The 57,671-nt window shown below is 29.1% G+C and carries 60 protein-coding genes and 1 tRNA gene (2 of these 61 cut by a window edge); 22 read left to right on the top strand and 39 right to left on the bottom strand.

Features of this window, described 5'->3' with window-relative positions; translation table 11 throughout:
• The 4 genes in view from CC87_RS07460 to CC87_RS07445 are tightly spaced (at most 18 nt apart) and all read left to right on the top strand, a layout consistent with a single transcriptional unit that may run on beyond the window.
• Nucleotides 1-233, top strand: partial view of a YceD family protein gene (locus CC87_RS07460; RefSeq protein WP_038057709.1) — the final stretch only. Its footprint begins 316 nt before the window's first position; only the last 233 of its 549 coding nucleotides appear in the window; its start codon lies beyond the left edge, outside the window; it ends in the stop codon at nt 231-233.
• Nucleotides 234-235: 2 nt separating this feature from the next.
• Nucleotides 236-418, top strand: a complete 183-nt coding sequence (rpmF, locus tag CC87_RS07455) for a 50S ribosomal protein L32 (protein ID WP_038057708.1) — start codon at nt 236-238, stop codon at nt 416-418.
• Nucleotides 419-436: 18 nt separating this feature from the next.
• Nucleotides 437-1,453, top strand: a complete 1,017-nt coding sequence (gene plsX, locus CC87_RS07450) for a phosphate acyltransferase PlsX (RefSeq protein WP_038057707.1) — start codon at nt 437-439, stop codon at nt 1,451-1,453.
• Nucleotides 1,443-2,441, top strand: coding sequence for a beta-ketoacyl-ACP synthase III (locus CC87_RS07445; RefSeq protein WP_038057706.1), 999 nt, complete (start codon nt 1,443-1,445; stop codon nt 2,439-2,441). Before plsX ends, CC87_RS07445 begins: the two co-directional genes overlap by 11 nt.
• A gap of 16 nt (nt 2,442-2,457) precedes the next feature.
• Here CC87_RS07445 and CC87_RS07440 read toward each other — a convergent pair whose 3' ends face one another.
• From CC87_RS07440 to CC87_RS07405, 8 genes are read right to left on the bottom strand one after another with little or no spacing between them, the layout of a single operon-like run.
• On the bottom strand, nt 2,458-3,033 hold the full coding sequence (locus CC87_RS07440; protein ID WP_038057704.1) for a hypothetical protein: 576 nt from the start codon (nt 3,031-3,033) through the stop codon (nt 2,458-2,460).
• Nucleotides 3,024-4,565 carry a glutamine-hydrolyzing GMP synthase gene (gene guaA, locus CC87_RS07435; protein ID WP_038057702.1) on the bottom strand — a complete coding sequence of 514 codons (1,542 nt, stop codon included), beginning with the start codon at nt 4,563-4,565 and terminating at the stop codon, nt 3,024-3,026. The genes CC87_RS07440 and guaA overlap by 10 nt, the downstream gene beginning before the upstream one ends.
• A gap of 4 nt (nt 4,566-4,569) precedes the next feature.
• A complete protein-coding gene (gene pth, locus CC87_RS07430; protein WP_038057700.1) occupies nt 4,570-5,166 on the bottom strand; it encodes an aminoacyl-tRNA hydrolase in 597 nt (198 codons plus the stop codon).
• Between the two features lie 9 nt (nt 5,167-5,175).
• Nucleotides 5,176-5,781 carry a 50S ribosomal protein L25/general stress protein Ctc gene (locus tag CC87_RS07425; RefSeq protein ID WP_038057698.1) on the bottom strand — a complete coding sequence of 202 codons (606 nt, stop codon included), beginning with the start codon at nt 5,779-5,781 and terminating at the stop codon, nt 5,176-5,178.
• Nucleotides 5,782-5,814: 33 nt separating this feature from the next.
• Nucleotides 5,815-6,774, bottom strand: a complete 960-nt coding sequence (locus CC87_RS07420; protein ID WP_038057696.1) for a ribose-phosphate pyrophosphokinase — start codon at nt 6,772-6,774, stop codon at nt 5,815-5,817.
• 14 nt (nt 6,775-6,788) lie between these two features.
• Nucleotides 6,789-7,634: a 4-(cytidine 5'-diphospho)-2-C-methyl-D-erythritol kinase gene (gene ispE / locus CC87_RS07415; protein WP_038057694.1), complete on the bottom strand. Its 846-nt coding sequence runs from the start codon at nt 7,632-7,634 to the stop codon at nt 6,789-6,791.
• Between the two features lie 7 nt (nt 7,635-7,641).
• On the bottom strand, nt 7,642-7,914 hold the full coding sequence (locus CC87_RS07410; RefSeq protein ID WP_038057692.1) for a DUF1844 domain-containing protein: 273 nt from the start codon (nt 7,912-7,914) through the stop codon (nt 7,642-7,644).
• A gap of 7 nt (nt 7,915-7,921) precedes the next feature.
• Nucleotides 7,922-8,287 carry an FmdB family zinc ribbon protein gene (locus CC87_RS07405; RefSeq protein ID WP_038057690.1) on the bottom strand — a complete coding sequence of 122 codons (366 nt, stop codon included), beginning with the start codon at nt 8,285-8,287 and terminating at the stop codon, nt 7,922-7,924.
• Nucleotides 8,288-8,403: 116 nt separating this feature from the next.
• Here CC87_RS07405 and CC87_RS07400 point away from each other — a divergent pair, with 116 nt between their 5' ends.
• Both CC87_RS07400 and CC87_RS07395 read left to right on the top strand, forming a co-directional pair.
• Nucleotides 8,404-9,519: an AI-2E family transporter gene (locus tag CC87_RS07400; protein ID WP_038057688.1), complete on the top strand. Its 1,116-nt coding sequence runs from the start codon at nt 8,404-8,406 to the stop codon at nt 9,517-9,519.
• A 206-nt stretch (nt 9,520-9,725) separates the two neighbouring features.
• Entirely contained in the window at nt 9,726-10,004 is a 279-nt protein-coding gene (locus CC87_RS07395; protein WP_038057685.1) for an HU family DNA-binding protein, read from the top strand.
• 13 nt (nt 10,005-10,017) lie between these two features.
• Here the strand turns inward: CC87_RS07395 and CC87_RS07390 are convergent, their stop codons facing one another.
• Nucleotides 10,018-12,561, bottom strand: coding sequence for a ChaN family lipoprotein (locus CC87_RS07390; protein ID WP_169740278.1), 2,544 nt, complete (start codon nt 12,559-12,561; stop codon nt 10,018-10,020).
• A 131-nt stretch (nt 12,562-12,692) separates the two neighbouring features.
• Between CC87_RS07390 and CC87_RS07385 the strand changes: the two genes are divergently transcribed.
• From CC87_RS07385 to CC87_RS07375, 3 genes are all read left to right on the top strand, one after another.
• Nucleotides 12,693-13,505, top strand: coding sequence for a phosphoribosylformylglycinamidine synthase subunit PurQ (locus CC87_RS07385; RefSeq protein ID WP_038057681.1), 813 nt, complete (start codon nt 12,693-12,695; stop codon nt 13,503-13,505).
• Complete coding sequence (gene tatC / locus CC87_RS07380) at nt 13,505-14,257, top strand: twin-arginine translocase subunit TatC (RefSeq protein WP_051920749.1); 753 nt, start codon at nt 13,505-13,507, stop codon at nt 14,255-14,257. The genes CC87_RS07385 and tatC overlap by 1 nt, the downstream gene beginning before the upstream one ends.
• A gap of 78 nt (nt 14,258-14,335) precedes the next feature.
• On the top strand, nt 14,336-16,774 hold the full coding sequence (locus tag CC87_RS07375) for a diguanylate cyclase (RefSeq protein WP_084222232.1): 2,439 nt from the start codon (nt 14,336-14,338) through the stop codon (nt 16,772-16,774).
• 3 nt (nt 16,775-16,777) lie between these two features.
• On the opposite strand, the gene CC87_RS07370 is transcribed toward CC87_RS07375, so the two are convergent.
• From CC87_RS07370 to CC87_RS07305, 14 genes are all read right to left on the bottom strand, one after another.
• The gene (locus CC87_RS07370; protein WP_038057678.1) at nt 16,778-17,326 is read right to left on the bottom strand and encodes a MotE family protein; all 549 of its coding nucleotides are present in this window, start codon (nt 17,324-17,326) and stop codon (nt 16,778-16,780) included.
• Nucleotides 17,301-17,759 carry a flagellar export protein FliJ gene (locus CC87_RS07365; protein WP_038057676.1) on the bottom strand — a complete coding sequence of 153 codons (459 nt, stop codon included), beginning with the start codon at nt 17,757-17,759 and terminating at the stop codon, nt 17,301-17,303. Before CC87_RS07365 ends, CC87_RS07370 begins: the two co-directional genes overlap by 26 nt.
• 1 nt (nt 17,760) lies before the next feature.
• Complete coding sequence (locus CC87_RS07360) at nt 17,761-19,071, bottom strand: FliI/YscN family ATPase (protein ID WP_038057674.1); 1,311 nt, start codon at nt 19,069-19,071, stop codon at nt 17,761-17,763.
• Nucleotides 19,061-19,786 carry a FliH/SctL family protein gene (locus CC87_RS07355; protein WP_038057673.1) on the bottom strand — a complete coding sequence of 242 codons (726 nt, stop codon included), beginning with the start codon at nt 19,784-19,786 and terminating at the stop codon, nt 19,061-19,063. Before CC87_RS07355 ends, CC87_RS07360 begins: the two co-directional genes overlap by 11 nt.
• Nucleotides 19,779-20,789 carry a flagellar motor switch protein FliG gene (fliG, locus tag CC87_RS07350; protein ID WP_038057672.1) on the bottom strand — a complete coding sequence of 337 codons (1,011 nt, stop codon included), beginning with the start codon at nt 20,787-20,789 and terminating at the stop codon, nt 19,779-19,781. Before fliG ends, CC87_RS07355 begins: the two co-directional genes overlap by 8 nt.
• Nucleotides 20,790-20,792: 3 nt before the next feature.
• Complete coding sequence (fliF, locus tag CC87_RS07345; RefSeq protein WP_038057670.1) at nt 20,793-22,346, bottom strand: flagellar basal-body MS-ring/collar protein FliF; 1,554 nt, start codon at nt 22,344-22,346, stop codon at nt 20,793-20,795.
• A gap of 19 nt (nt 22,347-22,365) precedes the next feature.
• Nucleotides 22,366-22,650, bottom strand: coding sequence for a flagellar hook-basal body complex protein FliE (fliE, locus tag CC87_RS07340; protein ID WP_051920746.1), 285 nt, complete (start codon nt 22,648-22,650; stop codon nt 22,366-22,368).
• Between the two features lie 18 nt (nt 22,651-22,668).
• Complete coding sequence (flgC, locus tag CC87_RS07335) at nt 22,669-23,079, bottom strand: flagellar basal body rod protein FlgC (protein WP_038057668.1); 411 nt, start codon at nt 23,077-23,079, stop codon at nt 22,669-22,671.
• Between the two features lie 2 nt (nt 23,080-23,081).
• Nucleotides 23,082-23,480 carry a flagellar basal body rod protein FlgB gene (gene flgB / locus CC87_RS07330; RefSeq protein ID WP_038057667.1) on the bottom strand — a complete coding sequence of 133 codons (399 nt, stop codon included), beginning with the start codon at nt 23,478-23,480 and terminating at the stop codon, nt 23,082-23,084.
• A gap of 3 nt (nt 23,481-23,483) precedes the next feature.
• Nucleotides 23,484-24,839 carry a sigma-54 interaction domain-containing protein gene (locus tag CC87_RS07325; protein WP_038057665.1) on the bottom strand — a complete coding sequence of 452 codons (1,356 nt, stop codon included), beginning with the start codon at nt 24,837-24,839 and terminating at the stop codon, nt 23,484-23,486.
• A gap of 2 nt (nt 24,840-24,841) precedes the next feature.
• On the bottom strand, nt 24,842-26,671 hold the full coding sequence (locus CC87_RS07320; protein WP_038057663.1) for a tetratricopeptide repeat protein: 1,830 nt from the start codon (nt 26,669-26,671) through the stop codon (nt 24,842-24,844).
• Between the two features lie 36 nt (nt 26,672-26,707).
• Entirely contained in the window at nt 26,708-27,697 is a 990-nt protein-coding gene (locus tag CC87_RS07315; RefSeq protein WP_038057661.1) for a sigma-54 interaction domain-containing protein, read from the bottom strand.
• 94 nt (nt 27,698-27,791) lie between these two features.
• On the bottom strand, nt 27,792-29,624 hold the full coding sequence (locus tag CC87_RS07310; RefSeq protein ID WP_038057659.1) for a hypothetical protein: 1,833 nt from the start codon (nt 29,622-29,624) through the stop codon (nt 27,792-27,794).
• 3 nt (nt 29,625-29,627) lie between these two features.
• Entirely contained in the window at nt 29,628-30,527 is a 900-nt protein-coding gene (locus CC87_RS07305; RefSeq protein WP_038057656.1) for an AAA family ATPase, read from the bottom strand.
• Between the two features lie 159 nt (nt 30,528-30,686).
• On the opposite strand from CC87_RS07305, the gene CC87_RS07300 reads away from it, so the two are divergent.
• A complete protein-coding gene (locus CC87_RS07300) occupies nt 30,687-30,935 on the top strand; it encodes a hypothetical protein (protein ID WP_038057654.1) in 249 nt (82 codons plus the stop codon).
• 2 nt (nt 30,936-30,937) lie between these two features.
• On the opposite strand, the gene rsmD is transcribed toward CC87_RS07300, so the two are convergent.
• From rsmD to CC87_RS07280, 4 genes are all read right to left on the bottom strand, one after another.
• Entirely contained in the window at nt 30,938-31,498 is a 561-nt protein-coding gene (gene rsmD, locus CC87_RS07295; protein WP_051920744.1) for a 16S rRNA (guanine(966)-N(2))-methyltransferase RsmD, read from the bottom strand.
• Between the two features lie 13 nt (nt 31,499-31,511).
• Entirely contained in the window at nt 31,512-32,336 is an 825-nt protein-coding gene (locus CC87_RS07290) for a spermine/spermidine synthase domain-containing protein (protein ID WP_038057651.1), read from the bottom strand.
• Nucleotides 32,333-32,782: an S-adenosylmethionine decarboxylase family protein gene (locus CC87_RS07285; protein ID WP_038057649.1), complete on the bottom strand. Its 450-nt coding sequence runs from the start codon at nt 32,780-32,782 to the stop codon at nt 32,333-32,335. Before CC87_RS07285 ends, CC87_RS07290 begins: the two co-directional genes overlap by 4 nt.
• 107 nt (nt 32,783-32,889) lie before the next feature.
• A tRNA-Pro gene (locus CC87_RS07280) sits at nt 32,890-32,963 on the bottom strand.
• A 128-nt stretch (nt 32,964-33,091) separates the two neighbouring features.
• Between CC87_RS07280 and CC87_RS07275 the strand changes: the two genes are divergently transcribed.
• Nucleotides 33,092-33,898: an NAD(+)/NADH kinase gene (locus tag CC87_RS07275; RefSeq protein ID WP_051920742.1), complete on the top strand. Its 807-nt coding sequence runs from the start codon at nt 33,092-33,094 to the stop codon at nt 33,896-33,898.
• Here CC87_RS07275 and CC87_RS07270 read toward each other — a convergent pair whose 3' ends face one another.
• From CC87_RS07270 to CC87_RS07235, 8 genes are all read right to left on the bottom strand, one after another.
• Complete coding sequence (locus CC87_RS07270) at nt 33,899-34,222, bottom strand: YtxH domain-containing protein (protein ID WP_051920740.1); 324 nt, start codon at nt 34,220-34,222, stop codon at nt 33,899-33,901.
• Nucleotides 34,223-34,240: 18 nt separating this feature from the next.
• Nucleotides 34,241-34,810, bottom strand: a complete 570-nt coding sequence (locus tag CC87_RS07265; protein ID WP_038057648.1) for a DUF948 domain-containing protein — start codon at nt 34,808-34,810, stop codon at nt 34,241-34,243.
• 50 nt (nt 34,811-34,860) lie between these two features.
• Entirely contained in the window at nt 34,861-37,419 is a 2,559-nt protein-coding gene (gene glgP / locus CC87_RS07260; protein ID WP_038057647.1) for an alpha-glucan family phosphorylase, read from the bottom strand.
• 3 nt (nt 37,420-37,422) lie between these two features.
• Entirely contained in the window at nt 37,423-38,625 is a 1,203-nt protein-coding gene (locus CC87_RS07255) for a glycoside hydrolase family 57 protein (protein ID WP_038057646.1), read from the bottom strand.
• Nucleotides 38,626-38,627: 2 nt separating this feature from the next.
• Entirely contained in the window at nt 38,628-39,920 is a 1,293-nt protein-coding gene (locus CC87_RS07250; RefSeq protein WP_038057643.1) for a glycosyltransferase family 4 protein, read from the bottom strand.
• A 27-nt stretch (nt 39,921-39,947) separates the two neighbouring features.
• A complete protein-coding gene (locus CC87_RS07245; protein ID WP_038057642.1) occupies nt 39,948-41,894 on the bottom strand; it encodes an amylo-alpha-1,6-glucosidase in 1,947 nt (648 codons plus the stop codon).
• Between the two features lie 120 nt (nt 41,895-42,014).
• Complete coding sequence (ychF, locus tag CC87_RS07240; protein ID WP_038057639.1) at nt 42,015-43,127, bottom strand: redox-regulated ATPase YchF; 1,113 nt, start codon at nt 43,125-43,127, stop codon at nt 42,015-42,017.
• Between the two features lie 4 nt (nt 43,128-43,131).
• Complete coding sequence (locus CC87_RS07235; RefSeq protein WP_038057637.1) at nt 43,132-43,539, bottom strand: acyl-CoA thioesterase; 408 nt, start codon at nt 43,537-43,539, stop codon at nt 43,132-43,134.
• Nucleotides 43,540-43,586: 47 nt separating this feature from the next.
• Between CC87_RS07235 and pyrR the strand changes: the two genes are divergently transcribed.
• The 3 genes from pyrR (at nt 43,587) to CC87_RS07220 (ending at nt 46,456) form a co-directional block, all read left to right on the top strand.
• Nucleotides 43,587-44,150 (top strand): bifunctional pyr operon transcriptional regulator/uracil phosphoribosyltransferase PyrR, encoded by a 564-nt coding sequence (gene pyrR, locus CC87_RS07230; protein ID WP_038057635.1) that lies wholly within the window; start codon nt 43,587-43,589, stop codon nt 44,148-44,150.
• A gap of 92 nt (nt 44,151-44,242) precedes the next feature.
• Nucleotides 44,243-45,547, top strand: coding sequence for a phosphomethylpyrimidine synthase ThiC (gene thiC, locus CC87_RS07225; RefSeq protein WP_038057632.1), 1,305 nt, complete (start codon nt 44,243-44,245; stop codon nt 45,545-45,547).
• 72 nt (nt 45,548-45,619) lie between these two features.
• Complete coding sequence (locus tag CC87_RS07220) at nt 45,620-46,456, top strand: hypothetical protein (protein ID WP_038057630.1); 837 nt, start codon at nt 45,620-45,622, stop codon at nt 46,454-46,456.
• A gap of 9 nt (nt 46,457-46,465) precedes the next feature.
• On the opposite strand, the gene CC87_RS07215 is transcribed toward CC87_RS07220, so the two are convergent.
• The 3 genes from CC87_RS07215 to CC87_RS07205 form a co-directional block, all read right to left on the bottom strand.
• Complete coding sequence (locus tag CC87_RS07215) at nt 46,466-48,064, bottom strand: DHA2 family efflux MFS transporter permease subunit (RefSeq protein ID WP_038057628.1); 1,599 nt, start codon at nt 48,062-48,064, stop codon at nt 46,466-46,468.
• On the bottom strand, nt 48,055-49,191 hold the full coding sequence (locus CC87_RS07210) for an HlyD family secretion protein (protein WP_038057625.1): 1,137 nt from the start codon (nt 49,189-49,191) through the stop codon (nt 48,055-48,057). Before CC87_RS07210 ends, CC87_RS07215 begins: the two co-directional genes overlap by 10 nt.
• Before the next feature lie 124 nt (nt 49,192-49,315).
• Nucleotides 49,316-50,650 (bottom strand): ArnT family glycosyltransferase, encoded by a 1,335-nt coding sequence (locus CC87_RS07205; protein WP_051920739.1) that lies wholly within the window; start codon nt 50,648-50,650, stop codon nt 49,316-49,318.
• A 90-nt stretch (nt 50,651-50,740) separates the two neighbouring features.
• Here CC87_RS07205 and CC87_RS07200 point away from each other — a divergent pair, with 90 nt between their 5' ends.
• From CC87_RS07200 to nfi, 8 genes are all read left to right on the top strand, one after another.
• Nucleotides 50,741-51,220 (top strand): Fur family transcriptional regulator, encoded by a 480-nt coding sequence (locus tag CC87_RS07200; RefSeq protein WP_156955598.1) that lies wholly within the window; start codon nt 50,741-50,743, stop codon nt 51,218-51,220.
• Nucleotides 51,221-51,222: 2 nt separating this feature from the next.
• A complete protein-coding gene (locus CC87_RS07195) occupies nt 51,223-51,504 on the top strand; it encodes a FeoA family protein (RefSeq protein ID WP_051920737.1) in 282 nt (93 codons plus the stop codon).
• 39 nt (nt 51,505-51,543) lie between these two features.
• On the top strand, nt 51,544-52,512 hold the full coding sequence (gene pyrE / locus CC87_RS08770) for an orotate phosphoribosyltransferase (RefSeq protein ID WP_051920735.1): 969 nt from the start codon (nt 51,544-51,546) through the stop codon (nt 52,510-52,512).
• Between the two features lie 12 nt (nt 52,513-52,524).
• Nucleotides 52,525-53,556, top strand: a complete 1,032-nt coding sequence (gene pstS, locus CC87_RS07185; RefSeq protein WP_038057621.1) for a phosphate ABC transporter substrate-binding protein PstS — start codon at nt 52,525-52,527, stop codon at nt 53,554-53,556.
• Between the two features lies 1 nt (nt 53,557).
• Nucleotides 53,558-54,262 (top strand): response regulator, encoded by a 705-nt coding sequence (locus CC87_RS07180; protein WP_038057619.1) that lies wholly within the window; start codon nt 53,558-53,560, stop codon nt 54,260-54,262.
• Nucleotides 54,263-55,348, top strand: a complete 1,086-nt coding sequence (locus CC87_RS07175; RefSeq protein WP_051920734.1) for a sensor histidine kinase — start codon at nt 54,263-54,265, stop codon at nt 55,346-55,348.
• 68 nt (nt 55,349-55,416) lie between these two features.
• The gene (locus CC87_RS07170) at nt 55,417-56,175 is read left to right on the top strand and encodes an N-acyl homoserine lactonase family protein (protein WP_038057617.1); all 759 of its coding nucleotides are present in this window, start codon (nt 55,417-55,419) and stop codon (nt 56,173-56,175) included.
• A gap of 10 nt (nt 56,176-56,185) precedes the next feature.
• Nucleotides 56,186-56,860: a deoxyribonuclease V gene (nfi, locus tag CC87_RS07165; protein ID WP_038057615.1), complete on the top strand. Its 675-nt coding sequence runs from the start codon at nt 56,186-56,188 to the stop codon at nt 56,858-56,860.
• Here the strand turns inward: nfi and CC87_RS07160 are convergent.
• Nucleotides 56,840-57,671, bottom strand: partial view of a calcium-translocating P-type ATPase, PMCA-type gene (locus CC87_RS07160; protein ID WP_038057614.1) — the 3' end only. The gene runs 1,751 nt beyond the window's last position; only the last 832 of its 2,583 coding nucleotides appear in the window; its start codon lies beyond the right edge, outside the window; its stop codon occupies nt 56,840-56,842. The two genes, nfi and CC87_RS07160, sit on opposite strands and share 21 nt — an antisense overlap.

Here is a 57,671-nt window from a genome sequence, read left to right as displayed (position 1 = left end):
TTAGTTTTTATGAAAATTCTTGGATTTCTTTTTATAATATTTTAAGAGAAGAAATTTTTTTATCTATTCCTTATAAAAAACTCTGTAAACCTGATTGTAAAGGACTATGTCCTATATGTGGCACTAATTTAAATAAAAAGACTTGTAATTGCAAAATTTATAAAAAGGAAAGTCCTTTTGCTATTTTGAAAACCTTACTTAAGGATAAAAATTTAGAAAAAGGAGGTCAATAACTATGGCTGTTCCTAAGAGGAAAACATCCAGATCCAGAAGAGGAAAAAGAAGAGCTCATTGGAACTTGGAAGTACCTTCTATATCTTTATGTCCCAGATGTAAATCTCCTAAATTACCTCATAGAATTTGTCCTTCCTGTGGTTATTATAAAAATAAGGCCTATTTTGAAGAAGAAGAAATTTAAAAGTAATATTTTTAAAAAATGTATAAAGTAGTTTTGGATGTAATGGGAGGTGATTTTGCCCCCTCTGTTATTTTAAAAGGTGCAAAATTAGCCCTTGAAGAGTTTCCTGATCTATATCTTTATTTGGTAGGTAAAGAGTCTGTTTTAAGATCATGGGAAAATCATGAAAGAGTTTCTCTGGTTTTTGCAGAAGAAGTTATTAAAATGGACGAAAGCCCCGGAGAGGCTTTAAGAAAAAAGAAAAATTCTTCTATTTTTAAAGGCTTGGAATTATTAAAAAATAATGAAACTTCTGCTTTTGTTTCTGCAGGTAATTCTGGAGCTGTTGCAGCAGGAAGCATTTTTATTCTTGGAAGATTAAAAGGGGTTAGACGTCCTGCTATAGCAACTCTTTTACCTTCTATAAAAGATCCTTTTGTATTAATAGATGTAGGAGCTAATGTAGATTCTAAACCCTTAGATCTATTTTTATTTGGAATAATGGGTAAAATTTTTTTGGAAAAGATTTGGGGAAAAGAGAATCCTAAAATTGCCCTTCTTTCTATAGGAGAAGAATCAGGGAAAGGTAATATTTTAGTAAAAAAAGCTCATCAACTTTTTAAAAAGTCTAAACTTAATTATGTAGGTAATATAGAAAGTAGAGATATGTTCAAAGGTGAGGTTGATGTAATAGTTTGTGATGGATTTATAGGAAATATATGTTTAAAGCTTTCTGAAGGATTAGTAGAAGTTATTATAGAAATGCTGAAAAATGAAGTTAAAAAATCTTTTATTTCTATTATGGGAATGTTATTAGCCAAAAATGCATTAAAGGCTTTTAAGAAAAAATCTGATTGGAGAGAATATGGAGGAGCTCCTCTTTTAGGTGTAAAAGGAAATGTGATCATTGCTCATGGAAGGTCTGATGCTTTGGCTATTAAAAATGCTATAAAAGTTGCTATAAATTCTATTAAAAATGACCTTGTAAGAAAATTAGAAAAAGCTATAAAAGAAAATAAAGATTATTTTGAAGAGGAGGAAAAGAGTGAATTTTAACAAAATAAAGTCAGCTGTTCTTGGAATAGGTATGGCTGTTCCTCCTAAGGTTCTTACTAATTTTGACTTAGAAAAAATGGTTGATACCTCAGATGAATGGATTACAGAAAGAACCGGGATAAAAGAAAGACATGTTTTAGAAGATGGAGAAAATATCAGTGATTATGCTATAAAAGCTGCTAAAGAAGCTTTAGAAAAGGCTGAAGTTTCTCCAGAGGAGATAAATCTAATTATATGTGCTACTGTTACTCCTGATTATATTATTCCTTCTCTGGCAGTATTAGTTCAAGATGGTATAAAGGCTTCTAATGCTGGAGCTTTTGATTTATCTGCTACTTGTTCAGGTTTTATTTATAGTTTAATTGTAGCTGATCAATTTATAAAAATTAATCCAGATTGGAAGATTTTGGTAATAGGAGCTGAGGCTTTGTCCCGTAAAACAAACTGGCAAGATAGAACTATATGTGTGCTTTTAGGAGATGGGGCAGGAGCAGCGGTGGTTGGAAAAAGTCCTGATCCAGAAAAAAGGGGAATTATAGATTTTTACTTAGGAGCAGATGGCTCATGTTGGCCTCTTTTAACTCTTAAAGGTGGTGGTTCTTGTTTCCCACCTTTTGATGAAAGACTCCCTAAGGAAGAATTTTATATAAAAATGAAAGGAAGAGAAGTCTTTAAAGTCGCTACCAGAATGATGGAAAAAATCTGCTTGGATCTCTTAGAAAGAAATAATTTCTCCCCTGAAGATATAAAACTTTTAGTTCCTCATCAGGCTAATTTGAGAATTATAGAATATTTAAGAGAAAAGTTAGGATTACCCAAGGAAAAAGTTATGGTAAATATTAATAAATATGGAAACACCTCTGCTGCAAGCATTCCTTTAGCCCTTTACGAAGCAGAAAAAGAGGGAAGGCTTAAAAAAGGAGATTTAGTCTTATTAGTGGCTTTTGGTGGAGGTTTTACCTACGGAGGAGCTTTATTACGCTGGTAAAATTTATCTTAAAATTTTAGAAAACTTTTAAAAATTTGTCAATAAATCTTAAATAAATGCTACCCATAAAAGGAATCCAGAAATTGTCTTTTTTAGTAAAAATCTCTGCTAAAGTCACAATAAAACAAAGAATTATGTGATGCAGAGCCAAATTTTTGGTATATAAATAAACAATTATCAAAGTAGTTATCAAAAAAGCAAACCCACCCTCTAAGGTTTTATATTTATAAATTTTATATCTTCCTATGTAAAAGCCTACCAAAGCGGCTACTGGATCTGCTAAGGTTAAAATAAGAAGAATTAAACGAAATTGAAAGGGATTTAAAAAATACCAGCTAAAAATTATTCCAAGAAGATAAAACCAAGCATCACTAATGCTAAAAATTTCTTCCTTTTTAAAAAGAGGAAACCATAATCCTTTTAAAGGAAGCAAATCGAAAAAAAATATTCTTAAAAATTCAAATATACTTAATCCTATAAAAAATCCAAAAAGAGCGATTTTGAAATAAAAAGAAGACAAAATAAAACTTAAAAAATAAAGAATTAAACCAAAAGAAATATGAATAAATTTTCTACAATAATTTATTCCCATTCAATAGTAGCTGGGGGTTTAGAAGAGATATCGTAAACTACTCTATTCACACCTTTTACTTCATTTATAATTCTATTAGAAAGTCTTTCTAATAATTCATAGGGCAATTTCACCCAATCTGCAGTCATAGCATCTTGGCTTTCTACACATCTTATAGCAATTACATATTCATAGGTTCTATAATCTCCCATAACTCCTACTGTTTTAATAGGAAGAAGCACAGCAAAACTCTGCCAGACCTTATAATACCATCCAGATTTAAGCATTTCTTCTGTTACAATGGCATCAGCTTCTCTTAAAATATCAAGCTTATCTTTAGTCACTTCTCCTATTATTCTTATAGCTAAACCAGGACCGGGAAAAGGTTGTCTCCATATGATATGTTTAGGAAGTCCAAGAACTTCTGCTATTTTTCTAACCTCATCTTTAAATAACTCCCTCAAAGGTTCTATAAGCTTTAAATTCATTCTTTCAGGAAGTCCGCCAACATTATGATGGGTTTTAATGGTCACAGAAGGTCCTCTAAAAGATACGCTTTCTATAACATCAGGATAGAGAGTTCCCTGAGCTAAATAAACTACTTTCTCAAATTTTTTACCCTCTTTTTCAAAAATCTCTATGAAGGTTTCACCTATAATTCTCCTTTTTTTCTCTGGATCTTCTACTCCTTTTAATTTTTCAAGAAAAATAGCACTTGCATCTACATAATGAACCTTAAGTCCTAATTCTTTCATCAATTTTAAAACTTCTTCTGGCTCATTTTTTCTTAAAACTCCATTATTTACAAAAATAGGAATAAGTCTGTCACCTATAGCTTTATGAACCAATAACGCAGTAACAGTAGAATCTATTCCTCCAGAAAGAGCACAAATTACTCTTTCATTTGCTTTAACTTTATGACGAATTTCTTCTACAGTTTTTTCTATAAAAGAAGGCATATTCCAGTCTGCTTGGCATTTACAGATCTCAAAAACAAAATTCTTAAATATTTGTAATCCTATCTCAGTATGAGCTACTTCAGGATGAAATTGAACTCCATAAATAGGTTTAATTTTATGGGCTACAGCTGCAAAAGGAGAATGTTCAGTTTTAGCTAAGGTATAAAAACCCTCTGGAAGTTTTTCTATCCTATCACTATGACTCATCCAGACTTTGTATTTATTTCCTTTCCCTAAACCTTTAAGCAATTTATTTTCTTCTAAAATTTCTATATAAGCAGGTCCATACTCTCTTTTGTTACTTTTTTCAACTTTACCTCCTAAAAGATAACTTATTAATTGAGCTCCATAACAAATTCCCAAAATAGGAATGTTTAAATCAAAAATCTTAGGATCAATCTTGGGAGCATCTTTATCGTATACACTGCTTGGACCACCTGAAAATATGATCCCGGAAGGATTAAAAGCTTTAATTTCCTCTAAGCTAACAAAACAGGGGTTTATTTCACTATATACCCCTTGTTCTCTTATCCTTCTTGCAATAAGTTGAGTAGTTTGAGAACCAAAATCTAAAACCAGAATTTTATACTTCATTTCTTCATCTTATGTATGGTTGTTTTTTAAAAATTTCATCATTAATCTTTAAAGAATTATATTTAGTCATAGTTTTTAATAAACCTATATAAAGAACATCATCAAGAGCAGAAGAGGCAATATCTATAATCTTATGCACTATTTCTATTTCTTCTTCTGAAAAAAGGGACAGGACATAGTCAGTTACTGATTGATTGATAGGTTTACCTATTCCAAGTCTCATTCTTGGAAAATCAGAAGAACCCAAGGTTTCTATTACAGAAATCATACCTCTGTGACCACCAGATCCACCCTTAGGTAAAATTTTTATTTTACCTAAGGGCAAATCCATATCATCATAAATTACTAATAAACTTTCTAAAGGTATTTTTTCCTTCTCAACCCATTTTTTTACAGCTTTTCCAGAAAGATTCATAAAAGTAAGAGGTTTTATAATAATAGCTTTATCTTTATAAAATGTAGCTTCGCTTTCCATTTCTTTATAAAATTTAAAATTTAAACGATGTTTTTTAGCAAAAGCTTCCACTACTAAAAATCCAAAATTGTGTCTGGTATATCTGTATTTTTCTCCTGGATTCCCCAGTCCACAAAAAAGCCACATTATTTAGAACTATTCTAAGGTGCTTTCTGTTTCTTCTTCTGCTTCTCCACCACCCCTTTCAGCTACAATGGTAACCACTGTCTCTTCAGGATCATCAAGAACCTTCACTCCTTCTGGAACTTTAATATCTTTTACGTGCAAAACATCTCCTACATCAAGATTACTAATATCTACCCTAATTTTATCAGGGATATTAGCAGGCAAACATTCTATAGTAAGATCATGCATTAAAATTTCTAACAAACCACCTCTGGTTATTCCAACAGGACGTCCTATAAATTCTAAAGGAATATCCAAGCTAATAGTTTCTCCTTCTTTAATTGCAACAAAATCTAAATGAATTATTTTATCAGTAACAGGATGAATCTGATATTCTTTTAAAATTGCTTGAACCTTAGAGGTTTGCCCGTTAGTAAATTCCAAGCTAAAGAGCAGAGTTTCTCCCTTGTATTTATGCAAAATACTTTCTAATTCATTAAACTTTACTGCAATGGGAAGTGGATCAAAATCAGGACCATAAATAATAGCAGGTATTAATCCCTGTTTTCTTAATTTTTTAGCTACTTCTTTTCCTGTTTTTTCTCTTTTAATAGCACTTAAAGTTACCTGCCTCATTTTATCTCTCCTCCTCTAATTTAAATTTTTTTCTTATATAAATAAAGAACTAATAGATTCATCAGTATGAATTCTTCTAATAGCCTCTCCTAAAAGATTAGCTACTGAAAGAACTTTTATTTTATCAAGAGATCTTGCTTCTTCTCTCAGAGGGATTGTATCACTCACAAAAAGAGCTTTTAAAGATGATTTTTCTATTTTTTCAAGAGCTTTTCCTGATAAAACAGGATGAGTAGCCATTCCATAGACTTCAATAGCTCCTCTTTCTTTTATGGTATTTGCAGCATTACACATAGTACCTGCGGTATCTATCATATCATCTATAATAATTGCTATCTTATCTTTAACATCTCCCACTACATTCATTACAACGCTTTCATTTGCCCTTTCTCTTCTTTTATCTATAATAGCAATACTGGCATTAAGTCTTTTAGCATATTCTCTGGCTCTTTCAACTCCTCCAGCATCGGGAGACACGATAACCAAGTCATTATCTTTAAAATTTTCTTTCAGATATTTAAGAAATACCGGTAAAGCATAAAGATGATCTACAGGTATATCAAAAAAACCTTGAATTTGACCAGCATGTAAATCCATAGTAAGAACTCTTCTTGCTCCTGCAGTAACTATTAAATTAGCAACTAATTTAGCAGAAATAGGGGTTCTGGGAGCTGTTTTTCTATCCTGTCTGGCATACCCATAATAAGGTAAAACTGCAGTAATTCTTCTAGCCGAAGCTCTTCGTGCTGCATCAATCATAATTAATAACTCCATTAAATGTTCATTAACAGGTGGACAGGTGGGCTGTATTATAAAAACATCTGCACCCCTTATGTTGTCTTTTATCTCAACAAAAATCTCTCCATCACTGAACCTTTTTATAATACACTCTCCTAAAGGAATATTAAGATAATTACAAATTTTTTGAGCTAATTCAATATTGGCCGTTCCTGAAAACACACAAAATCCTTTAAAACCCCCATTAACTGTCATGAAAAAAACCTCCTTTAATTAATTTCTAAATTTTTAGCGAGAAAAATTTTAACATCTTTTAAAAATTTTTTTAGAGTTTCATAAGCAAAAATAGGAGGTTTTTTTTCAAAAATTCCAAAAATGGTAGAACCTGTTCCACTTAATCCTACAGCACAACATCCTAATTTTATTAAAAATTTTTCATAATCTTCTAAAATTTTAAATTTTTTATAAATCAATTCTTTAAAATCATTTATCAATTTCTGAGGGTGATACCAAGGAGCCATGTCAGCAGAATAATAAACAGGCTTTTTAGATTTTGTCAACCCTAAATTTTCATAAGCCCATTTTGTATTTATAGAAAATTTAGGACAAATTAAAATATACCAAGCAGGAAATGAAGGAAAAGGTAACAAAATTTCACCTATTCCCTTTCCTATTGCCGCAGGATAGGGGCTTAAAAAAAATGGAACATCTGCTCCTAAACTTTTAGCAATTTTATATAGAATAGGACTTTCTGGATCTATCCCATAAAGAAAAGCCAAAGCCCTTAAAACAGTTCCTGCATTACTGCTTCCACCACCAAGACCCGCTCCCATAGGTATGATTTTTTTGATTTTTATAGAAACTTCATCTTTTATTTTAAAAACTTCTTTAAATTTTTTATAAGCTCTATAAACCAAGTTTTCTTCTAAAGGTAGAGGTATTTCACTTATAAAATCTAAAGAAAAAAAACTGGTTCCTTTTCTTATCTCTATTTCATCAAAAAGATCAATTTTTTGAAAAATAGTATAAATCTCATGATAATTATCTTCTCTTTTATTTAGGACTTGAAGAGTGAGATTGATTTTAGCTGGAGATAAAAGAAAATAACTTCTCATTATATATTTACTCAACAAGTTTTAAAAACTTGAGTTTTAATTCATAAATTATGGTTTGAAGAAGTTTTTCTTCATCTAAGGTGAGATTACCTTTTGTTTTTTCTCTCAACATTTCCAGAGTGTCTATAGTCTGTTTAGCAAGAGTTAAATTCACCTGTTTTTTATTGGTGATTGGATCAGGAAGTTCTCCTAAATGCACCAAAGCTGCAGTGTTTAAAGATAAAATAAAAGTACTAAAGGTTATCAAATTAGAAAATAGATCTTTTTCCTCTTGACTCATAAAACTTTTACCCCTTCTTTTTAGTAATCACATATTCAGTTTTACTTATGTATCCACCTTTCACAGCCTTTTTTTCAGCCAGTTTATCTGATAGCTTTTTAATGGTATCTGTAGGATAAAATTCCTTAGCTTTTTCTAAAAATCTTCTAGCCTCCCCAACTTTTCCATCAACCAAGTAATCTCTAGCCCTTTTTAAAATGGCTCTTTCTCTGGCTGAAACTTTTGAACTTTTATCTTGGAATCCAAAAATAGAAGGCAACTTTATAACCTGTGTGGATTTACACTTAGGGCAAGAAGGAAAATCATCCCCTAATTTTTGCAAACTTTCAAAAACTTCCCCACAAACTTCACATCTAAATTCATAAATAGGCATATTTTTAATTATAATCTTTATTTAAAACTTTACAATAACCTCAAAGTAGTATATTTTTGTTACTATTTTAAAAATTCACTTGTTAAATATACAATTAGAGATTATATTAAAAATTTATGAATATTAAAAGAAATTTTGAAACTAATTGTAAAAAAACAGGTTTCTGGATAATTTTAGTTCTGTCTATTTTTATAATAATCAGTTTCATTTATCTTTTAACGCCTTTATTTAGGATTATTTGCTGGTCTGGAATTTTAGCTTTTTTTATTTACCCTGCTTATAAATTTGTAAAAATTAAATTTTTTAAAAATTATAAAAGCCTATCAGCTATATTTGTAATGATTCTATTTATAATTTTTATTATAGGTCCTTTATCTTTAATTTTACTTAACTTTTATTATCAACTTTTTTCTTTTTTACAAAACTTGCAACCTATGACTGAAAAAGATTTTTCTCAGTATCTGGAACAACTTAAAAATCATCCCAAAATATATCTTATAATTTCAAAATTTTTATCACAAATCCATATTTATTTACCTCAATTACAGGATAAATTAGCTGAATTTCTTTCTAATTTAATTCAAACCGGACTCCAATCTTTAAAAGATGTTATACAGATTATAGTTTCTTTTGGATTCCAATTGGCTTTTACTTTAATTACTTTATACTATTTTTTAGTTGATGGAGACAGAATTGTTAAAGAAATTCTTGATCTCATTCCTGGTGAACCTTATGAAAAACAAAAAATTTTAAAAAGGGTTTCTTTAATATTAAAAGGTGTTCTTTATGGAAATATTCTTACTGCAATAATCCAAGGTTTTTTAGCACTTTTAATTTATTTCTTTTTAGGAATTCCTCAATATTTATTATGGGCTTTTCTTACTGTGTTAGCTTCTTTTATTCCTGTTTTTGGAACATCTTTAATATGGGGACCTTTGGTCATCTATCTACTAATAACCGGAAGCTATGTAAAAGCTACAATTTTAATTATCTATGCTATTATTATCATTTCTCAAATAGACAATTTCATTAAACCTATTTTAATAGGGGAAAAAACTAAAATTCACAATCTCCTTATATTTTTCTCTGTTTTAGGTGGACTTATTAAATTTGGAGCTTTGGGATTATTTTTGGGTCCTCTGATTTTGGGATTGTTTCTATGTATTATAGAAATTTACAAGATAAAGTGGTTAAATCAAACCAATAATAATCAAAATTATATTGAAAATTAAGAACAAAATTTATAAAATAAAGATCTGTTATAAATATAGATATTTTTTTAAATTTGAAAATTTTAAAAAGAAACAACTTAATATTTCATTAAAATTTAAAAATTTTAAAGATTTTAACTAAAATTTTGTTTTTTACCCCTTGACAAATATTAATAAATCCTTATAAAATTGTTAAAATAAGAAAAATCCTATGAAAGGGGGGAATCATGAACAAAGCAGAATTAGTAAAGAGAATGGCAGAGATTGCTGAAGTACCTAAAGCTACAGCAGAAAAGCTTTTAGATGCTTTTATGCAAGCTGTAGAAGAGGCTGTTTCTAAAGGCGATAAAGTTGTTTTGGTCGGTTTTGGGACTTTTCAAGTGGTAAAAAGAGCTGAAAGAGAAGGAAGAAATCCCAGAACAGGGCAACCTATTAAAATTCCTGCTAAAAAGGTAGTCAAATTTAAACCCGGTAAAAAACTTGAAGAAGCAGTAGCAAAAGATTAATTAAAAATAAAAATTAATTGGTGGGGGAAAGTTTTTCCCCACCAATTAAATAATCTGCTAAATTAGAGTTTAATTTTGTTTGAGAATTTAAAATTATTGTTTTAAAATTATTTATATTTCTTTTCTTTAAACTTATACCAATTCCCCAAGGATATTTGACCTTTTCTTCATCAGTAAAGATAATTATTTGAATATTTTTAAATTTATTTAAAAGTTTAGTTATATGTTCTGCTAAGCTTTCCCTTTTTAATATCTGTGCTTGATAAAAATTTTCAAAGATAAAATTCTTATAAATAGGAGAATTCTGAAATTTTTTAAATAAATAATTTTTATAAGAAGGATTAAATAAATCCATTTCAGGTAACTTTAACATTTCTTTCTTAGATAAATTTAACAATCCCTTTTCCAAAACCATCTGTAACAATTTTGAATCTACACCTATACTTATTACTTTTATATTATTATTCTTAGCCCATTTTAAAATTTCTTTCAACGTGTCAACTTTAATATCTAAATATTTAGAATCCAAAAATTTAAAAACATCTTCAAGAGTTATTTCACTTTTTAAATATTTATCTAAATATGTTTGTATAGCTGGATCTAAATCCACAGCTATTATAAAATTAGAATTAATTCTTAAAAATTTATTTAAAAATTTCTGATAAAATTCTGTATAAGAACTCGCATCTTCTTTATTTTCTCCTAATAAAATAATTTGGTTATCAATTAATTGATATACTAAATCCTCAAGAGATAGATAATTATTAGAATCCATAATATAAAAAGACCTTTTTACAGGAATATAGATACCATTAATAGGTTGATCTAACCTTTTGAAAATTATGTTTCCAGATTTAACAATCATTTCACAATAATCTATTAAATCAGGTAATAATTTAACTGCATTTTTTGTTTCCTCCATAGAAGAACTCATAATAAATCCTATTAAACCTTTATTATTATAAGGATTAGGTATAACTTTAAAATAAAAACCTTCTTCAGAAGAATTAAGTATCCAAGGAAAAGGAGATTTTCCGAAATATATTATATTTTGGAAAGCCTGGTTAAGAGTATTTTGCTTAGAATTAAAGCTTTTATAACCCAAGTCTTTAAAAAAATTGATTACTTCTCTGTAAATAGGAAAATCTTCAGAAGAATATACTAAAATACCAGGTTTTTGAAATAGATGAGCTATAGAAATAGGAATTTCCTTAGGAGAAATTTTTCTCCAGAGAAAATAATCAGGATCTATATAGATACCTTTTGGTTCTTCTTTGGAAAACAACTGAATTTTTTGTGTAGAATTAGATAAAGTTATTTTATATGGATATTCCATATTATTACAGTCAATTTTTAAAGAAATTCTAAGAGATCTATTTGCATCAGTTTTTAAAGTAAATTTTATGATATACTTTGAAAGTGTTTTCTTAACAGAATTTACCTGGGCTTCTATAGAAATTTTTTTAAATTTGGAAAAATCTGGAAAATTTTTAAGTTTTTCAGGGTAAAAGTTTTTTAATGATTTTACAAATGTTTCAAACTTTTGAGGTGTTAAAAAATTTTTTTTATAAAAAACTTTCAGATTTTGTAAAAATCTTTTTTCTCCAATTTTTTGAACAATTTCAAAAACATAGAAAAAAGCCTTAGCTTTATCTTTATTAAAAATTAAAAGTTTTTTTCTAAAAGCTTTCTTATCCTGGGAAAGTTTATAATCAATAAAATAATCTATTAAACCTTCAATCAATAAATCTTCTTCGTCTTTCAAAAAAAAAGCACTTTTAAATTTTTTTTCAGTCAAATAATGTAAAAATTTTTCAGGTTTATTCAAAATTGCAGAATTTAATAACAAAATATTGGCAAAATTCAGCTCATCTTTAAAAGAATTATCTAAAAATACAAAAATATTTTTAAAAAGATAAGATTTCTCTCCTAAGTTGTTTAATATTTGCCAATTTTTTATTATTTTTTCCCAAAAGATTTTTATCTTTTCAAAGAAATTTTTATTATAAGGCAAATAGTAAAATTTAACTCTTAGATTTTCATAGTTAAAGCTTAAAGATTTAGGTCTAATTTTTGTCATAATCAAGCAAGGATTTATTACAGGATGGGGATTTTTAAATATATAAACCGTATAGTATCTCTTTTTTAAAATTTTAACTTTTTCTGATGGTATCAAAATAAAAACTTTTTTATTTTTTGGGACTTTAAAGATAATTTCATAGGTAAAAGGTTCCTTAGGTAAAGGAAAAAAATTAGAAAATACATTAACAGGAAAAATTTCATAATTGATATGTTTTTTAAATGTTATATATAAAGTGGTTTTTCTTTTTACTGAAAGATTTTTCAATAAACTTGATTTTATATATCTTCTATGTAATTTGATTTTTTTTATTTTTAAATGTTGGTATGAAAAATTAAAATTTTTATGAGGTATTAACTTTGTTGACAGGGAGCCTATTATTGTAGAATCAGAAATAAGTATAAGTCGGATTTTAAGATGTAAATAAGGTATTTTTTTTGCATAAGAGGTATTTAAAAAATTTAATAAAAGAAACATAAAGGTAAAAAAAAGAAAATTTTTTAAAATTTTTATATGCATCTTTGAATTTAAAGTTTTGAAAAATAAAATTTTTGAAATATAATAACTAAATATTAACTATAACCTTAAAAGAAAGGTTTGTAAAGGGAATGAAAAAAGTAAAAGTTCTTGTAGTTTGTGGATATGGGATAAACTGTGAAGTTGAAACAGCTTATGCCTTTAAAATAAATGGTGCTTCACCTGAAATTGTTCATTTATCAGAGATATTTTCAGGAGAAAAAAGAATTATTGATTATCATATTTTATGTTTTCCTGGGGGATTTTTAGATGGAGACCATTTGGGAAGTGCACAAGCCTGTGCTCATAGATTTAGATTTTTAAAAATTAAAGGAAAAATATCTCTTTGGGATGAATTAATGAAATTTTTTAATGAAGGAGGACTAATTCTTGGTATATGCAATGGTTTTCAGCTTTTGGTAAAAACTGGGCTTCTTCCTGGAGGGGAATATTTGGGACAGAGGAAGGTTTCTCTTACTTATAATAATTCTGGTAAATTTGAAGATAGATGGGTTTATCTAAAAGTAAATCCTAATACTCCCTGTATATTTTTAAAAGGTTTAAATGAACTTTATTTACCTATAAGGCATGGAGAGGGTAATTTTGTTCCTGAAAATGAAGAAATTTTAGAAGAGCTAAAACAAAAAAATCAAATAGCTATTCAATATATAGATCCTAAAAGCAAACAACCTACTACAAAATATCCTTATAATCCTAATGGTTCTATAGAAGGTATAGCAGGAATTACAGATCCCACAGGAAGAATTTTTGGTCTTATGCCTCATCCTGAGGCTTTTAATCACTGGACTAATCATCCCCGTTGGACTCGTGAAAAAGAAAAAATAGCCCAAGGACTTCTTGTTTTCAGAAATGCTATAGAATGGGTTAGGGACAATATTCTTTAATGCAAACAAAAAAAATCGCTCAAATTTTAAAGATACTTATAAAACTATGGAAAACTAAAGGTTTTATTTTAATATTTCTATTTTTAATCACTTATTTAACTTTCTTTTGGTCTTCTCCTTATATATTAAATTATTTTCAAAAAACTTATCATCAAAAATTTATTTTCTATAGTGTTTCAGAACCTTTAGTGTCTATTTTAAAATTTTCTTTTGTTTTAACTTTTTTAATCTTTTTCCCTTTAGTTTGGTATGTTTTACTTTTTTCTATAAATTTAATCTACGCATTTAAAAAAAAATTCTTTTGGAGTTTATTTTTTTTAGGTCTATTTTTGTTTTATTTAGGTGCTATTTTTGCCTATGAAGTAACCTTTCCCTTTGGAATAAAATTTCTGTTATCTTTCAGAACTGAGAAAATAGAACCAGCTATTTCTTTGGGGCATTTTGTTAATTTTTTTAGTTTTTTTATCTTGGCTTTTGGCTTGATATTTGAAATGCCTTTATTAATAGCTTTTTTATCTTTAAGTCATATTATCAATCCTTATAAACTAAGTAAATACAGAAAAGAAATTTTTTTTATCATAGTTATTGTAGCAGCTGTAATAACTCCTACTCCAGATGCTTTTAATTTATCCCTTTTAGCTGTTCCATTGTATCTTTTATTTGAATTTGGATTGGTATTAAGTAAATTTTTAAAAAAAGTACATATTTTTTCAGAGATCACAACCATTTCCAAAGAGGAAATCCAAAATTAAAACAAGTCATCTTGACAAATTATAAAAATTTACTAAAGTTTACTTGAAATAAATAATTGTGCAAATAAATGCTATTAAATGTTCAAAATGTTATTCAAAAATCTTTTAACTGGTATTCCTTATCATAAAGCTTTAACAGTCCATAAAAATGCATCCTTAGAAACTGTTCTACAATTAATGAAAAAACATAAGGAAACTTTTTTAATAATTATGGAAGATCATTTTCCCGAAGGCATATTAACGGAAAGAGATATTATAAAACTTTTATATAAAAAAGTTTCTTTAAAAGATAAAATATTTCCTTATATTTCAAAAAATCTTATTAAAATTAAAGAAGATCGTCCTATTGCAGTGGCTATTAATCTCATGGTTGAATATTTTATAAGACGTTTGATAGTGATTGATCACAAAGGTGCTTATAAGGGGGTAATAACCTATGATGATATTATTCAATTTTTAGAAAATGAGCTTTTTAAAAAAGAAATCACATTAAAAGAACTTATTTCAGAAAAACCTTTTTACTATCTTTTTCCAGAAGATAACCTTAATTCAGCATTGGAACTATTAGCTGAAAAAAATATAGGTTCTGTTCCAATTTTAGATAAAAATAAAAAACCTATAGGAATCCTAACCGAAAAAGATTTTCTTTATTTAGCAGAAAATAAAAGTTTAGAAACTCAACTTAAAGATGTTGCTATAAAAAAAGTTTATACCTTAAAAGAGGATGCTCCTATTTCCTCTGCTTTAAATGTATTTAAAAATCAGAATATAAGACATATTATAGTCATTAACAAAAATGGAGAGGCCATAGGAATCATTTCTCAAAGAGATCTGTTATTTTTAGCAAAACATAATTATTCTTATTATATTGAAAATAAATTTAAACAGGCTAAAGATCTTCTTTATATTTTACCTGAAATTGTTCTTGAAATTCTTGATTTAGGGTGTGAACAGGTTATTTTTTGGGGAAATGAAAAAGCTGTTCAGTTATTTGGAAATTATTTAAAAGATAAAAATGTCTTGAATATTTTTGATGAAAATGACTGGTTAAAAATTTATGGAAAACTTAGAAAAGATCAAAATATTTATAGAGAAAAGATTAAAACAAAAGATAAAAAGGTTTTTGAAATTTCAGCATCTTATTTAAAATTACAAATAGAAGGAGAAGGAAGAATTCATTTAGTTTTAAGAGATGTTACTGAAAATTATAATGAATTAAAAAAATTAGAAAAAGAACTTTCAAACATTTATAATATCATAAACTCTGTAGAAGATTTTATCATGGTTGTAGAACCCAAAACTGGAAAAATTAAACTTTATAATCAGGCTATTTTGAAAAAACTTGGTTATTCTGAAGAAGAATTTTCTAAAAAAACTATTTTTGAGATTGTTGATTTACCAAAAGAAGAAATTATAAAAAATATGGAATTAGTAACTTATAAAGGAGTTAATATAAAAGGTGAAAGATTTTATATTACAAAAACAGGAAAAAAAATTCCTGTAGAAATAAGGGTTTCTTCTTTGTTATTAAACAAAGAACCTTATATTGTTATTGTAAGTAGGTATAAAGCTTTAACCAATTTTGATAAATTTATTTCAAATTTAAGTATTTGCAAAACTGAAGAAGAAGCTTATAAGATTTTAGAAAATTTTCTTTTAGACTTTGTGGATACTGTTCATATTTTTGAAATAGACCTTAATATCAATAAAATAATTACTACAAGATTAGCTGGAAAAAAAGAATATTGGAAAGATTGCTTAATTGATACACCTATTTCTTGTAGGGCATTTATAAGTGGTAGATCTGTAATAAAAGAGAAAATTATTTGCCCTTTATCTAATGTACCAGAAAATCTGAATTATATTTGTTTCCCTTTGGTTTTTGAAGGAAAGGTAGTTAACATTATAACTTTAATAAAATCTTCACCATTTTCTGAAGAAAATATTACCTCTTTACAAAACTATTTTAATATATTTACTCCTTATTTTTTTAACCTAAAGCTCTTGAAAATTGCACAAGAAGCCTCTGTAAAAGATCATCTTACAAATCTTTATAATCGCAGATTCTTACAGGAAATTTTAAATAAGGAGTTCTATTTCCATTTAAGGAAAAACCAGCCTTTATCAATAATCCTTCTGGATTTGGATGATTTTAAAAGGATTAATGATATATGGGGACATTTGATTGGGGATAGACTTCTTAAAAAGGTAAGTGAATTGATTTTAAAAAGTATAAGAGCCTCTGATATATGTGGAAGATGGGGAGGAGAAGAATTTTTAATTATTTTACCTTATACTACTAAATTTGAGGCAATGAAAGTTGCTGAAAGATTGAGAAAAAATTTAGAAAACTTTAAATTAGAATTAGAAAATGGTGAAATTATAAAAATTACAGCAAGTTTGGGAATAGCAGAGGCACCAAAAGAGGCTAATTCATTATTAGACCTATTTAAACTGGTTGATAAAAGAATGTATAAAGCTAAAGATTTAGGAAAAAACAGAGTTGTTTTAGATTAAAAATTAATACTCCTTAGGAGGGTATCCTGAAAGGGCTTCAGATAAAGCTGCAGCTTTATCCGGAGGCATAGCACTTAAAATATTAGCTACTTGAGTGCTTTTTAATTGGCTCAAAATTTTTACAGCCATCTCTCTGTCCATATTAAGTAAAACATTGGCAGCTTTTGAAGGCCTCATCTCTGCTACAGCTTTTACTAAAAGCTTGACCTTTTTATCTTGAATCATCTGAAGTTTTTTTAATTTTTCATCTATGGAAGCTTCTAATTCTTTTAAAGCCATCATTTGCTCCTGTATACGCCTTTGTAAAAGTTTTAACTCTTTTTCTTTTGTCTCCATTTTCTTTTCTTTTTCATAAAGGCTTTTTTTTTCAAGTATTAAAATTTCTGAAAACTCTGGAGGACAACCAGTCTTGTTAAATGACTTTTCTTTAGCTTCTAAATTATAAGTATGAAATCCTAATAAAAACAAAATTAAAAAAAATTTAGCTAAACCCAAAATAAATAAAATCCAAAATAAATATTTTATTTTAAAAATCTTTGTTAAATTTTTCATCTTTAAAACCCTGTATTAACACTACCAAATCATCCATTTCCCTATAAAACTTTTTAGTATTTTCAAATAACAAATCTCTTATAGCCTTATCTTTCAAATTTTCCATAACTTTTCTTTCTTTATAAGCCTTTTCTAAAAGTTTATATAAATTTTTGAGTTCTTCCTTTTGAGCATTTATTTTATTATTTAAATTTTCTTGATATTCAAAGATTTTTTCTATTTTAAAAATATAATTTTTGAGTTCTTCAGCAGAAATTAAGTTTTTTTTCTTTAAAATATTATAATTTTCTTTTTTCTGTTTTAAAAGTTCTTGTTTTTCTTTCAAAAGTTTATCTAAATTTATTTTTGCTTGAGTCACACTAAACTTTGCTTGTTCTTCTTGTAAACTCTTATACCAAGTTAGAAGCTTTAAAACTTTTATCTTGTTTTCCATCTTAGTTTCTTATAATATTTCTAAGTAAATTTAAAGACTCTTCTAAAGAATAAGATTCATCTAAATGCTGTTTCAAAAAATTTTTCAAAGGACCTATCAAAGCTAAAGCTCTATCTATTTCAGGATTAGAACCTTTCACATAAGCTCCTATATTAATCAAATCTTCTGCTTTTTTATAAGTTGCTAAAATTGAAATAGTTTCATAAGCCAAATTTAGATGTTCTTCTGGAACTATATCTTTCATAACCCTGCTTATGCTTGCAAGAACATCTATAGGAGGGTAATGTCCTTCATGAGCAAGATCTCTTGATAAAACAATATGTCCATCTACAATACTTCTAACTGCATCCGCAATAGGATCATTAAAATCATCCCCTTCTACTAAAACTGTATAAATACCTGTAATATCTCCTGACCCTAATTTAGGACCTACTCTTTCTAAGAGCTTGGGCAAAATCGCGAAGACTGAAGGAGTATATCCTCTTGCAGTAGGTGGTTCCCCTGAAGCTAAACCTATTTCTCTACCAGCCATACAAAAACGTGTCAAAGAATCCATAAGAAGAAGAACTTTATATCCTTTATCTCTAAAATACTCTGCTAAGGACATAGCATAATAAGCTGCTCTTATTCTAATAGAAGGAGCTTCATCAGAGGTTGCAACAACTACCACAGACCTTTTAAGACCTGTTTCTCTAAGATCTCTTTCTATAAATTCTCTCACTTCTCTACCTCTTTCTCCAATAAGGGCGATTATATTAATATCTGCTGTGGTATATCTGGCAATCATTCCAAGAAGTGTACTTTTCCCTACACCAGAACCAGCCATAATAGCCATTCTTTGACCTCTTCCTATGGTAAGTAAAGCATTTATAGCTTTTACTCCCACATCAAGTACTTCTTTAATAGGTGCTCTTTCTAAAGGTTTCAAAGGTTCTCCATATAAAGGATAAAAATCAGAAGGTTTTGGTTTTGGTTTTGAATCTAAGGACTCTCCCAAAGCATTTACCACTCTTCCTAAAAAATCCTCTCCCACTGGAGCATAAGAAGAACCTAAGGGATAAACTTTAGCTCCTATTTCTACACCCTTTAAGTCTCCTAAGGCTGTAAGCAAAAGTTTATTATCTTTAAATCCTATAACCTCAGCTAAAAGATGAGCATTTTGCCCCTCTATTTTGCATAAATCCCCAACTTTTAAAAAAGGACCCGTACTTTCTATAGTGAGACCCAAGACCTTAGTAACATATCCGTATATTTCAAAGGGAATAAATTTTTCTAATCTTTTTTTATAAAGTTCTAAACTTTTAATTCTCATCTTTTAACAATTCGTCAAGAAGTCTTTGCCATCTTTTTTCAAAAGTTGCATCAATTACACCCAAGGATGTTTCAATAAAAACCCCACCTTTTGAAATGGATTCATCAGGTATAAAATTTATCTTTTTAAAAGTTTTTATATTTTTAAGTAAGTTTTCTTTTAAGTAATTTAGCTCTTCAGGATTAACTTTTATATTAACCTCTATCCCCTCAGCAATATAATTTAATGCTTCTTTAATAATATTTAAAGATATTTCAGGATTTATCTTAATTTCTTTACAAACTATCTTTTCTGCTATATCTATAGCCAGCTTTAAAACTTCTTTATCAAGATTAAGAACTGAATTTTCTGTCTCTTTTTTTAAATTTTTCAAAAATTTTTCTACATCTTTTATTTTTTTATTATATTTTTGTTCTAAACTATCTTTTAAAACTCTATATTCTCTTTCTTTTTCTTTTTGGGCTTTTTCAGAAGCATCTTTATAACCTTTTTCATATCCTTCTAAATACCCTTTTTTTAAACCTTCCTTGTAACCCTTTTCTAAACCTTCTTTTATAGCTTTTTCCTTTAACTTCTCTAATTCTTTTTCTAAATTTATAGACTCTTTCTGAGTTTTTTCAAAAGCAAATTTAAATTTTTCTTCTTTAACAGGATTTAAATCTGGAACCAGAACAGAAAAATTTAAAATTTCTTTATTTTTCAAAATTTTAGACAAATTCTTCTTCTCCTTTGGTAAGAATTATTTTACCTTCTTGTTCTAATTTTTTGGCAATCCTAATGATATTTTGTTGAGCTTTTTCTACCTCACTTATTCTAACAGGTCCCATTATTTCTAATTCTTCTTTTATCAAGTCTGCAGCACGTTTACTCATATTTCTGAAAAACTTTTCTTTAACTTCAGGAGAAGCTCCTTTAAGAGCCAACTTAAGATCATCTGTGGAAATTTCTCTAAGCAGGGTTTGAATAGCAAAATCATCCACATTAATAAAGTCTTCAAAAGTAAATAGATATTTTCTTATTTCTTCAGCTAACTCAGGACTTTCATCTTCTATTTCTGTAAGGACTTCATCTTCAAGTTCTCTACCTGCATGGGATAAAATTTCTGCAGCCTTTTCAGGTCCTCCTATCTTTTTACCCAAAGCCCCTCCTACACTTTGAAGTTCATTTTCTAAAGCTTCACTTATTTCCTTTACAATTTCAGGATCAACTTTACTTAAAGTTGCAATTCTTAATAAGACTTCTGCTCTTATTTTTTCAGGAAGAAATTGTAATATTTGACCAGATAATTCAGGCTCTAAGTGAACTAAAATAATAGCAATTGTTTGAGGGTGTTCATTAGATAAAAAACTGGCTATAGTTTTAGGATCAAGCTTTTTAAGCTTTTTAAAAGTTTCTGGACCCACTTCTTTTTTTATTTCTTCAAAAAGTTCTTTACCTTTTTCTCCATAAGCTTTTATTAAACTTTGTTTAAGAAACTCTTCTGGAGAGACAGTAATATCGCCTAACATTTCTTTAGCTTCTATGTTAGCTTCCTCTAAGACTTTTTTTACAGCCTCAGCAGGAATATATTCAATTTTTGCCATTTCTATACCGATTCTCTTAATATCCTCTTCATCCAAATATTTGTAGACTTCAGAGGTAAACTCATCTCCCATAAGCATTAAAAATATAGCTGCTTTTTGAGGACCTGTTAATTTATTAGGATCCAATTTAGCCATAGATTAATATCCAGCTTCTGCTAAAGCCTTCTTTCTTTCTTCTAAGCTTTCTTCTAAAAGCCATTTTTTAATTAAAACCGCCGCTTTTTCAGGCTGACTTTGTATAATACCCAAAGCTATTTCATGTGGTAAAGGCCCTTCTTTTTCTTCTACCTCACCCTCTACAGTTGGCTTAGTTTCTAATACTTCAGGGGCCTCCTCAGGCACAGGTTTAGGAGAAAGAGCTTTAATCAAAGGTTTTATTACAAAAATGAAGAATAAAATCAATCCAACAAATAATAATATGGGTTTATAAAATTGAGCTACATAATCCATAATTCCAGGTTTTACCACTGGAGGTTTTACAAATGTTTTAGCTTCAACTTTAACTACATCTCCTCTATCAGGATTATATCCTATAGCTCCTTTTACTAAATCTTCAATCCAGGCAATTTTAGCAGTATCATTTCCAGACAATACACTTTTATCAATCAATACTGCTACACTTATTTTTTTAATACTTCCTGGTGAAATTTCAAGGTTTGTTACCTTTTTACTTACATTGTAATTTTTTATAGTTTTTTTATGTAAATAACTTTCTCCTTGAGTTTTACCAGAGGTAGCTTCAAACTTCTGTGCTAAAGACCCTTTTACACCTGGAATCCCTCCTGGAGGATTACCTGTAACTTTTTGTTCTTCTTCGGTTTCCTCAGAAACCACAGCTTTACTTTCAGGATCATAAGTTTCCTCTACTATGTTTTTTTTATCAAAAGAAAGATCTACTGAAACTTGAGCTACAGCTTTTCCATAACCTAAAGCCCTTCCTAAAAGCTCTTCTATTTTATTTTTCAAATCTTCTTCTATCTTTTTCTTATATGCCAATTGAGTAGTCGTAAATTCCTCTTCTTGAGAAGGAAGCTTATAGCTTTTCCCTGTATCAGCATCAATTATAGTAATATTTTGAGGCTCAAGCTTAGGAACAGCACCACTTACTAAATTAATAATCCCTCTAATTTCAGATGGAGAAAGATGGTATCCTGGTTTTAGTCTTATTAAAACTGAAGCCTTGGGAGGCTTTTCCTCCTCAATAAAAAGACTTTCCTTAGGCAAAGCTAAATGAACCCTTACATACTTTATTCCTCTTATACCTTTGATACTTCTTTCAAGCTCTCCTTGCAAAGCTCTTTGATAGTTTACCTTTTCCTGAAACTCTGTTAAACCCATTTGCTCTTTATCAAAAAGCTCAAAACCCGGACCTGTACCTCCAACAAGCCCTTTACCAGCTATTTCCATTCTTAACTCAGGAACTTTTTCCTTGGGCACATATATACTTCCATCAGCCTCTATCTTATAAGGAATTTTTTGAGTTTTAAGGTATTGAATTATCTGATCTGTAGTTTGTTCATCAAGACCTCTATAAAGTAACCCCCAATTTGGTTTTGTTAAAAACCAAATAGTTAAAAATATGGCTAAAGTGAGACCTATGCTTCCTCCTATAAGAGATATTTTTTGCTGTTTATTAAGTTTATTCCAGAACTCTTTCAACTGAGAGGGAAGACTCTTTAAATCTGGAATCATCTATTCTACCTCTAATTCACTAAATTTGCATTCTCATAATTTCCTGATAAGCATCTAAAATTTTATTTCTTATTCTCAAAAGCAATTTAAAATCAAGATCTGCTTTAGATATAGTTAAAGCTACTTGTGAGAGATCCACATCTTCACCTTTTGCCAAAGCCTGAATCATTTGCTCTGCCTGTTTTTGAGAATTGTCAATCTCTTTAATTTTTTCCAAAAGAAAATCTTTAAAATCCGGTATATTTTGCTTTTTTGGGATAATATTATTAAAACCATTTAAATTTAAAGAATTATATATTTTCATAAGATAAACCTCCTAAGTTTATTTTAAAAGGTCTAATGTTCTTAAAGCCATGCTTTTGGCAGTGGATAATACTGTTAAATTAGCTTGATAAGCACGTCCTGCAGAAAGGAGTTCCACCATTTCTGTAATCACATCAACATTAGGATATTTAACAATGCCTCTTTTATCAGCATCTGGATGATTGGGATCATAAACTTCTTTAAAAGGTGCTGGATCATCTACTATATCTGCTACTTCTACTGCTTTTAAATTAGGATCTTTTTCGGAAATAGGCACAGCCTTTAGAATTACATCTTTAGCTCTATAAGGCCCTCCTTCTAAAGTTCTTGTAACCTGAGCATTAGCAATATTGGTAGCAGATATACTTAATCTAACTCTCTGTGCATATAAACCACTTCCTGATATTTTAAAAATATCCAATAATCCCATAATTATCTACCTCCTTCTGTTATTGCTTCTTTTAATCTTTCTATTTCCTTAGCTAAAGCCTGTAAAGTTGCTTCATACAAAACCTGATTTTGAATAAGTTCTGTTATCTCTTCTTCAAGACTCACATTATTGGGAGTCCCAAGAGTATTTTCTTTATATGTCTCTGCAATTTCTTTAATACTTGTAGGTTTTCCGGTGATATGTTTAGGATTGGTTGTTTTTAGAGGTAAACCCTTATTTGAAAGATAAGCTTGCATTACCTTTTCAAAAGGTATATCCTTTCGCCTATAACCAGGAGTATCTACATTTGCAATATTAGAAGCTAAAAGAGAATGTTTATAAGATCGCAGTTTCAATGCCTGTTTGGCTATATTAAAAGTTTTTTCAAATATTCCCCACATTGTTCAAATCCTTTTTAATAATCCCTGTTCTTCATACTGTTTAAGTTTGTTTCTTAAAGTTCTTACAGTTATTCCTAAAAGTTCTGCAGCTCTGGTTTTATTACCTTTACAAATTTCTAAAGCTTTTAAAATAGCTTCTCTTTCTAATTCAGCTAAGGATTTTATTTCTATATTATTTAAAGCAAAGTTTATGCCTGTTTTAGAAGAGGTTTTTTGCAATTCCTGAAAATTTTCCTGAGAAAAGGGATCTGTTAAATATCTGACATCTATCATGGTATTTTCACAGGTAAGCACTGCTCTTTCTATCATATTTTTTAGTTCTCTTACATTACCGGGAAAATCATAGTTTTTTAAAAAATTGAAAGCAGAATCAGTAAAACCTTTAATATTTTTATTATATAAACGGGAAAATTTTTCCAGAAAAAAATTGGCTAAAAGCTCTATATCTTCTTTTCTTTCTCTTAATGGCGGAATTTTGACAGTTATGACATTAATTCTATAATAAAGATCTGCTCTAAACCTTCCTTCTTTAACCTCTTTTTCAATGTCTCTATTAGTAGTAGAAACCAATCTAATATCAACTTTTATAGGCTGATAACCTCCCAAACGATCTACCTCTTCTTCTTGAAGAACTCTTAAAAGTTTACTTTGTAATTGGGGTTGCATTTCTGTAATTTCATCCAGAAGGAGAGTTCCGCCATCTGCGATTTCTATTTTTCCTTTTTTTCTAAAAGTTGCTCCTGAAAAAGCACCTTTTTCATATCCAAAAAGTTCTGATTCTAAAAGAGTATCAGGAAGGGCTGCACAATTGATAGCTATAAAAGGACCATATTTTCTTGGACTTTTTTGATGTATAAATTTGGAAAGAAGTTCTTTTCCTGTTCCGGATTCACCAATTAAAAGAATAGGAGCTTTACTTTGAGCTATGGTCTCTAATTTTCTAAGAATTTGTAACATATAGGGATTTTTAGTAAGAAAAGTCTCTTCCTGCCATAGAATTCTTTTATCTTCCAAGGCATAAAGAATAGCTTTTTCTATTATTTCTAAAGGAGTGGAAAGCAACTTAAAATCATAGGCTCCTTTCTTAATAAATTCTATAGCATATTCTAAATCCGCTTTTTCTGCCAAAAATATAATTGTTTTAAACCCTAATTTAAAAAATTTATCCACTATATTGGGATTTTTGGTCTCTTCTAAGGAAAGTTCATAAACCAAAACATCTATAGAATCAGGGTCCAGCGATTTATAATCAACCTCTGAAGGTTTAAAATAAAAAATCTTTAGTCCTCTTTCTTCTAAGGATTCTTTTAATAACTTTATTTCTAAACTGTTTCCAATTAAACAAATTTTACCTTTCATAATTAAAATACTAATTGATGAGATTTCTCTACTAATTCCTTTAATTTTTCATAACTTCTGGCAAGTTCATTTTCATATTCTGAACCCTCTTTTAGATCTTCCCAGATTTTATCTGCTTTCCTTACCTCTCCTTTTCTTTCTAAATAATAAGCCTCAATCCATTTTATAGTGGTATTCTTAGGAAATTTTTCTTTAGAAACTTTAAGAATTTCTTCAAAAAGATCAGAATTTTTGTAAAAAGTTTCTAAAAGTAAAAAGGCATAATCTTCAGGTTTTGCTTTAAAAATAGGATTATTTACATAATCAAAAGCTTTTTGATAGTTCTTTAAAGCTATAGCTCTGTCTCTTAATACTCTAAGGAGTTGTTCTTTATAAAACTCAGGTAAAGAGGATTTTAAAGCCTTTTTTAAATAATAATCAGCTTTGTTTAAATTTTTTTGTGCTTCGTAAATAGCTCTTAAATAAAAATAAAAAGGATCTGAATTTAAAAATTTTTCTTTATATTTAGATATTAAATAACCAAAAAGATCTTTAAATAAACTATATTCTCCGGTTTCAAAAGCTGTTAAACTTAGCTTTAAAATTAAGTCTGATTTGTCTTTATTAGACACACCAAGTTCATAAGCAGTTATAAAATTATAAGCCCCTTGATTATAAAAATTATAATCCAAAAGTAAACTTCCCAAGATATAATAGGGATCTCCACATTTAGTTTTTTGCAGATATTCTTTGTCTTCTTTTTCTATCTCAAGAATTTCTTTTAATTTTTTCCTTTTATAATCTTTTTCAAAAATGGTAGTTATAGCTTTGCAATAAAATTTAGAAGCAGTTTTTACAAATGGACTTTCAGGATAATTTTTTATAAAATCTTTAAAAGCTTTCCTTAGCATTTTATGATTTTTCATATCTCTATAAATTTTTATTTCTAAAATTTGAGCTTCCTCTGCTATTTTTTCCTTGGGATATCTCAGTTTAATCTCTGCAATATAAAAAATCAGATCTTCTATCATCTTTTTAGGAACTAATTCTTTGGCAAGAATTTTTTCATAGGCTATCTGATAAAGTCTGAATTTGGATAAAAGAGCCTCTTTGGTTCCATCCCATTGAGTAATTATCAATTTATAAAGAACCTTGGCTTGTTCTCTTTTCTCCTTTTTAAAGTACCCTTCAGCCAGTTTAAATAAAAGCTGAGGAGCTTCTTTTATATTTCCATAGACATTTATATAATAAAAAATTTCATTTTTAGCTTTTTCCAATTCACCTAAATTTAACAAGTAAAAACTTTTTATTCTATGTATTTCTCCTAAAATTTTTTTTAATAGATTTTTATTAAGTTTTTTAGTTTCTTCCAGAGGAAGAGCTTTTAAATAACATAAAAGAGCTTGAGCTTCTTGTGTAAAACTTTTACCACAATAGGATTTACTAAAATCTTCCAATTCTTTTTTTAAATTTTTGGTTTTTTCCATTATTATTAAAGCTTTAATTTTTATCAATTCTGCTTTACAAGCCTCAAAAGATCCCCTTTTAACTGAAATTACCTTTTTAGCGAAATTTATAGCCTCTTTTGGATAACCTAACTGAAGATAGCTTTCTGCTATTATAAGATTCTCTTCTGGTCTTAAGTAAAATATAGGAGGAATCTGTTTTACCAGAGTAATAATTTTTTTATAATTCTTTTTAGAATATGCTAATTTAATTTGTTTAACTATTTTTTCTCCTTTTATTTGATATTTAAATTTAAAAGGCAGATTAGATACTTCCTGAGAAAAAATTTCACTTATTAATAAAATATTTATTAAAATTGAAAATATAAATAGTTTTGAGATTTTCATATTTCAAGTATAAATGGAGCAAAATTTATACCTATTTTATGTTAAATTGTATTTTTTAAGTTTCTCAATGAAGGTCGTTCTATTGAGTCCAAGAAGTTTAGCAGCTCTGGTTTTGACACCCTTAGACAATTCCAAAGCTCTTTTGAGATAAAACATTTCTATTTCTCTTAGAATTTTATTAAGTTCTACACCCTCCTCTGAAATTTCAGGAATATTAAGAGATTTAAGCAAAACATATTTATCTTCAACAAGATTATCTTCCATATTTCTAAAAGCTAAAGGTTGAGGAAATAATTCCTCCTCTTCAATTATATTGCTTTCAGAAAGTATTACTACTCTTTCTATAAGGTTTTCCAATTCTCTTACATTTCCAGGCCAAGAGTAATTTATAAGAGCTTTTATAGCTTTTTCAGAAAATTTTTTTTCTTCTATTCCTTCTCTCTGACAGATTTTTTTTAGAAAAAAATTAGCCAAAAGAGGAATATCTTCTTTTCTTTCTCTAAGAGGTGGGATTTTAATAGGTATTACATTTAATCTATAAAATAGATCCTCTATAAAATTTCCCTTTTCAACTTCTTTTTCTAAATCTTTATTAGTAGCAGCTATAATTCTAACTTCTACTTTAATAGGGTGATCACTTCCTAATCGTTCAACTTGTTTTTCTTGCAAGACTCTCAAAAGTTTAGCTTGTAATTTTGGACTAAGGTCTCCTATTTCATCAAGGAATAAAGTTCCTTTATGAGCCAACTCAAATTTACCTGGTTTACTTTTTATAGCACCTGTAAAAGCACCTTTTTCATATCCAAAAAGTTCTGCTTCCAGAAGTTCTTCAGGAATGGCAGCACAATTGATAGCTACAAAAGGACCTTCTCTTTTACTACAAAAATGAATATACTTAGCTAAAACCTCTTTCCCTGTTCCTGATTCTCCTAATAGAAGTACAGTACTTGAAGAAGGAGCCACCTTTTTAGCCAGTTTATATACCTGTTGCATTAAAGGATTTTTAGTCTCTAAAAGATAAGCCATATTTCTATTATATCATATTTTTGACATATATGTCAATATTTTGAATACACCAAACCAAAAATTACCACTTCGTAAGTGGTAATTTGGTATTTTGTTATTTATTTATATACTTATGAGCGTAAGATCTTACATAATGTCCTTCCAAAACATGAAAAATGCGAATTTTTTCTAATAATGTTTTGGAAAAAGATCCTATAGGAATAAAAATAATTTTTTTTCCTTGAAAATTAGCAAAACGTTTAACCAATTGACTGGGAGGCTTTTTGGCTATATAAACTATATATTTTTCTAAACTATAATCTATACCTGCTAAAAGTAATCTTTCTGCTTTATTTTCTGCTATATCAAAATAAGAATCTTCCCAAACATCATATACCCTCATAGGAGGATAGGTAAGCATAAAACCGCCGTATTTGGCCTTGGCTATACCTGGGCCTACTATATTTAAAGAAGGATCAGTAGCATAAAAAGCCATATCAGATTCCTGATGATGTTCTCCATGCCAAGTAAAATTCCAAGGGTATCTTTCCCTTCCTGTCACAGGATTTGGATCCTCTTCAAAAATAATAACTATAGAACCTGCTTTGGCATGAGTTTGAGGATCTTCTTTTACATAGGGTGTCTCTTCAAAAATCCATTTCCTTATTGTCTCTCTTATATCAAGTCCATCTTTAAGAGAGGTTGTAAAAGGCTCTATTTTTCTGAGATTTTCTGTAATAACTCTTAGTCCCTTTTCCATTGCTTTTTTGCCAAAAGTCTCTACTATTATATCCTCAGGAGGAAAAGAACATATTACCTTTCCTGAAAAACTTTGGACTAAATTTCGCCTTTCTTCTCTTGTAGTAAATCTTTTTAAAAATCTCAAACAACTTCTTATACTCTTTATTTTCCGAAAAAGTCTCAATTTTTTAGTAGGAAGATTTAATTCCTCAGCAGAAAGTTTTAAAACTGGATAATATTTCTTTTCATTTTGCAAATCATAATACGTAGCAATTTCCCAAAGCCAGAAAGCAAATTCATCTCCTCCAATACCTCTTGCTGTTAAAACAAGATCAAAAAGATCTGGTATATAACGCCCTTTTATTAAAAGAAAATTCCTTAAAAACTGCCCAAAAACATTAAAATCTCTAATAGAAAGCTGTATTCCTGTTTCCTTTCTATATTTTTCCTGAGCCTTTTCTATAATCTCTTCATAAAGAGTAATTCTATCTAAATAAAATTTAGAATTTTCCAAAAACTTCTTACGATTTTTTTCATAAGCACTCTGAAAATAAGCAGGCTCTGAAAGAAGTTCTCTTATACTCTGAGTATGCAAAGAAAATATTTCTATATTCTTGGGAATATCTTTTGGAAGATATAAAAGACCTGAAGCATTTTTAAAAGCTTCCAAGACACTTTTTAGCTGATAAAAAGGTAAGATAATAGCTATAGAAGAATATTTAGAAACAAGTTCAAAGACTCTCTCTCCTATAAATTTTTCTCTTTGGGTTATATGTTTTGGTAAAAAAGAAAAAACTTTTTCAGTATACCTTTTATATCCCCAATTTTTTATAAGATAAAGGGGAAGAGGTGGTTCTATTATTTCTTGAAAAGGGGTTTCCTTAGGAAGATCTATAAAAGAAAGTATAATATTATTAGATAAAGCAAACCTTGTTCCTTCTACCAAAGCACAGATAGGAGAAATTAAAAGATATTCCATTTCATTGGTTTTATATGTCAAAGTTAAAACATAAATATCAGGAAGACCATTTACAGCTTCTATCCATTTATCCTTAACAAAAAAAGGTAAAGTTAATGCAACTACTTGGGGTTTTATTTCTGAAAGTGTTTTTAAAATAGCTTGAGTTGTTTCTAAATTTTCTGGGAAAAAAGGTAAAAAATAAAGAATTGAAGTTTTATTCTGAAAGGTGTATTCAATTTTTAGCATATTTTAATCTAAGGGATAAAGCAAGGGCTTCCCAGCTTTACTTTTTCCTTTATTTTCTATAAATTCTTTAAAATAAACTAAGGCTTGTTGTCCTAAAATCAAAGAAATAGCCTCTTTAAGAAGATCTAAAGGCTCTTTAGAGGTGTTAGAAGAATTATTTTTAAGAAAAGCCAATTTTTTAAGAACATATCTTCCTATACTAACTCCATCTCTTATACTATAAGGTTCTCCATACTCATGAGTTATTTGTAAAAATTTAACTATATAATCAAGCAGACCTTCTTCTAACCAGGGTAGATTTGTTTTTAAGATAGCTTTTTCTTCTTCATAGCTTGGGAAATCAATAAATATTTGAGGTTGAAGTCTGGATTGAATATATTCTGGAAGTTCAAAAGTAGATGCATCTTCATTCATAGTTACACAGAGTCTAAAATCTGGATGGGCTTTTATTTTTATTCCAGCAATAATAGATTCCACATAACGCCTGGCATCAAGAAGAGGAGCTAAAGATGCCCATGATTTTTCACTCATTCTATTAGCCTCATCTATAATAGCAACTCCGCCTTTTATCATTGCTGTTACTATAGGACTTGCTACATAACGAATTTTTTTATCTTCAGAAATCACAGGTGTTATAATAAGATCTTCTGGTCTGGTATCTACTGTAGCCTGGAAAATATAGACTTCTTTATTTAATCTTTTAGCAGCAGCATAAGCCAAAGTAGTTTTTCCTACCCCTGGTTTTCCCACTAAACGAGGAGTAAGCGGAATATCTTTTTCATCTAAAACAAACCAACAAGCTAAAATTTGTTCAATAATATCCTCTTTATTATACAAAGGTATATTCAACTCATCAGGATGAGCTAAATATAAAGTAACTCCATCTATAATTACTGTATCCATATTTTATATTTTAAACCCTTTTTATAAAAAAACATCCCTTTGTAAAATAATAAAAAAATCCTGTCTTCCTCTTGGAATTTTTTAAAATTTGATTATATTTTTAATATCTCTCACGATTTTTTCTCTTGCTGATAAGATCTGTCTTTAAGGAGGGGAAAAATGCGTTTATTAGTTTCTCTTGATGGAGAAAAATGCTGGTGCATAGGAAATACTGTAAAAGCTCTGCAACAGCTTATTGATAAAGCCAAAGATAAATCTTCAATAAAATTACTTACAGTATTTTACGATAGTACCAAAGAAAAACGCCGTTTTAAAAGAGAAATGCGTAAAGCTGGAGGAGATTTGATAAAAGCTGCTCAAAATTATTTAAACTGGTGGAATATTATACAAAAGCGCAAAGAAAATTAGAATTATTGAGAAAAGCTGTAAAAATATAAAGAAGTTTCTCCATAAGTTCGTTTTTGTAGGAGTTCTAAATTATTAATTTTTTCTGGAAGTTGTATATCAGTATGTTCTTCTGTAATTATTATAGGTTCCGTAGCTAATAAAAACTCTGGAAAAGTTTCTAAAGTTTTTAATGCAAGATTTTTTTTATAAGGGGGAGTTATAAAAACTAAATTAAAAAAATTTTTATAATTTTTAGAAAGTTTAATAAGACCATCTGGAAGTTTTAATTTATAAACCTGAGCTTTATCTTGTAATTTAAATTTTTCAAGATTTTTTTTAATAAGAGAAATACTGAGAGAGCTGTAATCTACAAAAACCGCAAAATCTGCACCTCTTGAAAGTGCTTCTATACCCAAAGCTCCTGTTCCTGCAAAAAGATCCAGAACTTTCCAATTAGAAAGTGTTTGTCCCAAAATATCAAAAATAGCTTTTCTAATTCTACTTCTTAAAGGACGAATTTCTAAAATTTTAGGAGGAGGTAAAAAAAGCTTTTGTCCTTTTAAAAAGCCTCCTGTAATTTTCAAGAAATAGATCCTTTTATTCTGAAATAAGTTTTAGCCATGTATTAGGAAGAGTAAAATAATAAGGATTAAGTCCTGGATAATAATATTTTCCTTTAAAAATCTGTTTAGGGTTAAACCAATCCTTAGGTTCTTTAGTAGCTAAGAAAAAAGCTATTTCTTCTCCATAGCAGGGGACATAAGCTCTTATTATTTTAACTAAAGGAAAAGCAGATTTTATTAATGGATAAGATTCTTTTATAACATGAGGAAAATAAACAGGTAGGCTTGCTTGCTGGATAAAAACACCATAAGGTTTGAGAACTCTTTTAGCCTCTTGGTAAAATTCCAGAGTATATAAAGTTTTGGCAGGTCCTACAGGATCTGTGCAATCCACTATAATTAAATCAAAACTCTCTGAAGGACATTCTTTTAATCCAAGAAGCCCATCTTTTATAATAAAATTTACCTTAGGATCAGAATAATCTCCTGAAATCTTAGGAAAATATTTTTGGCAGAGTTCAAAAACATTAGTATCTACTTCATACTGAATGACTTTTTTAATGGAAGGAATTTTTTGAAGTTCTCTTAAAACACCACCATCCCCACCACCAATGATAAGAACTTCTTCAGGTGGGGATGGGAGTAAACTTGCTGGAAGATAGGTTATAGTTTCATGATATATAAATTCATCTCTTTCGGTAAACTGAACAATTCCATCTAAAACAAAAAAATAACCCCATGAAGGATTTTTGAATATTTGTATCTTTTGCAAATTAGTTTCTTCAAAAACTAATTCAACTTTATAAGCATGCCCAAAATCTTTAAAAATCTTTTCCCTCCACCAGAAATTCCCAGTCAAGTTTCTCCTCCCTCTCCATTAGCTCTGTCTTCAGAAATACCTCTGACTATTTCAGCTATGTAAATATTTTTTGGTTTTAAATTTTCTTGCAATTTTTTTAAAATTTTATAGGCATCTTCTTTACTTTCTGCCAAAATATCTATAGCACCATATCCATTTTCAGGCCAAGTATGAATATAAATTTGTGCTGTACCTGAATTTACCTGAGCAGAAACTCCAAAAGGCTGAAATTGATAACTAATAGCATGAATATCTCTTTTTTTACCGTTAAAATTTAAAGCAGATTTTAAAGCCTTTTCTACTGTTTTAGCTTCAGCTAAGGTATCAAATGGACATTCCCAGAATTCAGCAATAAGATGATACCACCAGATACATCGTTTTAATGCACCTTGCTGGGTAGGATATACTTGTAACTTTTCAACCTGGCAAAGGGCTTCTGTTCTCATAGCTCACCTCCCCCCAGGCAAGGTGCCCGGTTATTATTTATTTTATTTTTACGGTGGCATAATTATAAACTATTTTAAAAATTTTTAAAATATCCAAATAAAAAAAATCGGGACGGGCGGATTTGAACCGCCGACCCCCCACACCCCAAGCGGGTGCGCTTCCAAGCTGCGCTACGTCCCGATTATTTAGACAATAAAAGCCTATTAGATATTTTTAATAATAAAAAATCTTTGCCATTTGTCAAGAGCTTTTAAATAAAAAAATCTTATAAACCTTGCATATTTCTTTAAAAAAAGTAAAATTTTTTTATGCTTAGATTTCTATTTATAAAAAAAGAACTCATATCCTTCCCTTCTGTTCTTAAAGAACTTCAGGAGCAAAAAAAAATCTCTTTAATCCATATAGAAGAGGCTTCTACTTTAAGCCCTGAAGATTTAAAAGATATTACTGCTATTTTAGTTCTTGGTGGAGATGGCACATTCCTTAGAGCAGTTCCCTATGCTTATAAATATGACCTTCCTATTCTTGGTGTTAATATGGGAAATTTTGGTTTTCTTACAGAAACTTATATAAATGAACTCCCTGAAACCTTGAATGCTTTAAAAAATAATAAAATAAAATTTGAAGAAAGGAGCCTTCTAAAAATAATCTATGAAAATCAAAGTTTTGTTGCTTTAAATGAAGGAGCTATTATGAAAGGCACTCTTGGGAAAATAATATACCTCACTCTTAAAATTGAAAATATAGAAGTTACAACTATTTATGGAGATGGCTTAATTATCTCCACTCCCACAGGTTCTACTGCCTATAATTTATCTGCAGGAGGTCCTATAGTTCATCCAGAGTCTAAAGTCTTTATATGCACACCTATATGTTCCTTTAAAATAAATATGAAGCCTTTTATAATTCCTGATCATTATAACTTAGAAATAATTTTAGAAAAAAAGAAACAATCTAAAAACGAAGAGGTCCATCTTTTAATTGATGGTCAAACCAATTTAATCATAAAAGAAAATAAACCTCTTCGTTTTCAGAAAGCTGAAAAAACTTTGAAAATAATCCCTTCTATTAAAAGAAATTATTTTCAAATTTTAAAAAACAAATTTCATTGGTAATTAAACCTCTTCCTCTTTTTTAAGAAGTTTAGAAGCTAATTCTTCTTTTTTTTCTTTAACGGTTTCTTTACTTTTTTCCAAAACTTCTTTTACCTCTTCTTTTTTAGCCTCAAGAATCTCTTTTGCTTTAACACTTAACTCATCAGCTTTTGCTTTAAGTGTTTCAGCTTCAGCTTTTACTTTTTCTACTGTTTCTTCCAATTCATTTTTAATCTTTTTCCTAATCTCAGGACCACTTGTAGGAGCTAAAAGTAAACCTGCTATACCTCCCACAATCACACCAGCTAAAAATGCTACACATACCTTTGTTGCATTTCCTTCCATATTAACACCCCCTTAAAATTATTTTTTAAATGCTAAGATTTTCTTTATATTTTCTCTAAAAGTCCTTAATCCTTCTGTTATAGACACTATTTCTATATAAAAATTTTTCACTTGATTATTTAAGGAATCTACAAAAAGTTTGGTAGTATTTCCCAAATCACTCACAGATTTTATCAAAGGATCTAAAGAATCTACAGCTTCTTTAGCTTTATTTGTTATAGCTTTAACATTATTTATAGTTTCTTTAGTTTCTAAGGACATATCTTTTACTTCATCTGTTACGACTTCTATTTGACTTTTTAAAAATTTGTTAAAATCTTTTACAGTATCTCCTAATTCTTCTATTATTTTAGGAAGAATCCTTAAGTTTATAATAAGATCATTGGTATTATTTAAAGTATTATTCAAAATACTAAAACTTTCATTAGCAGTTTGGGTTGTATTTTTTAGATTTTCTAAAATTGGATTTAAATTATCCAGTTTTTCATTTATTTTATTAACTGTTTGATTTAATTTTATAAACCAGAAAATAGCAACACCAACCAATACAATAGACAAAATTATCAAAATATAGATTAAAGTATCCATAGTTTGACTCCTTTAATAAAATCTTACATCTTAAAATATAAGACAGGATTTTAATTTTTCCACTTTATTAAATCAGGATAAGCTTTTCTAATAAAATGATTTTTGGGCACTAATCTTACACTATATTGCTTTAAACCCGAACCATAAAGAGGGAATTTTCCGCTAAATATAGCCTTATTGTCTTTAAACTCTTTAAATTCAAGAGGAAAAACCTTAACATGAGTTTGAACCTCTTCTTCTATTCCAAGAGCAACCACGCAATAAATTTCATCTAAAAATACCACCTGAGCTTCTACAAGATCAGGAGATAAACCAGCTAAATTAGCTTCTAAAGTTATTTCTAAATTCTCTTCTTCATAAACTTCTGCAGAAACTAAATTGTCATAAACACCATAAATTTCAATTTCTTCCCATTTTTCTAAAATGTTTTTAGCTTCTTCAGTTATTTTATGAAGCAGAGCGTAATTATTTTCTGTAAGTAATTTAGAATTATTTAGAGATGGAAGATAAAATTTCTGTAAGTATTCTATAAGGACTCTATTCATGGAAAAAAATCTACAGGCTGTATAAATGGCTTGTTTCATCATTTTTACCCAGCCTCTTGGGATATCCTCTTCATCTCTTTCATAAAATAAAGGTTGGATTTCATTTTCTAAAAGTGTATAAATTTGGTTAACTTCATAAATATTATAAGGGGGTAGTCCTTCCTTAGGATAAATAGCCCATCCATTAGTTCCATTATATCCTTCTGGCCACCAACCGTCCAAAACACTAAGATGTAAAACACCATTCATACAAGCTTTCATACCTGAAGTTCCAGAAGCTTCCATAGGTCTAAAAGGAGTATTTAGCCAAACATCTGAACCCCAAAGTAAATATCTGGCTAAATGAAGATCATAATTCTCAAGAAATAAAACTTTATCATATAGTTTATACTGCTCTCTAAATTCTAAAATTTCTTGAATTATTTTTTTTCCTTCCAAATCCTTAGGATGGGCTTTACCAGCAAAAAGCAAGACTGTATCAGTATTTCTTAAAATTTCCGCAATTTTTTCTTTATTATAGAGAATAAGAGTATTCCTTTTATATCCTGTAATACGCCTGGCGCAGGTTATAATTAAATTATGAGCTTTGGGAGCCTTTAAAGACTTCATTTTATCAAGAGAGACTCCGATTTTTAAAAACTCCTCTTCCATATATTTTTTGAGAAAAGTAACAAGTTTATATTTGTTCCTTTTATGGGCATCCCAGATTTCCTCATCAGGTATTTTAAAAATATCCTCCCAACGGGGATCTTCCGGGGTCATATAAATGAAATGGGAGCCTAAGTATTTTTTTAAAAGAAAATAAAAAGGCTCACTTAACCATCTCCAATGAACTCCATTGGTAACATAATCAATGGGAATTTCTTCTAAAACCAATTTTTCAAAAATAGGAGCCCACATTTTTTTAGTAGTAGTTTGATGAAGCTTAGAAACAGCATTTACATAAGCAGAATTTCTTATAGCTAAAGCAGGAAGCCAAAATATATCTGTTTCCTTGGGTATAAGTCCTTCATCAAAAATATTTTTTCTAAGATCTAAATCAAAAAGTTCTTCTAATTCTGCGCAAAAATATTTTTTTACCAAATCAGTAGGAAAATGTTCATTTCCAGAAATTACAGGAGTATGGGTAGTAAAAACTGTGGTTTCTTTAATTATCATTTTAGCTTCTTCTAAGGATAAACCTTCTTCTTTTATCAAATCTTTTAAACGAGCCCAGATTACAAATGCAGAATGACCTTCATTTAAATGATAAATCTTGGGTTTTATTCCAAGAGCTTTTAAAGCATAATAACCTCCCATACCTAAAATAATTTCTTGGAGTATTCTCTTTTCTATATCTCCAGGATAAAGAAAACGTAAGATGTCTCTAAATTTAGGTGGATTTTCTGGAAGATCAGTATCTAATAAATAACATTTAGTTCTTCCTACTTCTAAAGCCCATATTTTTATTTTTATGGGTTCATCTAATATATTAAGAGTTATAATGAGAGGTTTATTATTTTCATCTTTAATCTCTTGAAGAAGATTTAAAAATACATCTATTTCATCAGATTCTTCAACCTGAGTTTTTATAGAGTAGTCAATTTTTTGACGCAAATAACCGTGTTTATATAATAACCCTATCCCAATCAGGGGTAAACCAAGATCTGAAGCTCCAATAATCATATCACCTGCTAAAATTCCTAACCCTCCTGCATAAATAGGAAGAGATGGATGAAATCCGAATTCTGTGCAAAAGTAAGCTATTACATCATCTTCTTTAATCCCAGCTTCTTCTATTATAGGATGTTTATATTTTTTATATTCTTCAAAACTTTCCCAAAGGTCTTCTAAATCCATTAAAAATTTTTCATCATTTGCTAATTGCTCTATAGTAACCTTAGGAAGAAGATTTAAAAATTTTCTGGTATTGTATTTTACCCTTCTAAAAGCTTCATGATCTATTTTGTAAAATAAAGATAGTGCTTCGTAGTTCCAACTAAACCATAAATTATTAGAAATATACAAAAGCTTTTGAAGATTTTGTGGTATCTTAGGGTAAACAAAAAATTTTTTAAATTTCATAACTCACTCCTCCAGTCTTTCTTCTATATCTGTTAAAATAGCTATATAGTATCTATAAACTTCTTCAGGAGAATCATAAGGAGAAAAATATTTATGTACATCTCCATCCTGAAAATATTTAATACACATGTAATAAAAATGATCTGAAGTAGTAAGTTTTTTGAGTAATGTAATTAAATCTTTTCTTCCCTTTTCTTTGGCTTTTTTAAGTAGCTCATAACAGGTTTTCATAGCATTCCATTGTAAAGGATTGGAAAGCCAAGCTGACAAATCCCGTTCTGTATCAGCCCAAGATGTGGGATTAGGAACAGATAAAGTTTTGGGTTTATAATTTAAAGTACTTTTAACTTCTGAGGGCCATAAAAATTTGATATTTTTTTCTTTTAAAAGTAATTCTATTACACGCTTTATAAAATCAAAAATTCCACTTTCCTTCCACTGATGTTCTCCGAAAGTTTCATAATCCATAAATAGATTTAAATAAAGATTTCTTCCCTCTTTCTCCATTAAAGTGAGATCTTTTATCCAAGAAACATACCTTTCAGCAGTTAAAGGATATTCTTCCCAATTTCTATCACTAAATCTGAAAGCAATATCATCTGAAAGTTTGTAATGCTTTAAAAGAAGAAGATGACCATGGTTATAAGAGATTCGGGCATACAAGGGAGAATCTCCTCTTAGAATTTTATCAGCACCCTCAATTAAAATAGTATCAATTTGCGGAAAATTTGATAAAAGAAGATCTGAAAGCTTATCAAAATAAATCAATTCTGTATTTCTAAATACTGTAGGTATAAAACCAAACTCTTTTTTTATAAGTTCAGCATGCTCTTCTACCTGTTCTATAAATTCTTCCAGATCAAAAATAGAAGCCAGGGAATGATAATAAGTTTCATTAAGCAATTCCACTCCACCTGTTTTAACAAGATCTAAAAAAGAATCATATACATCAGGACGATAGGCTTTGGCTTGCTCTATAAATGTTCCTGTAATACTATAGGAAATCTTAAACTGCCCTTCAAAAGTTTCTATTAGTTCTTTAAATAAAGCATTTGCCGGAAGATAACATTTTTCAGAAACTTTATTGAAAACAAATCTATTTAATTCTTCATCAAAATAGGCTACTGATTCATTAATATCAAAAACTTTATATTTATTGATCCGAAAGGGTTGATGAACTTGAAAATAAAATATTATATAAAGCATGTTTAACTAATTAATTCCTGATATACTTTAACAATATCCTCTGCTCTATCAGACCACTTAATAGTTTTAACTTCTTCTTCAGCTTTAAATTGCATTTCTTTAAGTTTATCAGGATTTTCTAATAAATCCACCACATAATTTACCATTTTATCTATATCCCAAAAATCAACTTTATACGCATTTTTAATAATTTCAGAAACACCAGATTGTTTAGATATAATAAGAGCACAACCAAAATACATAGCCTCTAAAGCTACAATACCAAAAGGCTCAGAAACAGAAGGCATTACTACAATATCACTTATACTTAAAGCCTCTTCTACTTCTTTCCTTGTTAAAAAACCTGTAAACATAATTTGTGTTCCGATACCAAAGCTGGCAGCTTCAAGCATAAGTTCTCTTTCCATATCTCCAGCACCAGCTATTAAAAATCTTACCTTTTTTCCATATTGTTGAATAATTCTTTTAGCTATCTCTAAAAATAGTTTAGGTCCTTTTTGAGGAGTAAGTCTTCCTAAAAACAAAACTACAGGTTCTTTGAATTTTTTATATTTCTTAGGTATTTCTGTAAAAGTAGTAAAAGCGTTATAAATAACTTTAATCTTTTCTGAAGGAACTTTATAATGTTTCTTTATAACCTCAGCAGTATAATTTGATACAGTTATTACTTTATCTGCATAATTTAAGCCTAAATATTCTATTTCATGTATAATGGGATGTCCATAACCTATTGCTCTATCAAATTCAGTTGCATGAATATGACTTATTAAGGGACGACTTGTTAAATCTTTTAAAATCAAACCAGCAGGATAAGTAAGCCAGTCATGAGTATGAATTAAATCAAAATCCAGATTTTGGCTAACCTCTAATACATGCTTAGTATAAAATTTCACCTTAGCTAATAAATCATTCCCTTGGTTCATTATAAAATCCAGTCTTTTTAAAATTTCATCAGGTATTTTTTTAACTTTCTTATGTGTAAAAACTGGAAATTCTTGAATTTTTTCTAAATGTTTTGTAACAAGAGTAGCATAAGCTCCTTCAGAAACTAAATAATGAAATTGATAAAACTTTAAAGGCACAGGTTTAATCTGTTTTTTATCCCATTTTTTAGCAACAGGATAGTCTGCCTCCCAAGGAGAAGAGATTTCAAAAAAAACTTTCTCTTTGGTAGGCATTATCATATAAATTTTCACTCCTTTTTCTGCTAAAGCTTTAAATAAACCATAACAAGCTATTCCAAGGCCACCTACAATAAAAGGTGGATATTCCCAAGTAAGCATTAGTACTCTCATATTTAAAACTCCTTTTTTAAAAACTTTTTATTTTAATTTTTGCAAAAACTTTTCTATAAGAAATACCGCAGAAGCTGACCAAAACTGAGCATGAGTTCCTTTAGGATAAAAGGGATTATCTCCATCGTAAAGTTCAGGAATGCTTGCCATCTTTCCAGTCATAATTCTTTCTCTAAAAGGCTTTACAAGCTGGGTGAGTTCATCTTTTAATACCTTGGTTTTTCTTTTATGTATCTTTTTAAGGACCTCTGCATAGGGATAAATAAGCCAAACCCATACTGTTCCATTATGATAAGCTAAATCCCTCATTTCTTGGCTTCCAAAATATTTCTTCCTAAAATTGGGATGTCTTGGAGAAAGAGACCTTAAACCATAGGAGGTTAAAAGTTCATTTTTAGCAAGTTCTACACCTTTTAGCATAGCATTTCTATCACAAATATCAAAAGGTAAAGAAAGAGCAATTATATAATTGGGTCTTATTTCAAAAACAGGCTCATTTTTATAAAGACGATCAGCCCATAATTCTCCATTAAAATATCTACTAAATCCTTTTTTTAATTTAGCAAGTAAACTTTTTATTTTATATTCTCTAAGAAAATCGTTTTCTAAATATTTGGAAGTATATTTCAAAAGGTTATACCAGAGGGCAGAAATTTCTATTGGTTTACCATAACGAGGAGTAACCGGCACTCCGTTTACCATAGCATCCATCCAGGTTAAAGATAGATTAATATTATCAGGTATATCTATAAATCCATCTTCTGGATCAACTCTAAAAGGTAGAGAGGGATTTTCTAAATAATTAGAAATAATATCCTCTATAACAGAGAGCAAATCCTTTTTTTGTTCTTCTATAATTTTATCTTTGAAAAATTCTAAAAATTGAAAAATTCTTAAACCAAACCATAGGGAACCGTCTACAGAATGATAATTAGTTCCAGAAGTACTTCCCACTACATTTGGAATTAATCCGTTTTTCATGCGTTTTTTATAATTTTTGAAAATTTTACAACAAATTTCAAAACCATTTTTTAAATAAAACAAAGCAGGAAGTCCTATAAAAGTGTCTCTTCCCCAGCTATAAAACCATGGAAATCCCGCTATAACATCATCCTTTATTATAAATTCTTCTAATATTAGTTCTAAAATTTCAAGATATTCATTGTAAGTAAAAGCTTTTTTTTCTTTTAAATCAAGCTGAGGATATTTTTTGTATCTATTTTTAATTTTTTTTACTTGATTTTCAAAATCTTTAATAGAAGTATCACTAAAAATCAAATAAAAAATTTCTCCTGGAGAAAGATCAACTTTAATTTTAAAAGGGGCATAAAGATCTTCCCAGGGTTCATAACCTCTCATATCTTCTAAGGGATAATATACCTGGTAATAAAAAAGTTCTTCTTTAGTTATATTCCCTTTTGAAAAATAAAGAAAAAGACCGGTATCCTCTTTGGAAAGAAATATTCCATTTTCAAAAAAATCTATTTCAACAGGTAAACTTTTCCAGTCTTTTTCAAATTGAACATTATGATGGTTTCTAAAAGTAAATTTGGGCTTTAACTCAAGTCTAAAGGGGTAGGAACTGATATTTTTATAACCTATCAAACTTATATTTTTGTTTTCATCCATCTGAATAAATTTTTCTAAAAAAAAATCTTTTGTTACAGGACAAGCAAAGAAAAAACGAGGATATGGTCCATAAAAAAATTCTTTAATTAATTTATAACCTTCAGGATAGGTGGTATCTCTATAAAAATTAGTATCAAGAAAATATTCCAAACCTGAGAGAAAGGTACATTTTTCTTCTACAGTACTTACCAGATGGATTCTTATACCTTGATTTTTTCCTGCAATAAGTAAACCATGATACTTTCTTGAATTTGCTAAAAATGCATTCCCCATAGCATATCCTGCTGATCTATTTGAAAGAATCCATTCATAAGGAGTGAAAAGTTGAAAGAGTTCTTTCAACATGATTTTTACCTCTTTAGATTGCCTAAATTTGAACAATCCAAAAAAATTAAACTTTCTAAATAAATATAATAAATTTTAAAGATTAAAAGTCAATACAAAATTAAAAGTTTTTAACAAGATTTAAATATTGAACCTAAAATAAATAATATCTCCATCTTGGACTATATAGTCTCGGCCTTCCAGTCTTACAGCTCCCAACTCTTTTGCTTTTTGAAAAGAGCCAATTTCTATGTATTTTTTATAAGATATAACTTCTGCTGCAATAAAACCTTTTTCTATATCTGAATGTATCTCACCTGCAGCCTGTTGAGCTTTGGTTCCTTTTTTAATGGTCCAGGCTCTGGCTTCTTTTGGACCAGCTGTAAAAAAGGTAATAAGATCTAATAATTTATATCCCACTTTTATCATTTTATTTAATCCTGGTTCATCCAATCCCAGAGCTTCTAAAAACTCTTTTCTCTCTTCTTTTGGAAGTTCTATTATTTCTTCCTCAATTTTTCCGCAAAGAACCACCACAGGAGAACCTTCTTTCTCAGCTTTATTCTTTAAAGCTTTTACATAAGGATTATCTTTCCCATCAGGAAGATCATCTTCTGAAACATTAGCAATGTACATAAGAGGTTTTAAAGTTAAAAGGAAAAGCGTTTTTTCTAAAAATTTAACCTCATCTTTGGTAAACTTATCTAAATTTATTCTGATAGATTGAAGATTTTCTAAAATAGCTTTGGCTTTTTCAAGAGTTTCCAATTCTTTTTTAGCTTCTTTATTTCCAGATTTAGCAATTTTAAATGTTCTTTCTAATCTTTTTTCTACAGTTTGAAGATCAGCCATTATAAGTTCTATTTCTATAATCTCTGCATCTCTCACAGGATTAATAGAACCCTCTACATGAACTATATTTGGATCTTCAAAACACCTGATTACATGAGCAATAGCTGCAACCTGTCTTATATGGGAAAGAAACTGATTACCCAAACCTTCTCCTTTGCTGGCTCCTTTTACTAAACCTGCTATATCAACAAATTCTATAGTAGCAGGAGTAACTTTTTTGCTTCTTTCTAATTCTGCTATCTTATAAACTCTATCATCAGGCACATTTACTATACCTACATTAGGATCAATTGTACAAAAGGGGTAATTAGCTACCTCTGCTTTGGCAGTTTGAGTTAAAGCATTAAAAATAGTTGATTTTCCTACATTTGGCAATCCTACAATCCCTATGTTCATTCTCATAACTTTATCCTTTCTTTTCTAAAGTTTTAAGTATCTTATAAATTTCTTCTGGAAATTTAACTATTTTACCTTCTCTATTAATAGGCACATGTACAGTATATCCTTCTACTAAAAGCCTTCCTTCTTTTAAAATTTGATATTCAAAAGTAATTTTATGAGTTTTTAGCTCTTTTATAAAAGTTTCAATGGTTAAAAGATCATCATATTTAGCAGAGGCTTTATATTTAGCAAAGGCTTCTACCACTGGCAAAATGATATTATATTTTTCTTCAATATCTTTATAAGTAATCCCAGCAGAGCGAATTAATTCTGTTCTTCCAATTTCAAAAAGTCTAAAATAATTAGCATAATACATAACCTGACCACAATCTGTATCACCATAAATAACTCTATAGTTTATCTGGTTTCTCATGGATTTAACCCCTTGCAAATTTTGATAAATAGGTTTATCATTCTAATATGGATAAGCAAATTTTACCCCAAAAAGTCAAAAAAGTAATAGCAGGACCCAAAAGAATTCAAAAACTTATAGAAAAAGTAGCGGATCAGATTTTAAAAAATCATCCCTTTTTGGAGAAAGTGACTTTAATAGGAATTCAGACAGGAGGAGCTCCTTTTGCTAATAGATTAAAAAATTTACTTTTTGAAAAAACAGGAGTTGAAGTTCCTATAGGGTATCTTGATATAACACTTTACAGAGATGATTGGACCAGAATTACTAATTATCCAGAAGTTAAAAGAACAGAGATATCTTTTTCCATAGAAGATAGAATAATTATTTTAGTAGATGATGTAATTTACACAGGGAGAACTGTAAGAGCAGCTCTCGATGCTTTAATAGACATAGGAAGACCAAAAAAGATTGAGCTTGCAGTTTTGGTTGATAGAGGAGGAAGAGAGTTCCCAATAGAGCCCAATTATGTGGGAATTAGAGTAAAAAACATTGGTTTTCATGAATATGTTTCTGTTTATTTTAAAGAGCTTCATGGGATAGATAAAATATGTCTTGAAACTTCGGAATAATCGGTAGTGAATTTTTTCTTTTCTTGTCAAGTTTTTTAGTTTTTATATTAAATTTTTACTAAAAATATAGATTAAAGGAGGATGAAAATTTTATGACCCTTAAAGAACTTGCTCAAAATGGAGAAGTTACAGAAGAAATGAAAATTTGTGCTCAAAATGAAGACGTTAGTGAAGAATATATCCGAGAAGAATTAACCAAGGGTGAAATAGTAATCTGTAGAAATAAAAAAGGCTTTGTGAAAAAATTTTGTGCTATAGGAAAGGGATTAAAAACTAAAATAAATGTTAACATAGGGACCTCTAAGGATCGTCCCAATGTAGAAGAGGAATTGGAAAAATTACAAGTAGCTTTAAAATATGGAGCAGATACTATAATGGATCTTTCTACAGGAGGAAATTTAGATGAGATAAGAAAGGTTATAAGAGAAAACTGCCCTGTTCCTTTAGGAACAGTTCCTATTTATCAAGCTGCTATAGAAGCTGTAGAAAAACATCATAAATCCATTGTAGAAATGACTGTTTCAGAAATTTTTAAAGTTATAGAAAAACAGGCAGAAGATGGTATTGATTTTATGACAGTTCACTGTGGAGTAACTAAAGAATCCTTACAAAGGTTAAAAAATAAAGAAAGAATATTGGGGGTTGTTTCAAGAGGAGGTTCATTCTTAGCAGAATGGATTATCTATAATAATAAAGAAAATCCTTTATATGAACATTATGATGAACTTTTAGAAATTGCCCGCACTTACGATGTGACCTTATCCTTAGGAGATGGTCTAAGACCTGGCTGTATAGCTGATGCTACAGATGAAGCACAAATTCAGGAATTAATTCTTTTAGGAGAATTAACTTTAAGAGCCTGGGATAAAGGGGTGCAGGTAATGATAGAAGGACCTGGCCATGTGCCTTTAGATCAAATAGAGACTAATGTAAAATTGCAGAAAAAACTCTGTCATGGTGCACCATTTTATGTATTAGGACCACTTCCTACAGATATAGCTCCTGGATATGATCATTTGGTAGGAGCTATAGGAGGGGCTATAGCAGCTTCTGCTGGAGCAGATTTTTTATGCTATCTAACACCTGCAGAGCATTTGCGTTTACCTACTATAGATGATGTAAGAGAGGGAACCATAGCTTCTAAAATAGCTGCTCATATAGGTGATTTAGTTAAAGGGATAAAAAGTGCTTGGGAATGGGATCTAAAAATGGCTAAAGCCAGAGCAAAACTTGATTGGGAAGAACAAATTGAATTATCTATAGATCCAGAAAAAGCCAGACGCTATAGAATAGAAGGAGGGATCTCTAAAAGCAAAGCTTGCAGCATGTGTGGACCTTACTGTGCTATAAAAATTTTTGAAGAAGCCTTTAAATTTCTAAAAGGAAATCAACACTAACCTATTTTACCACTTCGTAAGTGGTAAAAATTGGTATTGATATTTTATTCAGGTGTTTTATTATTAAAATTCATGGAAAATATGCGAATAAAATCAAATACCTCCCAAAAAATATCAAGAAGTGTCATCAATTATATTATTCTTATTGTTAGTTTAGCTGGTATAATTTTAACTTTAACAGAAATCTATCTAAATCTTAAAGGTACTTCTATTTGTAAAACAGAAGGTTGCACAGTTGTTCATATATTTGACATACATAACACTTTAAATTACTTAGGAATTTTTATATTTTCAAGTATATTTATTTTTTCTTTATTGAAAAATCAAAGATTATTGATTTTAAGAAGTTTAATTCTGTCAATTTGTGTAATTGTAGAGGGATATTTTATAGGTTTTCAAGCATGGTATGTAAAAGAATTTTGCCATTTTTGTTTAACTGTAGCAGGTTTTATCTTTTTATTATTTTTCTTGGATTTTTTATCTTCTAAACATAAAACTATAGGGTTAGTTGGAATTACAGGCTTTATATCCCTTTTAATATCTACTTATTTGGTAAATATGCCTTTAATTTCTTTAAACCTAAAATATCCTGTTATTATATATCAAAAAAATTGTCCTCATTGTAAAGCTGTTATAAAATATGCTAAAGAAAATCAAATCAAAATAAATACTTACGAGGTTAAAAAGGTTTATCCTTTAATAAAAATCTTAAAATTTGATAGTATACCAATTTTAATATACAAAGTTAACAATAATAAAATTTTTGTAATAAATGGAGAAAAAGAAATTAAAGACTGGTTAAAAACTAAAATCAGGAGAAAAGCATCATTTATACCTAATTCTTCTGAAATTTTATTTCCTTTTGAAGAAGGTGGAGCCTGTAGAATTGACCAACCAAATTGTGAATAGATTCAGATGTTATTTATACTTTAAATAAAACAATCTTAAAAAGGATCTTAGTTTGGACAAAAACAAAATTATTAAAAAACAACCACCTATTAATCCCCAAAAGCCTGTAGCTCTAAAGGTATCTTGAAAAGCCCAGCTTTGAGCTTGGACATACTGAGCATGATAAAGTAAGACTTTAGCCTTTTTTTCTGCGAGTTCAGGAGGGAAAAATTTAGATATAAGAGGTATTTTAGATTCAATAAAATGCTTTACATAATACCAATTTTGAAGCTCGGTTATTCTGGTAAAATTTATAGTGGTATGGCGCTCTAAATGATTGGTGGCAAGAGCTGTTCCAAAAGAGCCACCTATAAATCTTATGTAATGCATCAGAGCCACTCCTAATCCTGTAAGAGGACCAAGTTTTCTCATAGCCAAGTTAGTTAAAGGAGCAAAAAAAGTTCCAATGCATATTCCCAAAGGTAAGGTTAAAAGAACTGCTTTGTAAGCAGGAAGATAATAATTGAGTTTAGGAAATATAAAAAAGGATATAATAAGAAACAAAATCCAATTAAAAAACAAAATAAATCCCGGAGGAATTCTATCAGATAAAGCTCCTGAAATAATACTGAAAGTTCCTATCAAAGCAGCTGGAGGTAACATATGAAGGCCTGTTTGAAATGTGGTAAGACCTTTTAAATTTTCATAATAAAGAGGAAGCAAATAAAAAATTTGATAAATCCCAAATCCAAGAATAAAAAAATAAAATCCCATACTCCAAGTATATTCAGGAAATTTGAAAATTTTCCATTCTATAAGGGTATGTTTGCCTTTATAAAAAAAATAGAGTTCACTGGCAAAAAATAAACAAAAAGAAGCCAAGCTAATAAAAAGACATTTTATAATAAATAAAGATTGAAACCAGCCATATTGTTGTCCTTTAGAAAGCATAATTAAAAGAGAAATAGTAGCAAAGGCAATAAAAATATAACTTATAAAATTAAATTGGAAGATTTTGTGCTTTCCAAGAAATTTAGGTAAAATTATAAAAGAGTTTAAAACATTTAAGATTCCTATAGGGACATTTACAAAAAAGACCCATCTCCAGTTTAAATGTTCAGTAAGAAAGCCACCAAGGGTTGGACCAAGAGCAGGAGCAAAACTTACTCCTAATCCATAAATACCTAAGGCTAATCCTTTTCTTTCTGGGGGATAGACCAGCATGAGTATAGTTTGGGCACAAGCCATAATAAAGGCCTCTCCTATTCCCTGAATACTTCTAAAAGTGATCATTTCTGCTAAGGTATGAGCATTTCCACAAAAAAAGCTTGCTATAGTAAAAATTATCATTCCTACAGTAAAGGTATAGGAATAACCCAAATATTTAGCAAAATTTTCCACAAAGAGAAGAGCAGTAGCAGCTGCTATCATATAACTGGTAATTACCCATTGAATTCCATATAAATCTGTAGAAAGAGGTCCCATCATTTTAGGAAGAACAACATCAATAATGGTAGTATCAAGAACCGCCATAAAAGCACCAATCATTACAGAAATAGTAATAAAAATTCTTTCTTTAGAAGAAATAAGAGTATGAACAGGAGCTATAGATTTATTATCTATAGACATCTTTTAATTTCTACCTCACCACCAAGACCAACTTTAAGCAATTCTCTTTTTCCTTTGATAATTTTAATTCTTACAAGCATTCTCTGGGCAAGTTTAGTAAATTCTCCTGCGGAAATATCTCTTGGAACAAGAGCAAAAGTAGCAGCAGAAGCAGGCAAAACATTTTCTACCACGCCTTCGAACTCTTCATCAGGATAGGCATCAAGCCAGATTTTAGCAGGGCATCCTTTTTTAACCCCTCTTAGTTTAGTCTCTTCTAACCAGACCTGGATATAAAAAGATTTAGGATCAACTATAGCATAAACAGGTTCACCTGGATTTAAAACATCTCCTTCTGAATGGAATTTTTTAGCAATTAATCCATCAATAGGGCTGTAAAGCTTGGTATAACGATAATAAACCTCTGCTTCTTCTTTTTGTTTAATAATAGCCAGTCTTTTAGCTCTTAAAGAGGTTAAAAATGATTTATATGCTAAAACAGTTTTATATTCATTTAAAGTGATGGCAATGTTTTTATCTACTTCTTCTTGCTGTTTTTTTATAGCTAAAAGTTGAGCTTTAGCTGCAGAAATTTGATGTTTCAGTTCTTTTTCCTGGGTTTGAATGTTTTCCAAATCATGAGTGGAAATTAAGCCATCTTTAAAAAGCGTTTCATATCTTTTTCTATCCCTTTTAATCTGTCCTAAACGGATTTTTAATTGTTCTATAGTATAATACTGAGCTTTTTCCTGAGCTTTTAATTTTTCTTTTTCTTCTTTCAGTTGATTTACTTTTAAAGGTATCTCTTTTTCAAGTTTTGCAATTTGATATGTAAGAGAATTTATTTGGTTGTTTAATTCTTTAATAGAATTTTCTAATTGTGCTACTTTTAAGGCATAGTCCTTGTTTTCTATTTTTGCAAGGATTTCTCCTTTTTTTACAGGATCTCCTTCTTTTTTATAGAGTTTAATAAGTTTTCCATTTACCTTAGGAAAACTTACATAAGTGAAATTATCTGCCTGGACAAAAACTGCATCTGAGACAGCATAATGGTACCTATGCCAAATAAAATAAATAAGACAAGAAATAAAAATTATAGCTAAAAAAGTAAGTATTAAAAAGCCTAATCTTTTTTTATTATTTTGCATATTTTCTCCTTTTATAAAGGAACTTAATTTATGTAAGTGCTTACTTCCATTTTGGATTTAAATTTTATCATTTTAAAGTCTGATGTCAATACAAATTTTTATACTCAAGAAGTAAAAGATAAAATTATCTACATTGTAATAAAATGTAAGATCTACCAAACTCAGAAGCTTCTATCAATTTTTTGCAATTTGAAAAATTTTTTTCAAATTTCTTTTTGGTAATTATCAAATCAGGCATGGGTTCTTTATCTTTATATTTAAAAATACACCTTTTAGCATAAAAGGTTAAACAAGATATCTCTGTATTATAAAATTTTATACTTCTTGAAGGATTTATAATAAATGGTTTTACTTTATAAACAAAACGCTTTTTTTCATAAGAGCAAAAGGATATCAAACTAAAAATAAGTAAGAAACAAGAAAAAATTAAGACAGTTTTAAAATATTTTTCAGACAAATAGTTAGCTAAAATAACTGCTAAAGGTGGGTAGCAAAACAGAATATAATGGTGAAGTTTATTCTTAGCAAGAGTATAAAATATAAAAACAAAAACAAACCAAAAGACAAAAGGGAATAAAGGATGAAGTAATATTTTTGAATAATTATTTATAAAATTGTTTAAATTTTGTTTAATTTTAAAAACAAGTTTTACATAGGTAGGAATATAAAAAAATGTAGCTAATAAAAGAACAATAAAGTAATAATAAAAAGGATAAGAATGAATAGACTTTTGACCAAAATATCTATAAATATTCTCATAAAGGAAAAATTTATAAAAATAAGCATATCCAAAATAGATAAGCATATACAGATACCAAGAAGTTGAAATCAATAAAAATAATAAAATTCCTTTAATATTAAACAATTTTGACAATTTCAAATCTTTTTCGCAAATTTTGAATCCTAATACAACTATTAAAGGTAAGATAAAACCTACTGGTCCTTTAGTAAGGACAGCTAAAGCTAAAAAAATCCAGCCCCAGATAATTTTTTCACTAAGGAATAAATAAACAGCTCCTACAGAAAAAAAATTTAAAAGCATCTCAGGAGTAAAAGCTCTTGCTTCTACCCATATATGAGGAATAGTCACAAGAATTAAAGCTGAGATTAAAGCCTTTTTTTCTGAAAAATATTTTTTAGCTATTAAATAGGTAAAAAATAATATGCCAGTTGCTGAAATTCCAGAAATTATTCTCAAACTGAATTCATTTAATCCAAAAATAGAAGAAGTAATTACACTAAGCCAATAAAGCATAGGAGGTTTTTCAAATCTTGGTTGACAATTATAATAAGGAATAAGAAAATTTTTAGTTTGAAGCATATGTAAAACAGGGAAAGCATTTTTTCCTTCGTCTGGAGAAGTTAAACTAAAAAACCAATTGCCTAAGATAAAAAAGACAAAAGAAAATAAAAATAAGAAAAAATACCTGTTTTTAATATAATTTTTTAGGTTATTCATATTACTTACATTAAAAAGTTATTTTTAAAAAAATCAATGCTTTTGATAAAAATTAAATAGAGCTTGACAAAATAAAATTTTCTATCAAAATTGAAATTAGATCTCAATAGAGATAAAGTAATGATAGATATTTCTGAAATTTTAGAAAATTTTAGAGCTTTTATAAAAAGTAAAGGATTAAAATATACTCCAGAAAGAGAAGAAATTTTAATAGAAATTTTAAAGTATAAGGACCATTTTGATGTAGATGAACTACATATGGAACTTAAAAAAAAGGGAAGTAAAATCTCTAAAGCTTCAATTTATAGAACTCTACCTTTATTAATAGAAGCTGGTTATATTCAAGAAGTCTATAAACAAGAGGGCAGGGCTTATTATGAAGTGGTAATAAATAAACTACCTCATTTACATTTCATCTGTATAAAATGTAAAAAAGTAGAAGAAATAATAGACCCTAAATTAATAGAATTAATTCAGGAACATGCCAAAAAAAAGGAGTTTCATTTATTAAGTTATCATCTTGAAATTTTTGGAACATGTTTAGAATGTAGAAAAGGAGGGATGGTTTAAATATGCTTTTATCTGATAGTAAATGTGGAGACAAAATAAAAATTAAAGATTTTATAGGGGAAGATATTATTTTAAGGAAAATAGAAGCAATGGGGTTGCGAAAAGGGGATACTTTTGAAATATTGAGGATTTGGGGAAGAAATTTTTTATTAAAAAATGGTATAGGTAAAATTGTGGTAAGTTCAAGTATTGCTAAAAATATAGAAGTAGAACTAATTGGTAAATCTACTAAGGGTTGTGTTTGTAAAGGCTGTAGAAGAAGATGGGGATGGTTTAAATTTTAAACCTTGCTAATGTTTTGTCTTCATATATAATGTATTGCAATGCCTACCAGAAAATTTACTCGTATACCTATTTCAGCTATAGTAGAGTTTATATGGAAAGAAAAAAGTTATAAAGGTGAAATTAAAGATATTAGCTATGGAGGAGTTTTTATTGAAAGCTCTATAATTCCTGAAATTAATACAGAAATTCCAATTATTTTCTTTTTAGAAGGTATAGTTCCAAGTATAAAAATTTTTCTCAAAGGTAAAGTAGTTAGAATAGAACCAGAGAAAGGTTTTGGTTTAAAATTCACTTATATTTCTACTGAAAGTTTTAAACATCTTAAAAATCTCATATTTTATAACATGAGTGATGAAATAGAAGCAGAGAAAGAGCTTCATAGATTTTTAGGGGAAGCTTATCCCTTAATAAAAAGTCTAAAACTTCTTAATATTTCTGCTATAAAATCTGAATTAATTGATTATATTATAAAAAGAGCATTCTTATACAGCCCTGATAAACCTTTCATTTTATCAAGTGGTAAGGAAAGTCCTTATTATTTAGATTGTAGAAAGGTGACTCTTTATTCCAAAACTTTTGATTTAATAGGATCACTTTTCTGGGAAGAGATAAAATATTTAAAAGTGGATGCTGTAGCTGGAATGAGTATAGGAGCAGACCCTATAGTATGTGGAATTTTAGCAAAAGCAGCTGAAGAAGAACATCCTTTAGAAGGTTTTCTTATAAGAAAAGAACCTAAAAAGTATGGAACACACAGACAAATAGAAGGGAATGTTAAAAAGGGAATGATCACAGTAATTGTAGAAGATGTGGTAACTACAGGAAAGTCTGTAATAAAAGCTATAGAGGCTGCTGAAAAAGAAGGATTAAAAATAATGAAAATTTTAGCTTTGATTGATAGAGAAGAAGGTGGAAAAGAAAATATAAAAAGCAAAGGATATGAATTTCAAGCCTTTTTTACTTTGAAAGAAATAATAGAAAGATATAAACAAATACACAAAAACTAAAGAGGTGTAGTTATGAAAAAAATAATTTTATTATTGTTTTGTTTAATTATAAGCTTAGGATTAACAGCATGTAAAGAAAAAAAAGAAGAAGCAAGCCACAAGAAGTTCTTAAATGGAGCAGGGGCAAGTTTCCCTTATCCTTTGTATGCCAACTGGGCAGATAAATATTATAAACTTACTGGAATAAAGATAAATTATCAATCCATAGGTTCTGGAGGAGGAATTAGGCAGATTATAGAAAGAACTGTTGATTTTGGAGCAAGTGATAAACCTCTTACTCCTCAAGAAATAGAAAAAAACAAATTATTGCAATTTCCTACTGTAATAGGAGCTGTAGTTCCTGTAATAAATCTTCCAGAACTAAAAAGAAATTCTTTGGTTCTTGATGGAGAAACTTTGTGTAAAATCTTCTTAGGTAAAATTACTAAATGGAATGATCCAGAAATAAAAAAATTAAATCCAGATATAAAACTTCCTGATAAGAATATTACTCCTGTTTATAGATCCGATGGCTCAGGAACCACGGCTATATTTACTCATTATTTAAGTCAGGTATGTCCTGCTTGGAAAAAAGAAATAGGATTTGGAACCTCAGTAAAATGGAAAACAGGTATAGGAGCAAAAGGAAATGAGGGGGTTTCTAATTATATAAAAAGAACCCCTTATACTATAGGTTATGTAGAGTATGCTTATGCTTTTCAGAATAAATTAACTTGTATAGGACTTAAAAATTCCAAAGGAAATATTGTTGCTCCTGAAGAAAAAACTATAAAGGAAGCAGCTAAAACCGTGGATTTAGATCCTAAAAAACATTTTTATGCTTGGCTTACCAATGCTCCTGGAGAAAAAGCCTGGCCTATAACAGGTGCAACTTATATTCTTCTGGCTAAAGATAATTTAAAAATTAATAAAGATGTAGTGAAATTTTTTGATTGGGCTTTTAAACATGGAGATAAAATAGCTAAAAAGCTTACCTATGTTCCTTTACCTGAGGAAGTAAAAGAAAAAATTAGAAATTACTGGAAACAAAATCAAATCTATTAAAATGGAATCTGTTAAAATTTTAATAATAGAAGATGAAAAAGATATTGTAGAGTTAGTTGCCTATAATTTAAAAAAAGAAAATTTTATAGTTGACTATAGCTATAATGGTGAAGAAGGATTAAATAAAATCCGTTCTAATAAATACGATCTTATTATTTTAGATATTATGCTTCCTGGTATAGGTGGATTTGAACTCTGCAAGAAATTAAAAGAAGATCCTAAAACAGCTCATCTTCCTATTATTATACTCACAGCTAAAACCTTAGAAGCAGATAAGATTTTAGGGCTTGAATTAGGAGCTGATGATTATATTACCAAGCCTTTTAGTCCCAGGGAACTTATTGCCAGAATAAAAGCAGTTCTAAGAAGAACCAAGCCAATCTCCCCAAATACAGAAAAAATTATTCAAATAGGTAATTTAAAGATAAACAAAGATAAATATTTAGTAACTTTAAAGGATAAGCCCATAGAGCTTAGTGCTACAGAGTTTAAAATACTTCTTTATTTAGCAGAAAATAAAGGAAGAGTTTATACCAGAGAACAACTTATTGAAGCTATTTGGGGATCAGACGTATATATTAATCCCAGAACCATAGATGTTCATATTAAACGACTAAGAGCTCAAATAGAAAAAGATCCTTCTAAGCCAAAATATATTAAAACTAAAAGAGGAATAGGATATTATATTCCAGATAATATAAAATAAATGGATCTTAATAAATTCTATAAAATTACAGACCCCGATCTAATAGATTTACTTATAAAAAAATATGAAACTATTTATAATATTTTAGATAATGTTAGAGAGGCTATACTTTTAATAAACAGAAATTATGAGATATTTTTTTTAAATAAACAGTTTAAAAAATTTTTTGGTTTAAAAGGGGAAAATTTTGAAAATAAAAAATTACAGGACTTTATTTATCATGAAAAATTATTTTCCATTATAGAAGAAGCTTTGAAAAAATCACAAGAAATAAGAGATGAGATAGAAATAAAAGAACCTGAAAAAAGAATTCTTTCTGTAACTGCTAAGCCTTTCTTTATTCAAATTTCTAATGAAAAATTTGAATTGGGAATTTTACTTAGTTTGTTTAATATTACCAAACTAAAAAGATTGGAACAAATTAAAACAGATTTTGTAGCTGCTGTTTCTCATGAGATTAAAACTCCAATTACTGCTATCAAAGGCTTTGCAGAAACCTTACTCGAGGGTGCGCTGGATGATAAAGAAAATGCTAAAAAATTTTTAGAAATTATAAAAAAACACAGCGAAAGATTAAACTCTTTGGTTGAAGATCTATTAATTCTTTCTGCTATAGAGCTTGGGGAATTACAAATCAATAAGACTGAAGTAAATCTTTTTGAAGTAGTAGATACTGTAATAACTACTTTAGAAAATAAAGCCAAAAAGAAAAATTTATATTTAAAAAAAGAAATTTATAGCAAAAAAATACCTATTATCAAAGCTGATAGGGATAAACTTATTCAAATTCTAATTAATCTTGTAGATAATAGTATAAAATTCACAGAAAAAGGGGGGATAACTATTAAATATACTTCCTCTCCCTCTATAATTACAGTAGAAGATACAGGAATAGGCATTCCCAAGGAACATATTCCAAGACTTGGAGAAAGATTTTACAGGGTTGATAAAGCAAGATCAAGGGAACTTGGTGGCACAGGTTTAGGACTGGCTATAGTCAAACATTTTGTAAAAGCTCATGGCTGGAATATGATAATAGAAAGTGAGGTGGGAAAAGGCACAAAAGTAAAGTTGATTCTTGACTAAATAAAAGATTTGACTTTAAATAATTCTTAAGTAAAATATTTTTATAGTTTCTATTTGGGAGGTAAAATATGGCAAAAGGGCCTTTTTATAGAATTCATCCTATTGTAGTGGGCACTAAGGTTTTTGATAAAGGTATGATGACCTATCAGCATGATTATGGAAAAGAATATGTAATTCCTATATATTGCTGGCTTGTAGAAGGAGCTGATAAGAATATTCTTATAGATACAGGCCTTTTAGAAGTTATAAAATCTGAATTTAGAGAAAATGCCATAGGAGGAAAAATTTATACCTTTGAAGAGGGCTTGGCTAAATATGGTCTTTCTCCCAAAGATATAGATATAGTTATTCATACTCATTTACACAATGATCATTGCGAAAATGATTTTAAATGTATAAATGCCACTTTTTATGCTCATGAACTTGAATTTCAAACTGCTTATAATCCTCATCCTTTAGATTATAGATATATGGCAGAATTTATAGAAGAAGTAGATCAAGCAGGACAAATGGTTCATATTAAGGAAAAAACTTTTGAAGTTGTCCCTGGTATAACTATGGTTCACACCCCTGCACACACTAAAGGAGGAATGAGTGTTTTAATCAATACTGAAAAGGGATTGTTAGGAATTAGTGGTTTCTGTGTAATTATGGAAAACTTTGATCCCCCTGCTAAAATTAAGGCTATGGGAATGGAAGCTATACCACCTGGAACCAATATAGACCCTTATTTAGCTTATGATCAAATTATTAAATTTAAAAATATGGTAGACATAGTAATTCCTTTGCATGAACCCAGATTTTCTTCTGTAGAAACCCTGCCTTAGTTTTTTACAATTGTGCACTTTAAAAAGACTTGAAAAAATTCAGCACGAATGTGCTAAAAGAGTTATAGAAAAAGATCTTTTTGATAAAGAAATAAAAACTATTGGTGGTATAGATGTTACCTTTGAAAAACCCAAAGAAACTCCTACCAGAGCCTGGGCATGTATAGCAATAATTGATATAAATACTCTAAAACCAATCCATTGTGAAACTCTGGAAGGATTAATAGACTTTCCTTATATTCCCACTTTTCTTGCTTTTAGAGAATTACCTTTAATGAAAAAACTTTATGAAAATCTTAAAATAAAGCCTGATGTGATTTTCATAGATGGTCAGGGAATAGCCCATCCCAGAGGCTGTGGAATCGCCTCTCATTTTGGCGTAGAAACAGATGCTATAACCGTAGGAGTTGCTAAAACTAAACTCTGTGGAGATTATAATCCTGTAGAAATAAAACGAGGTAGCTATTCTTATCTAACTTATAAAAATAAAATAATTGGTGCAGTTTTAAGAACAAGAGATAAGGTAAAACCTATTTATGTTTCTGTAGGACATAAAATAAGTTTAGAAACAGCTATAAAACTTGTTTTAAAAACTTCTATTTATCGTATTCCTGAGCCTACCAGACTTGCCCATAATATTTTACAAAAAATTAGAAAAGAAATTTTAATAAAAACTTCTTTTTAATCTCCTTTTAAAAGCTTTTTCTATTTCAACTGCTATAAGAACTATAGAAGAAAGAACAAAAGCAAGAGTTAATTCCTGTAAATTTAAAGCGTGGGTATGAAAAATTTTATTAAAAAAAGGATAATATATAATAGCAAGCTGTAAAAGAATACTAAAAACAACAGATAACAACAAAGGGATATTGGAAAATAAGCCTAATTTAAAAAGGGATTCTTTTTCAGATCTTATGGCTAACACATGGCCTAACTGACTTAGGCATAAAACAGTAAAAACCATAGTTTGCCAATGCATATTATATTTTAAAGAAATAGCCTGACTAAATAAAGAAACAGCTCCCATAAGTAATCCTACCCAGATAATATGAATTCCTAAACCACGGGCAAAAATACTTTCCTTAGGATGTCGTGGAGATCTTTGCATTATATCCTTTTCAGGAGGTTCTACTGAAAGGGTTAAACCTGGCAATCCATCTGTTATAAGATTTATCCACAAAATATGCACAGGTAAAAGAGGAATAGGAAGTTCTATAAAGGGTGCAACCCCTACTGTCCAGATTTCACCTGAATTGCTGGTCATGGTGTATTTAATAAATTTTCTAATATTATCATAAATTCTTCTTCCTTCTTTTACAGCTTTTACAATAGTTGCAAAATTATCATCAAGAAGAATAAGATCTGAGGCTTCTTTTGCTACATCTGTTCCACTTCCCATAGCAACACCAATATCTGCCTTTTTTAAAGCAGGTGCATCATTTACTCCATCTCCTGTCATAGCTACAAACTGTTCTCTATCTTGAAGAGCTTTAACAATT

The organism is Thermodesulfobacterium hydrogeniphilum (assembly GCF_000746255.1).
Taxonomy (GTDB): Bacteria; Desulfobacterota; Thermodesulfobacteria; order Thermodesulfobacteriales; family Thermodesulfobacteriaceae; genus Thermodesulfobacterium; species Thermodesulfobacterium hydrogeniphilum.
This window is presented reverse-complemented; position numbering and strand designations above follow the sequence as displayed.

Bases quoted from the DNA above. Each gene is read 5' to 3' on its own strand.
- rpmF (WP_038057708.1), top strand. From the start codon at position 236: ATGGCTGTTCCTAAGAGGAAAACATCCAGATCCAGAAGAGGAAAAAGA.
- plsX (WP_038057707.1), top strand. From the start codon at position 437: ATGTATAAAGTAGTTTTGGATGTAATGGGAGGTGATTTTGCCCCCTCT.
- CC87_RS07440 (WP_038057704.1), bottom strand. From the start codon at position 3,033: ATGGGAATAAATTATTGTAGAAAATTTATTCATATTTCTTTTGGTTTA.
- guaA (WP_038057702.1), bottom strand. From the start codon at position 4,565: ATGAAGTATAAAATTCTGGTTTTAGATTTTGGTTCTCAAACTACTCAA.
- pth (WP_038057700.1), bottom strand. From the start codon at position 5,166: ATGTGGCTTTTTTGTGGACTGGGGAATCCAGGAGAAAAATACAGATAT.
- CC87_RS07425 (WP_038057698.1), bottom strand. From the start codon at position 5,781: ATGAGGCAGGTAACTTTAAGTGCTATTAAAAGAGAAAAAACAGGAAAA.
- CC87_RS07420 (WP_038057696.1), bottom strand. From the start codon at position 6,774: ATGACAGTTAATGGGGGTTTTAAAGGATTTTGTGTGTTTTCAGGAACG.
- ispE (WP_038057694.1), bottom strand. From the start codon at position 7,634: ATGAGAAGTTATTTTCTTTTATCTCCAGCTAAAATCAATCTCACTCTT.
- CC87_RS07410 (WP_038057692.1), bottom strand. From the start codon at position 7,914: ATGAGTCAAGAGGAAAAAGATCTATTTTCTAATTTGATAACCTTTAGT.
- CC87_RS07405 (WP_038057690.1), bottom strand. From the start codon at position 8,287: ATGCCTATTTATGAATTTAGATGTGAAGTTTGTGGGGAAGTTTTTGAA.
- CC87_RS07400 (WP_038057688.1), top strand. From the start codon at position 8,404: ATGAATATTAAAAGAAATTTTGAAACTAATTGTAAAAAAACAGGTTTC.
- CC87_RS07395 (WP_038057685.1), top strand. From the start codon at position 9,726: ATGAACAAAGCAGAATTAGTAAAGAGAATGGCAGAGATTGCTGAAGTA.
- CC87_RS07390 (WP_169740278.1), bottom strand. From the start codon at position 12,561: ATGTTTCTTTTATTAAATTTTTTAAATACCTCTTATGCAAAAAAAATA.
- CC87_RS07385 (WP_038057681.1), top strand. From the start codon at position 12,693: ATGAAAAAAGTAAAAGTTCTTGTAGTTTGTGGATATGGGATAAACTGT.
- tatC (WP_051920749.1), top strand. From the start codon at position 13,505: ATGCAAACAAAAAAAATCGCTCAAATTTTAAAGATACTTATAAAACTA.
- CC87_RS07375 (WP_084222232.1), top strand. From the start codon at position 14,336: ATGTTCAAAATGTTATTCAAAAATCTTTTAACTGGTATTCCTTATCAT.
- CC87_RS07370 (WP_038057678.1), bottom strand. From the start codon at position 17,326: ATGAAAAATTTAACAAAGATTTTTAAAATAAAATATTTATTTTGGATT.
- CC87_RS07365 (WP_038057676.1), bottom strand. From the start codon at position 17,759: ATGGAAAACAAGATAAAAGTTTTAAAGCTTCTAACTTGGTATAAGAGT.
- CC87_RS07360 (WP_038057674.1), bottom strand. From the start codon at position 19,071: ATGAGAATTAAAAGTTTAGAACTTTATAAAAAAAGATTAGAAAAATTT.
- fliG (WP_038057672.1), bottom strand. From the start codon at position 20,789: ATGGCTAAATTGGATCCTAATAAATTAACAGGTCCTCAAAAAGCAGCT.
- fliF (WP_038057670.1), bottom strand. From the start codon at position 22,346: ATGATTCCAGATTTAAAGAGTCTTCCCTCTCAGTTGAAAGAGTTCTGG.
- fliE (WP_051920746.1), bottom strand. From the start codon at position 22,650: ATGAAAATATATAATTCTTTAAATTTAAATGGTTTTAATAATATTATC.
- flgC (WP_038057668.1), bottom strand. From the start codon at position 23,079: ATGGGATTATTGGATATTTTTAAAATATCAGGAAGTGGTTTATATGCA.
- flgB (WP_038057667.1), bottom strand. From the start codon at position 23,480: ATGTGGGGAATATTTGAAAAAACTTTTAATATAGCCAAACAGGCATTG.
- CC87_RS07325 (WP_038057665.1), bottom strand. From the start codon at position 24,839: ATGAAAGGTAAAATTTGTTTAATTGGAAACAGTTTAGAAATAAAGTTA.
- CC87_RS07320 (WP_038057663.1), bottom strand. From the start codon at position 26,671: ATGAAAATCTCAAAACTATTTATATTTTCAATTTTAATAAATATTTTA.
- CC87_RS07315 (WP_038057661.1), bottom strand. From the start codon at position 27,697: ATGGCTTATCTTTTAGAGACTAAAAATCCTTTAATGCAACAGGTATAT.
- CC87_RS07310 (WP_038057659.1), bottom strand. From the start codon at position 29,624: ATGCTAAAAATTGAATACACCTTTCAGAATAAAACTTCAATTCTTTAT.
- CC87_RS07305 (WP_038057656.1), bottom strand. From the start codon at position 30,527: ATGGATACAGTAATTATAGATGGAGTTACTTTATATTTAGCTCATCCT.
- CC87_RS07300 (WP_038057654.1), top strand. From the start codon at position 30,687: ATGCGTTTATTAGTTTCTCTTGATGGAGAAAAATGCTGGTGCATAGGA.
- CC87_RS07285 (WP_038057649.1), bottom strand. From the start codon at position 32,782: ATGAGAACAGAAGCCCTTTGCCAGGTTGAAAAGTTACAAGTATATCCT.
- CC87_RS07275 (WP_051920742.1), top strand. From the start codon at position 33,092: ATGCTTAGATTTCTATTTATAAAAAAAGAACTCATATCCTTCCCTTCT.
- CC87_RS07270 (WP_051920740.1), bottom strand. From the start codon at position 34,222: ATGGAAGGAAATGCAACAAAGGTATGTGTAGCATTTTTAGCTGGTGTG.
- CC87_RS07265 (WP_038057648.1), bottom strand. From the start codon at position 34,810: ATGGATACTTTAATCTATATTTTGATAATTTTGTCTATTGTATTGGTT.
- glgP (WP_038057647.1), bottom strand. From the start codon at position 37,419: ATGAAATTTAAAAAATTTTTTGTTTACCCTAAGATACCACAAAATCTT.
- CC87_RS07255 (WP_038057646.1), bottom strand. From the start codon at position 38,625: ATGCTTTATATAATATTTTATTTTCAAGTTCATCAACCCTTTCGGATC.
- CC87_RS07250 (WP_038057643.1), bottom strand. From the start codon at position 39,920: ATGAGAGTACTAATGCTTACTTGGGAATATCCACCTTTTATTGTAGGT.
- CC87_RS07245 (WP_038057642.1), bottom strand. From the start codon at position 41,894: ATGTTGAAAGAACTCTTTCAACTTTTCACTCCTTATGAATGGATTCTT.
- ychF (WP_038057639.1), bottom strand. From the start codon at position 43,127: ATGAGAATGAACATAGGGATTGTAGGATTGCCAAATGTAGGAAAATCA.
- CC87_RS07235 (WP_038057637.1), bottom strand. From the start codon at position 43,539: ATGAGAAACCAGATAAACTATAGAGTTATTTATGGTGATACAGATTGT.
- pyrR (WP_038057635.1), top strand. From the start codon at position 43,587: ATGGATAAGCAAATTTTACCCCAAAAAGTCAAAAAAGTAATAGCAGGA.
- thiC (WP_038057632.1), top strand. From the start codon at position 44,243: ATGACCCTTAAAGAACTTGCTCAAAATGGAGAAGTTACAGAAGAAATG.
- CC87_RS07220 (WP_038057630.1), top strand. From the start codon at position 45,620: ATGGAAAATATGCGAATAAAATCAAATACCTCCCAAAAAATATCAAGA.
- CC87_RS07215 (WP_038057628.1), bottom strand. From the start codon at position 48,064: ATGTCTATAGATAATAAATCTATAGCTCCTGTTCATACTCTTATTTCT.
- CC87_RS07210 (WP_038057625.1), bottom strand. From the start codon at position 49,191: ATGCAAAATAATAAAAAAAGATTAGGCTTTTTAATACTTACTTTTTTA.
- CC87_RS07205 (WP_051920739.1), bottom strand. From the start codon at position 50,650: ATGAATAACCTAAAAAATTATATTAAAAACAGGTATTTTTTCTTATTT.
- CC87_RS07195 (WP_051920737.1), top strand. From the start codon at position 51,223: ATGCTTTTATCTGATAGTAAATGTGGAGACAAAATAAAAATTAAAGAT.
- pyrE (WP_051920735.1), top strand. From the start codon at position 51,544: ATGCCTACCAGAAAATTTACTCGTATACCTATTTCAGCTATAGTAGAG.
- pstS (WP_038057621.1), top strand. From the start codon at position 52,525: ATGAAAAAAATAATTTTATTATTGTTTTGTTTAATTATAAGCTTAGGA.
- CC87_RS07180 (WP_038057619.1), top strand. From the start codon at position 53,558: ATGGAATCTGTTAAAATTTTAATAATAGAAGATGAAAAAGATATTGTA.
- CC87_RS07175 (WP_051920734.1), top strand. From the start codon at position 54,263: ATGGATCTTAATAAATTCTATAAAATTACAGACCCCGATCTAATAGAT.
- CC87_RS07170 (WP_038057617.1), top strand. From the start codon at position 55,417: ATGGCAAAAGGGCCTTTTTATAGAATTCATCCTATTGTAGTGGGCACT.